Annotated in this window: 44 protein-coding genes; 14 read left to right on the top strand and 30 right to left on the bottom strand. The window is 69.3% G+C overall.

The window, feature by feature from the left end; genetic code table 11:
- Window positions 1–82 precede the first annotated feature (82 nt).
- The 5 genes from ISF28_RS23330 (at window position 83) to ISF28_RS23310 (ending at window position 4900) form a co-directional block, all read left to right on the top strand.
- Window positions 83–895, top strand: a complete 813-nt coding sequence (locus ISF28_RS23330; protein WP_198119563.1) for a formate/nitrite transporter family protein — start codon at window positions 83–85, stop codon at window positions 893–895.
- Window positions 896–923: 28 nt separating this feature from the next.
- Window positions 924–2660, top strand: coding sequence for a bifunctional protein-serine/threonine kinase/phosphatase (locus ISF28_RS23325; protein ID WP_198119562.1), 1737 nt, complete (start codon window positions 924–926; stop codon window positions 2658–2660).
- A gap of 197 nt (window positions 2661–2857) precedes the next feature.
- Window positions 2858–3133, top strand: coding sequence for a hypothetical protein (locus ISF28_RS23320; protein WP_198119561.1), 276 nt, complete (start codon window positions 2858–2860; stop codon window positions 3131–3133).
- 69 nt (window positions 3134–3202) lie between these two features.
- Window positions 3203–3883 carry a YceI family protein gene (locus ISF28_RS23315; protein WP_198119560.1) on the top strand — a complete coding sequence of 227 codons (681 nt, stop codon included), beginning with the start codon at window positions 3203–3205 and terminating at the stop codon, window positions 3881–3883.
- Between the two features lie 78 nt (window positions 3884–3961).
- Entirely contained in the window at window positions 3962–4900 is a 939-nt protein-coding gene (locus ISF28_RS23310; RefSeq protein ID WP_198119559.1) for a bile acid:sodium symporter family protein, read from the top strand.
- Here the strand turns inward: ISF28_RS23310 and ISF28_RS23305 are convergent.
- The 12 genes from ISF28_RS23305 to ISF28_RS23250 form a co-directional block, all read right to left on the bottom strand.
- Window positions 4824–6188: an apolipoprotein N-acyltransferase gene (locus ISF28_RS23305; protein WP_198119558.1), complete on the bottom strand. Its 1365-nt coding sequence runs from the start codon at window positions 6186–6188 to the stop codon at window positions 4824–4826. The two genes, ISF28_RS23310 and ISF28_RS23305, sit on opposite strands and share 77 nt — an antisense overlap.
- Complete coding sequence (locus ISF28_RS23300; protein WP_198119557.1) at window positions 6185–6769, bottom strand: TetR/AcrR family transcriptional regulator; 585 nt, start codon at window positions 6767–6769, stop codon at window positions 6185–6187. Before ISF28_RS23300 ends, ISF28_RS23305 begins: the two co-directional genes overlap by 4 nt.
- A gap of 62 nt (window positions 6770–6831) precedes the next feature.
- Window positions 6832–7830: an aldo/keto reductase gene (locus ISF28_RS23295; RefSeq protein ID WP_198119556.1), complete on the bottom strand. Its 999-nt coding sequence runs from the start codon at window positions 7828–7830 to the stop codon at window positions 6832–6834.
- Window positions 7827–9002 (bottom strand): galactokinase, encoded by a 1176-nt coding sequence (gene galK, locus ISF28_RS23290; protein ID WP_229519324.1) that lies wholly within the window; start codon window positions 9000–9002, stop codon window positions 7827–7829. Before galK ends, ISF28_RS23295 begins: the two co-directional genes overlap by 4 nt.
- A gap of 1 nt (window position 9003) precedes the next feature.
- The gene (locus tag ISF28_RS23285; protein ID WP_198119555.1) at window positions 9004–10062 is read right to left on the bottom strand and encodes a UDP-glucose--hexose-1-phosphate uridylyltransferase; all 1059 of its coding nucleotides are present in this window, start codon (window positions 10060–10062) and stop codon (window positions 9004–9006) included.
- A gap of 236 nt (window positions 10063–10298) precedes the next feature.
- Window positions 10299–11309 (bottom strand): transporter, encoded by a 1011-nt coding sequence (locus ISF28_RS23280; RefSeq protein WP_370663490.1) that lies wholly within the window; start codon window positions 11307–11309, stop codon window positions 10299–10301.
- A 64-nt stretch (window positions 11310–11373) separates the two neighbouring features.
- Window positions 11374–13239, bottom strand: coding sequence for a glycoside hydrolase family 28 protein (locus tag ISF28_RS23275; RefSeq protein WP_198119553.1), 1866 nt, complete (start codon window positions 13237–13239; stop codon window positions 11374–11376).
- 10 nt (window positions 13240–13249) lie between these two features.
- Window positions 13250–15877 (bottom strand): pectinesterase family protein, encoded by a 2628-nt coding sequence (locus ISF28_RS23270; RefSeq protein WP_229519323.1) that lies wholly within the window; start codon window positions 15875–15877, stop codon window positions 13250–13252.
- Window positions 15874–16653 (bottom strand): rhamnogalacturonan acetylesterase, encoded by a 780-nt coding sequence (locus ISF28_RS23265; protein WP_198119552.1) that lies wholly within the window; start codon window positions 16651–16653, stop codon window positions 15874–15876. The genes ISF28_RS23270 and ISF28_RS23265 overlap by 4 nt, the downstream gene beginning before the upstream one ends.
- A gap of 58 nt (window positions 16654–16711) precedes the next feature.
- Window positions 16712–19438 (bottom strand): TonB-dependent receptor plug domain-containing protein, encoded by a 2727-nt coding sequence (locus tag ISF28_RS23260; RefSeq protein WP_198119551.1) that lies wholly within the window; start codon window positions 19436–19438, stop codon window positions 16712–16714.
- Between the two features lie 223 nt (window positions 19439–19661).
- Window positions 19662–20894 carry a BT3233 family polysaccharide utilization protein gene (locus tag ISF28_RS23255; RefSeq protein WP_229519322.1) on the bottom strand — a complete coding sequence of 411 codons (1233 nt, stop codon included), beginning with the start codon at window positions 20892–20894 and terminating at the stop codon, window positions 19662–19664.
- A gap of 11 nt (window positions 20895–20905) precedes the next feature.
- Window positions 20906–22312, bottom strand: a complete 1407-nt coding sequence (locus ISF28_RS23250; RefSeq protein ID WP_198119550.1) for a glycoside hydrolase family 88/105 protein — start codon at window positions 22310–22312, stop codon at window positions 20906–20908.
- 215 nt (window positions 22313–22527) lie between these two features.
- Between ISF28_RS23250 and ISF28_RS23245 the strand changes: the two genes are divergently transcribed.
- Window positions 22528–23502 (top strand): alpha/beta hydrolase, encoded by a 975-nt coding sequence (locus ISF28_RS23245; protein WP_229519321.1) that lies wholly within the window; start codon window positions 22528–22530, stop codon window positions 23500–23502.
- Here the strand turns inward: ISF28_RS23245 and ISF28_RS23240 are convergent.
- Genes ISF28_RS23240 through ISF28_RS23220 form a run of 5 tightly spaced genes read right to left on the bottom strand, consistent with a single transcriptional unit; the run spans window position 23456 to window position 28189 of the window.
- Complete coding sequence (locus ISF28_RS23240; protein WP_198119549.1) at window positions 23456–24664, bottom strand: M24 family metallopeptidase; 1209 nt, start codon at window positions 24662–24664, stop codon at window positions 23456–23458. The two genes, ISF28_RS23245 and ISF28_RS23240, sit on opposite strands and share 47 nt — an antisense overlap.
- 13 nt (window positions 24665–24677) lie before the next feature.
- A complete protein-coding gene (locus ISF28_RS23235) occupies window positions 24678–25931 on the bottom strand; it encodes an NAD(P)/FAD-dependent oxidoreductase (RefSeq protein ID WP_198119548.1) in 1254 nt (417 codons plus the stop codon).
- On the bottom strand, window positions 25928–26191 hold the full coding sequence (locus tag ISF28_RS23230; RefSeq protein WP_198119547.1) for a 2Fe-2S iron-sulfur cluster-binding protein: 264 nt from the start codon (window positions 26189–26191) through the stop codon (window positions 25928–25930). The genes ISF28_RS23235 and ISF28_RS23230 overlap by 4 nt, the downstream gene beginning before the upstream one ends.
- Window positions 26178–27296 (bottom strand): NAD(P)/FAD-dependent oxidoreductase, encoded by a 1119-nt coding sequence (locus tag ISF28_RS23225; protein WP_198119546.1) that lies wholly within the window; start codon window positions 27294–27296, stop codon window positions 26178–26180. Before ISF28_RS23225 ends, ISF28_RS23230 begins: the two co-directional genes overlap by 14 nt.
- Window positions 27293–28189, bottom strand: a complete 897-nt coding sequence (locus ISF28_RS23220) for a dihydrodipicolinate synthase family protein (RefSeq protein ID WP_198119545.1) — start codon at window positions 28187–28189, stop codon at window positions 27293–27295. The genes ISF28_RS23225 and ISF28_RS23220 overlap by 4 nt, the downstream gene beginning before the upstream one ends.
- Window positions 28190–28355: 166 nt before the next feature.
- Between ISF28_RS23220 and ISF28_RS23215 the strand changes: the two genes are divergently transcribed.
- A complete protein-coding gene (locus ISF28_RS23215) occupies window positions 28356–29087 on the top strand; it encodes an AraC family transcriptional regulator (RefSeq protein WP_229519320.1) in 732 nt (243 codons plus the stop codon).
- A gap of 2 nt (window positions 29088–29089) precedes the next feature.
- Here the strand turns inward: ISF28_RS23215 and ISF28_RS23210 are convergent, their stop codons facing one another.
- Window positions 29090–30028 carry a 4-hydroxyproline epimerase gene (locus tag ISF28_RS23210; RefSeq protein WP_229519319.1) on the bottom strand — a complete coding sequence of 313 codons (939 nt, stop codon included), beginning with the start codon at window positions 30026–30028 and terminating at the stop codon, window positions 29090–29092.
- Between the two features lie 182 nt (window positions 30029–30210).
- On the opposite strand from ISF28_RS23210, the gene ISF28_RS23205 reads away from it, so the two are divergent.
- Complete coding sequence (locus tag ISF28_RS23205) at window positions 30211–33207, top strand: sensor histidine kinase (protein ID WP_198119544.1); 2997 nt, start codon at window positions 30211–30213, stop codon at window positions 33205–33207.
- 27 nt (window positions 33208–33234) lie between these two features.
- Here ISF28_RS23205 and ISF28_RS23200 read toward each other — a convergent pair whose 3' ends face one another.
- A complete protein-coding gene (locus ISF28_RS23200; protein WP_229519318.1) occupies window positions 33235–33924 on the bottom strand; it encodes a FadR/GntR family transcriptional regulator in 690 nt (229 codons plus the stop codon).
- A gap of 227 nt (window positions 33925–34151) precedes the next feature.
- On the opposite strand from ISF28_RS23200, the gene ISF28_RS23195 reads away from it, so the two are divergent.
- From ISF28_RS23195 to ISF28_RS23175, 5 genes are all read left to right on the top strand, one after another.
- On the top strand, window positions 34152–35465 hold the full coding sequence (locus tag ISF28_RS23195) for a DUF3422 family protein (RefSeq protein ID WP_198119647.1): 1314 nt from the start codon (window positions 34152–34154) through the stop codon (window positions 35463–35465).
- A gap of 2 nt (window positions 35466–35467) precedes the next feature.
- On the top strand, window positions 35468–36349 hold the full coding sequence (locus ISF28_RS23190) for a CPBP family intramembrane glutamic endopeptidase (protein WP_198119542.1): 882 nt from the start codon (window positions 35468–35470) through the stop codon (window positions 36347–36349).
- A gap of 91 nt (window positions 36350–36440) precedes the next feature.
- A complete protein-coding gene (locus ISF28_RS23185; RefSeq protein ID WP_198119541.1) occupies window positions 36441–38663 on the top strand; it encodes a FecR family protein in 2223 nt (740 codons plus the stop codon).
- Between the two features lie 122 nt (window positions 38664–38785).
- Entirely contained in the window at window positions 38786–39526 is a 741-nt protein-coding gene (locus ISF28_RS23180) for a sulfite exporter TauE/SafE family protein (RefSeq protein WP_198119646.1), read from the top strand.
- 100 nt (window positions 39527–39626) lie between these two features.
- Window positions 39627–39806: a hypothetical protein gene (locus ISF28_RS23175; protein WP_198119540.1), complete on the top strand. Its 180-nt coding sequence runs from the start codon at window positions 39627–39629 to the stop codon at window positions 39804–39806.
- 31 nt (window positions 39807–39837) lie between these two features.
- On the opposite strand, the gene ISF28_RS23170 is transcribed toward ISF28_RS23175, so the two are convergent.
- The 4 genes from ISF28_RS23170 to ISF28_RS23155 form a co-directional block, all read right to left on the bottom strand.
- Window positions 39838–40944 carry an alpha/beta fold hydrolase gene (locus ISF28_RS23170; protein WP_198119539.1) on the bottom strand — a complete coding sequence of 369 codons (1107 nt, stop codon included), beginning with the start codon at window positions 40942–40944 and terminating at the stop codon, window positions 39838–39840.
- A gap of 212 nt (window positions 40945–41156) precedes the next feature.
- Window positions 41157–42623: a glucose-6-phosphate dehydrogenase gene (gene zwf / locus ISF28_RS23165; RefSeq protein ID WP_198119538.1), complete on the bottom strand. Its 1467-nt coding sequence runs from the start codon at window positions 42621–42623 to the stop codon at window positions 41157–41159.
- Between the two features lie 476 nt (window positions 42624–43099).
- Complete coding sequence (locus ISF28_RS23160; RefSeq protein ID WP_198119537.1) at window positions 43100–43615, bottom strand: hypothetical protein; 516 nt, start codon at window positions 43613–43615, stop codon at window positions 43100–43102.
- An 83-nt stretch (window positions 43616–43698) separates the two neighbouring features.
- The gene (locus ISF28_RS23155) at window positions 43699–44742 is read right to left on the bottom strand and encodes a LacI family DNA-binding transcriptional regulator (protein ID WP_198119536.1); all 1044 of its coding nucleotides are present in this window, start codon (window positions 44740–44742) and stop codon (window positions 43699–43701) included.
- An 880-nt stretch (window positions 44743–45622) separates the two neighbouring features.
- On the opposite strand from ISF28_RS23155, the gene ISF28_RS23150 reads away from it, so the two are divergent.
- A complete protein-coding gene (locus ISF28_RS23150) occupies window positions 45623–48586 on the top strand; it encodes a TonB-dependent receptor (protein ID WP_198119535.1) in 2964 nt (987 codons plus the stop codon).
- 87 nt (window positions 48587–48673) lie between these two features.
- On the opposite strand, the gene ISF28_RS23145 is transcribed toward ISF28_RS23150, so the two are convergent.
- The 7 genes from ISF28_RS23145 to ISF28_RS23115 form a co-directional block, all read right to left on the bottom strand.
- Entirely contained in the window at window positions 48674–49714 is a 1041-nt protein-coding gene (locus ISF28_RS23145; RefSeq protein WP_198119534.1) for a DUF4380 domain-containing protein, read from the bottom strand.
- A gap of 102 nt (window positions 49715–49816) precedes the next feature.
- Window positions 49817–52018 carry an NADP-dependent malic enzyme gene (locus ISF28_RS23140; RefSeq protein WP_198119533.1) on the bottom strand — a complete coding sequence of 734 codons (2202 nt, stop codon included), beginning with the start codon at window positions 52016–52018 and terminating at the stop codon, window positions 49817–49819.
- Window positions 52019–52294: 276 nt separating this feature from the next.
- On the bottom strand, window positions 52295–52915 hold the full coding sequence (locus tag ISF28_RS23135) for a flavin reductase family protein (protein ID WP_198119532.1): 621 nt from the start codon (window positions 52913–52915) through the stop codon (window positions 52295–52297).
- 135 nt (window positions 52916–53050) lie between these two features.
- On the bottom strand, window positions 53051–53938 hold the full coding sequence (locus ISF28_RS23130) for an SMP-30/gluconolactonase/LRE family protein (protein ID WP_198119531.1): 888 nt from the start codon (window positions 53936–53938) through the stop codon (window positions 53051–53053).
- Window positions 53931–55334, bottom strand: a complete 1404-nt coding sequence (locus ISF28_RS23125) for an MFS transporter (RefSeq protein WP_198119530.1) — start codon at window positions 55332–55334, stop codon at window positions 53931–53933. Before ISF28_RS23125 ends, ISF28_RS23130 begins: the two co-directional genes overlap by 8 nt.
- 74 nt (window positions 55335–55408) lie before the next feature.
- A complete protein-coding gene (locus tag ISF28_RS23120; RefSeq protein ID WP_198119529.1) occupies window positions 55409–56989 on the bottom strand; it encodes an aldehyde dehydrogenase (NADP(+)) in 1581 nt (526 codons plus the stop codon).
- A gap of 25 nt (window positions 56990–57014) precedes the next feature.
- Window positions 57015–57671 (bottom strand): 5-dehydro-4-deoxyglucarate dehydratase (locus tag ISF28_RS23115; protein ID WP_198119528.1); only part of this gene is annotated, 657 nt, incomplete at its 5' end.

Raw genomic sequence — 57671 nt, 5'->3', positions numbered from 1 at the left:
CATGACTCTCTTCGACGGCGCGTCGCGCCGCATCACTAATCATAAATTTGCCGCGCCAGCGCGGCCCCTAGGGAGAACTATCATGGCATACCTGGTGCCTTCGGAATTCGTCACCAAGATGGTCGACGCGGGCGAATCCAAAATCTATATGTCCACCCGCGACGCGCTGATCCGTGCCTACATGGCCGGCGCCATCCTCGCCTTGTCGGCGGTGTTCGCCGTGAGCTGTTCGGTCGCCACCGGCGTGCCGTTGATCGGCGCGCTGCTGTTCCCCGTGGGCTTCTGCATGCTGTACCTGCTCGGCTTCGACCTGCTGACGGGCGTGTTCGTCCTCACGCCGCTGGCCCTGATCGACAGGCGTCCCGGCGTCACCCTGCCGCGCGTGATCAAGCACTGGGGCATCGTCTTCACCGGTAACTTCCTCGGTGCGCTCACCGTGGCCGTGCTCATGTCGTACATCTTCACGTTCGGCTACCACACGGACGGCGGCGCGCTGGCCAAGACGATCGGCTCGATCGGCGAGAAGCGCACGCTGGGCTATGCGGCCTACGGCTTTTCCGGCATGGTCACGCTGTTCATCCGCGGCATGCTGTGCAACTGGATGGTGTCGACGGGCGTCGTGGGCGCGATGATCTCGACGACCGTCGGCGGCAAGGTCATCGCCATGTGGATGCCCGTGATGCTGTTCTTCGCGATGGCGTTCGAGCACTCGGTGGTCAACATGTTCCTGTTCCCGTTCGGGATCCTGACGGGCGCGCACTTCACGTTCGTCGACTACCTGCTGTGGAACGAGATCCCGACGGTGCTCGGCAACCTCGTCGGCGGCCTCGCGTTCACGGGCCTGACCTTGTATTCGACGCACGTGAAGACGGCGCCGAAGCGCTCGTTCAACTGAGCACGCACGACGCGCGGGCCGGCGCCACATGCCGACACCCTTGACCCTGGCCGTCGGCCAGCACACGGACCGGGGCCGCAAGTCCTCGAACCAGGACTGCCACGGCGCGGCGCTGCCGCGCGATTCGCTGCGCTCGACGAAGGGCGCGGCGCTCGCGCTGGCGGACGGCATCGGCAGCAGTGCCGTGAGCCACGTCGCGAGCGGCACCGCCGTCGCCTCGTTCCTCGAGGATTACTATGCCACGTCCGACGCGTGGTCCGTCAGGACGGCCGGCGAGCGCGTGCTTGCCGCCGTCAACGCGTGGCTGTACGCGCAGACGCGTCAGAGCCAGGACCGCTACGACCAGGACCGCGGCTACGTCTGCACGTTCACGGCGCTCGTCATCAAGTCGAACACGGCGCACGTGTTCCACGTCGGCGACGCGCGCATCTACCGGATCCACCCCGGCGCGCACGGCGCCAGCCTGGAACAGGTGACGACGGACCACCGCATCTGGGTGTCGCCCGAACGCAGCTACCTGAGCCGGGCATTGGGCGTCGACGACAGCGTCGACATCGATTACCGCGCCGTGGCGCTGGAGGCGGGCGACCTGTTCATGCTCGCCACGGACGGCGTGTACGAACACGTGACCGGCGCCGACGTCCACGCCGCGCTGCAGGGCGCGTCCGACCTGGACGAGGCCGCGCGCCGTCTCGTCGCGCGCGCGCTGGACAACGGCAGCACGGACAACCTCACCGTGCAACTGGTGCGCATCGAATCGCTGCAGGCGCGCGAGGCGTCCGAGCTGTTGCGCCAGATGGCCGACCTGCCGCTGCCGCCGCTGCTGGAGCCGCGCGCGGAACTCGACGGCTACCGCATCGTGCGCGAGGTGCACGGCAGCAGCCGCAGCCACGTCTACCTGGCGCTCGACCCGGACAGCGGCGCGCACGTGATCCTCAAGCTGCCGTCCACCGACCTCGCCGGCAACCGCGCCCGCATGGAACGGTTCGTGATGGAGGAGTGGGTCATGGGACGCGTGCGCAGTCCGCACGTTGTGAAGCCCGCCGCGCCCGCGCGCCGGCGCAGCTGCGTCTACGTGGCCAGCGAGTACATCGACGGCATCACGCTGGCCCAATGGCTGCGCGACCATCCGAAGCCAGGCCTGGAGGCGGTGCGGCGCATCGTCGACCAGGTGGCGAAAGGCCTGCGCGCATTCCACCGGCTCGAGATGCTGCACCAGGACCTGCGCCCGGAAAACGTCATGATCGACGCCGACGGCACCGCGCGCATCATCGACTTCGGTTCCGTGAGTGTGGCGGGCGTGGTCGAGATGGCGCCGCATGGCGAGGACTGGACGCTGCAGGGCGCCGCCCTGTATGCGGCGCCCGAGTACTTCCTGGGCGAGCACGGGACCGTGAGCTCGGACGTGTTCGCGCTGGGCGTGCTGACGTACCGGATGCTGACGGGCGAGCTGCCGTACGGCGTCGGGATTCCGGCCGCGAAGGGACGCGCGGCGCAGCGCAAGCTCGCGTACACGTCCGCGCGCGAGCACGATCCGGCCACTCCCCCATGGGTCGATTGCGCGCTGCGCAAGGCCTTGCAGATCGATCCGCGCCGGCGCTACGAAGACGTGTCGGAATTCGTGTACGACCTGCACCATCCGAACCGGGCCTTTCTGAACCAGGCGCGTGCGCCGCTGGTGGAGCGCAATCCGCTGTTGTTCTGGAAGGCGGTGTCGTTCGGGCTCGCGCTGGCGCTGGTGGCGGAGATGGCGTTGCGGCGGTAGAGCCTTTCGGGCTGGAAGCGGCAGTCGCAATTGGCGACTTGAATCGCCGCGAGTATCGTAGACTTTCCTGAGCCATAATGGGACTGCACGGTCGCAACCTCACCAGCAAGGAACGCTGCGCCGCGTAAAATTCCGGGTCGGCCGATCGGCCAGAATTGGGCGGTTGTGGATCGTGATATACGTTGGGGAGAGTTAACGTGAGGGATAGGCATGGAAACCCGGTTGAAATCGGCGACATCGTTCGCGTCGTGGAAATATGCCAAGAGTTCCTCGACGTGTTACCAGAGGATGAACTGGTCCACATCGCGCAGATGCTCAATCACGAGTACCCAATTGACGATTTTCCGGAGCCGGACAAAGCGAGCGTTTCGGTTAGTTGGGAAATCGAGCCGGGGCTGACCGGACACGGTGGTCTTTACATGTTGCCGCACGAGTTTGAGCTCGTGCGCAAAGGTAGCTCTGCAAATGGCTGACGGACTGCAACTGGCCAGAAGCCGCCACCGCTGTCAACCCCGCCATCCGAACCTCACCCACCGAGCCACATGAAGCGCATCCTTCCACTATTGTTCCTGCTGACCGCCTGCGGCCAACCGCTCGCACCGCCGACGCGGGCCACGACACCGACGTCCGCCACGTTCTCGTACCGCGCGGCGGCAACCTCCGGCGCCGCCGTCTACGCGGTCGACCCGGCCGCGTCGCTGATCGCCGTCACGGTGCGCCGCGCCGGCTTGATGGCGCGGCTCGGGCACGACCACGTCGTGGCCAGCCACACGCTGGACGGTTACGCCGCGCCCGGCCTGGGCCGCGCCGACGTGTCGTTCCGTGCCGACCAGTTGACCGTCGACGAGCCGGACCTGCTGCGCGTGGCGGGCATCCCTTCGGAACGCACGCCGGAAGCGATCGCCGGCACGCGCAAGAACATGCTCGGTCCGGTGCTGGCGGCGGAGCGCTACCCGGTGGTGACGCTGCACGCGCAGCGGAAGGATGCGGACCACCTGGACGTCGCCGTGACGCTGCACGGCGTCACGCGGTGGCTGGCGTTGCCGGCCGCCGTGCAGGTCGATGCGGCGCAGATGACCGCGAGCGGCACGGCGCGCCTGAAGCAGACCGATTTCGGCATCGTGCCGTTCTCGGTGGGCGGCGGCCTGCTGGCCGTCGCCGATGACCTGGACATCCGCTACCGCATCGTCGCGCGGCGCTGGACGCCGGCCGCCAAGCCGTAACGGCGCCGCCCCCGGCCCGCGCGCGCGGCCCTATAATGCGGCACCCATCGTCCCATCATCGGCAAGGAGACCCCACGCGTGAACGCAGTAGAAAAAGCCGGCGCCTTCGTCGGCAAGACCTTTTCGGTGTGGGTCCTGCTGTTCGCGGGTCTCGGATTCTTCGCACCGGCGCTGTTCGTCGGCTACAAGGGCTGGATCGCGCCGCTGCTCGGCGTCGTCATGTTCGGCATGGGGCTCACCTTGTCGGCGGAAGATTTTCGCGACGTGCTCCGGCGGCCCCGCGACGTGGCGATCGGCGTCGTCGGGCACTATCTCATCATGCCCGGCATCGCGTACCTGCTCGCCGTTGCGCTGCGCCTGCCGCCCGAGATCGCCGTCGGCGTGATCCTCGTCGGTTGCTGCCCGAGCGGCACCGCGTCCAACGTGATGACGTTCCTGTCGCGGGGCGACGTCGCGCTCGGCGTGTCGATCGGCGCCGTGTCCACCCTGATCGCGCCGTTCGCGACGCCGGCGCTCGTGTCGCTGCTCGCCGGCGCGTGGATGGATATTCATGCGGCGTCACTGTTCAGGGACATCGTGCAGGTCGTGATCCTGCCGATCGCGCTCGGCGTCGTCGCCAAGACGCTGTTCCGCAAGCAGGCGGCGGCCAGCGTGAAGGCGTTGCCGCTCGTGTCGACGGCGGCGATCGTGCTGATCATCGCGATCATCGTCGCGTTGAACCAGGCGAAGCTGCTGACGAACGGACCGTTGATGTTCGCGGCCGTCATCCTGCATAACCTGCTCGGCTTCGCGCTGGGTTATGCGTTCGCCCGGCTGTTCGGCATGGACCTCGCGAAGCGCAAGGCCGTGATGTTCGAGACCGGCATGCAGAATTCCGGCCTCGGCGCCGCACTGGCGGCCGCGCATTTCAGTCCGCTGGCGGCCGTGCCGAGCGCGTTGTTCAGCGTGTGGCACAACCTGTCCGGATCGGCGCTGGCGATGTGGTTCGCCGCCAGGACAACGCCGCCGTCCCGCTAGCCAGCGCGACGCACAGCCACGCGAACCAGTCGCCGTGGCGCGTGTACCAGGTGGGGCCGGTGCCGAGCGGGACGTCGGCCGACGCGACGGCGACGCCCGGCTGGCCGACCTCGGCGCGCGCGAGGACGCGGCCCCGGTCGTCCGACACCGTCGCGAGGCCGTGCGCGGCGACGCGCAGCATGGCGAAGCCGTTCTCCACGCCGCGCATGATCGCCTGGCGCGCGTGCATCCAGCCGTCCAGCGTGAAGTCGTTCGCCGGCACGATCATCAGGCGGATGCCGTTTTCGGCGTCGGCGCGGATCGTGCGCGGGAAGTCCAGGTCCTTGCAGATGGCGGTGGCCATGCCGTCGCCGATCAGGCCCGGCTTGGTGCCCGGCGTGAAGACGGCTTCGCCGGGCAGCAGGAGGTGGCGCTTGTCGTACGCGAACGCCGGCTTGCCGGGCGCGAAGACGACCGCCATGTTCCGTTGCGGCGACCGGTTGAGCGTGCCGGCGACGACGAGCGTCCCGGTCTCCGCGGCCGCCGTCCGCACGGGGGCCAGCGCATCGCTTGCGATATCCGTCTCGGGCGTGACGACGACTTTCGCGCCCTGGCCGGCGGCCGACCGGATCGCCGCCCCATACCGTTCGCCGGCCCCGGCGCGCCCCACGCCTGGCGCGGGCACGATCCCGACGGCGGCGACGCGCAGCGGCGCGCTCTGCGGCGCCGCCAGGCGCGCATAGCCGGCGCCGATGACGGCGACCGCCAGGGCCGCGCCGACCGCCCCCGCCGCGCGCTCGCCCCGCAGCGCCAGCGCCACCGCGTTCGCGCACAGGCACAGGAGGAACGTGACGCCGTAGACGCCCGTCACGGACGCCACCTGGATCGCCGCCGGCCAGTCGGCCTGCGTATAGCCCAGTGCGCCCCAGGCGCCGTGCGGCGACACCCATCCTTCCGCGAATTCGAAGGCGGTCCACAGCACGGGGAAGGCGAAGACGACGGCCGGGCCGGGCAGCACGCTGCGCGCCCGTCGCGCCAGCAGCAGCGCGAGGCCCAGCAGCAGGCCGCTGCCGGCCGCCATCGCGATGCCGTCGACGAGCACGTAGGTGCCGTAGACCTGGAAGATATAGACCGTGCCCATGGCCGCCGTGAACAGCGACGCGGCCAGCACCTGCCCGCGCGGCGCGCCCCGGTAGGCGAGCCACAGCAGGGGCACCGGCGCGATCCAGGCGAGAAGCCAGGCGTTGGCGATGCCGTAGGCGAAGTAATACATCATCCCGCTGAGCAGGGCGCAAGCGAATGCGATCATGGGGTGGGCTCCGGTGAATAGGACAGGATGCAGTGGTCGACCGCCCGCACATAGGCGGCGCGGAATTCGTCTTCCGATACGAAACGGCCGGCGCGGTACATGCCGACGAGGCCCTGGCACAGCGCGGACAGGGCGAGCACGATGTCGCCCGCCGACGGCGCGTGCGGATCGGGCGCGCGCATGCGTTGCGCGTGCTCGCGGGCGAGGCGCACGACGGGCGACCGGCCCTCGGCGAAATCGTGCGGATATTGGCGGGCCTGGCTGGCGCGCAGCAGGAAGGCGGCTTCGTAGCGGCGCGGTTCGGTCAGCGCGAAGTCGAGGAAGGCGGCGCCCAGCGCGCGCAGCCAGGCGGCGGGGTCCGATGCCGCGATCCGGGCGACGCGCGCCTCCCACGCGACGAAGCCGTCCAGCATCAGCGCGTTCAGTAGCGCGTCCTTGTCCGCATAGTGCTTGTAGATCGCCATCGGCGTGATGCCCACGGCGGCGGCGATGCGGCGCATGGAGAGGCCCGCTTCGCCTTCCTCGTCGAACAGTGCGCGCGCGGCCTGGAACAGCCGCGTCTTGGTGGATTCGGTATTCATGGTATACAGCGTATACCACGTGACGAAGCGAGTCAATCCCGGGCGCGCGCCCGGGACATCGTTCAGGACGAAGCGAGGATGGCCTCGATGGCCGCGATCTCGTCGCCGGCCAGCGGCGCCATCTCGACGGCCCGCACGGCATCGAGCACTTGCTGCGGCCTGCTGGCGCCGATCAGCACGGACGCGATGGCCGGCTGGCGCCGCACCCAGGCCAGCGCCAGTTGCGCGAGCGTGCGGCCGCCGGTGCGCGCGACGTCGTTCAGCGCTTCGATGAGGCGCAGGCGTTCGGCCGTGATGTGCTCGGGCTTGAGGAACCCGACCTTGCCTGCCGCGCGCGAATCGGCCGGCAGCGCGCCGCCGAGATAGCGGTCCGTCAGCAGGCCCTGCGCCAGCGGCGAAAAGGCGATGCCGCCGATGCCTTCTCGCTCCAGCACGGGAAACAGGTCCGACTCCGGCTGGCGCACGAGCATGTTGTAGCGCATCTGGTGGATGACGAACGGCGTGCCCAGGCGCCGCAGCTCGGCCGCGGCAGCGGCCGTGCGCTCGCCGTTGTAGTTCGAGATGCCCGCGTACAGCGCGCGGCCGCTACGCACGATCCAGTCCAGCGCCGCCATCGTTTCTTCCAGCGGCGTGTCGGGGTCGGGACGGTGGTGATAGAAGATGTCGACGTAGTCCAGGCCCATGCGGGACAGGCTCTGGTCCAGGCTCGCGACGAGGTATTTGCGGCTGCCCCAGTCGCCGTACGGCCCCGGCCACATCGTGTAGCCGGCCTTGGTGCAGACGACGATCTCGTCGCGGTAGGCTTTCAGGTCCTGCGCCAGGATGCGGCCGAAATTCGTTTCGGCCGATCCGGGCGGCGGGCCGTAGTTGTTGGCGAGGTCGAAGCACGTGATGCCGTGGTCGAACGCCGTACGCACGATGTCGCGCTGGCGCTCGAAGTCGTCGAAGCCGCCGAAGTTGTGCCACAACCCCAACGACACGGCGGACAGCCGCAGGCCGCTCCTGCCGCAATGCGGATAGGGCATGCTGCCATAGCGTGCGGCCGCCGCCTCGTACGTCATGGGGTGACTTTACCGGCGCCGGCGGCCGGCTTGCAGACGTAGATCGTGGCCGGCTTGCCGTCCGGCGAACGGTACTCGCGCTCGACGGCGGCACGGGCTGCCTCGACCAGCGCATGCGGCACGACGGCCACCACGCAGCCGCCGAAGCCGCCGCCCGTCATGCGCACGCCGCCCTGCTGCTTGACAACGCGCTTGACGATGTCGACGAGATTGTCGATCGGGGGCACGGTGATCTCGAAATCGTCGCGCATCGACGCGTGCGACGCGGCCATCAGCTCGCCCAGGCGTTCCAGGTCGCCGGACGCCAGCGCGGCGGCGGCGGCCAGCACGCGGTCGTCTTCCGTCACCACGTGGCGCGCGCGGCGCAGCACGACCGGGTCCAGTTCGGCCGCGCGCGCTTCGAGCGTGGCGAGGTCGAGGTCGCGCAGGGCGGGGATGCCGAAGTGGCGGGCGGCCGCTTCGCACTGTTCGCGCCGCACGTTGTAGGCGCTGTCGACGAGGCCGCGCGTCACGTTGGAGTTGAAGATCATGATGGCGGCGTTGTCCGGCACCGGTACGGGCTTCACCTCCAGCGAGCGGCAGTCGATCAGCAGCGCGTGGCCGGCCACGCCGCAGGCGGAGCTGATCTGGTCCATATTGCCGCACTTGGTGCCGACGAAGTCGTTTTCCGACGCTTGCGCGATCAGGGCGATGTCGATCGGCGACAAGGCTTCGAAGCCGGGCAGGGTGGCGAACAGGCGGCCGACGGCCACCGACAGCGACGCCGACGACGACAGGCCCGCGCCCTGCGGCACGTCGCCCGCGATGGCGAGGTCCATGCCTTGCACGGGCAGGCCGCGCTTCACGAACTGGTCGATCATGCCGCGCACGTAGTTGGCCCACATCGGCTGGGCCACCCGTTCGATGGGGGCGTCCAGGTCGATTTCGTCGAGCGCGTCGCCGTAGTCGGCCGCGATCACGCGCACCTTGCGGTCAGCGCGCGGCTTGGCCGCGATGGCGGTGCGGTAGTCGATGGCGCACGGGAGCACGAGGCCGTCGTTGTAGTCGGTGTGCTCGCCGATCAGGTTGACGCGGCCGGGGGCTTGCACGAACAGCGTGGGCGCGGCGCCGAATGCGGTTTCGAAGGCGGCGGCGGTACGGTCGTTGCGGGAAATGAGGCGGTTATCTTGCATGTCAGGTCGTTTGATTGGATTCGGTGTCGAGGTAGTGCACTTCGGACTGCGCGCGCAGGCGCTCGGCCGCTTGTTCCGGGGTCAGGTCGCGCTGGGCTTCGGCCAGCATCTCGAAGCCGACCATGAACTTGCGCACCGACGCGGAGCGCAGCAGCGGAGGGTAGAAGTGGGCGTGCAGTTGCCAGCCTTCCGCGTCGGCATCGGACACGCCGTACGGCGCGCCATGCCAGCCCATCGAGTACGGGAAGGACGTCTGGAACAGGTTGTCGTAGCGCGTTGTCAGGCGTTTCAGCAGCGCGGCCAGGTCGGCGCGCTGCGCCGGCTGCAGTTCTTCCAGGCGCCGCACGGCAAAGCGGGGCAGGACCAGCGTCTCGAACGGCCACGCGGCCCAGTACGGGACGATGGCGACCCAGTGCTCGGTCTCGACGACGACGCGTTCGCGGGCGGCGATCTCGCGCTCGGCCACGTCCAGCAGCAGGCGGCGGCCCTGTTCGGCGTGATACGCTTGTTGCTGGCGGTCTTCCGCGGCCGGCAGGTTCGGGACATAGCTCGTGGCCCAGATCTGGCCGTGCGGGTGCGGGTTCGAGCAGCCCATCACGGCGCCCTTGTTCTCGAACACCTGGACCCAGCGGTACTTGGCGCCCAGCTCCGCGGCCTGCGCGCACCACGTGTCGATGACGCCTTCGATGGCCGGCAGCGTCAGCTGCGGCAGCGACTTGGCGTGGTCCGGCGAGAAGCAGATCACACGGCTCGTGCCGCGCGCGCTCATCGTCTGGAACAGCGGGTCGGCGCCGGGCGCGGCTTCCGGGGTGTCCGGCATCAGCGCCGCGAAGTCGTTCTCGAACACGTAGGTGCCCGTGTAGTCGGGGTTCTTTTCGCCGTTGACGCGGGTATTGCCCGGGCACAGGTAGCAGGTCGGGTCGTGCGACGGCTTGGCCGAGCGGTCGACGGCTTCCTGCTGCCCCTGCCACGGCCGCTTGGCGCGGTGCGGGGACACGAGGACCCAGTCGCCCATGAGTGGGTTGTAGCGGCGGTGCGGATGGTCGGATGGATTGAACATGGTCTTCTTCTGCGATTCGGATGGACGGAAAGCCGCAGATGGTGCGGCGAGCGGACCGGTGGAAGCAGAGGCTGGCGCCGGTGTTTGGGCCATTCTACCGTCGGCGGCGCCGCGCACGGCTGCCCTGGCGTGCGGACTTTTCCTGAGGAAAGTAGCTTAGCGTGGCGCCGGAAAACGAGTTATGCTCAATGCAAGGCCTCGTATCTTGTTTTCGTATGGTAAAGGCATGTTAAGGCTCAGCGCGGGCGTTGCAGCCGCAGCAACAGCCAGGCGAGGGCGCCCGTCACGAGGGCCGTGAAGCCCAGCACGACCCAGAACCCGTGCGGGTGCCGGGACAGGGGCACGCCGCCCACGTTCATGCCCAGCAGGCCCGCGATCAGGTTGATCGGCAGGGCCATCACCGTCACGATGGTCAGCAGGAACAGGCTGCGGTTATTGTCTTCGTTGACCCGGGCCGCGATCTCTTCCTGCAGCAGCTTGATGCGTTCCTGCAGCGCGGCGAGGTCGGACAGCACGACCGTGAATTCCTCGGTCGCCTGGCGCAGCTCCTGGCGGTCTTCCGGCGCCACCCAGGCGGGCGGCCGCTGCAGCAGGCGGAACAGGGCGGCCGGCTCCGGCGCCAGCAGCCGTTGCAGCCGCACGAGCACGCGGCGCAGCGCGCCCAGGTCTTCGCGCCGGCGCGTGAGGCGCCCGGCCAGCAGTTGATCTTCCGCCGCGTCGACCCGCGCCACGGCGTCGCGCACGATGTTGACGAGGACGTCGGCCTGGTCGCGCAGCAGGTGCACGAGCAGCTCGACGCTTGATCGCAGCGGCGCGCCCTGCAGCACGTCCTGGCGCAGGCGTTCGATGGATTCCAGCGGCTTGCGGCGCGCGGTGATGACGGCGCGCGGCGTCACGTGCACCCACAAGGTCGAGATCTCGGCCGCGTCGACGGAAAAATTGTGGAGGACGTCGTTGACGACCGCGATCAGCGCATCGTCCGCCATCTCGATGCGGGTGGAGCGCGAGCCCTGGTGCAGGGTCTCGTAGAATTCGTCGGGCAGGCCGGCGTGGGCGCGCAGCCAGCGCTCGCTGGCCGCGTTGGACAGATTGAAGTGCAGCCAAACGAACTGGCCGGGGACGGGCGCGCGCAACCAGTCCTCGGCCTGGCGCGCGTCGACGGACGCCGCCTGGGCGCCGTCCCTCAGCAGGAAGCCCCAGACGAGCCCCGAGACGTCGGAGCCGTAGTTGAACACCGGTGTCGCCATCATCCATCCCATGTCCGCAAGAGGTGACGGCATTGTAGAGCAAGCGCCAGGCCGGCGCGCGGCGTCAGGCGGACAGGGTCGTGTCGTAGCGCTTGCCGGCGATGGTCACGTTGGCCAGCTTCAGAGCGCGCACATTGTACGTGTACCACGGATGCGCCGTGTTGACGGGCGTGCCGAAGTCGCAGTCGGTGATCGTCACGTCGCGCACCGGCAGCACGGCGGGTGTCGGGGGCGGGCCGTTGTAGTCGGAAGCGACGGGACCGAGGACGACGAACGCCTGGAAGCACGAGGCCGGCGCGCCGGCCTTCGTCTTCACGTTGCCCACCTTGACGTTCGAGATGTGCACGTTGCGCACCTCCGGCGGGCGCACGCGCACATTGTCCGCGCGCGGCGTGTAGTCGCAGTCGAAGGTGACGACGGCGCCGGCCGCCGTGGCCACCGTCTTCGACGCGATCGGGGAGCCCGGCAGCGACGCGTAGAACGAGGGGCTCGTCTGCACGCCGTTCGGGATGCTCACGTTGCGCACGTAGAAGTTTCGGAGAAAACCGCCGCGGTTCAGGTTCGTCTTCAGGCGGATCGCCGTGTTCAGCGGATTCGTCGCCCAGTTCATGTTCTCGAACACGAGGTCCTGCGCGTACACGTTCTGGATGCCGCCGGCCATCTCGCTGCCCAAGGTCACGGCGCCGTGGCCGCTCTGCATCGTGCACTTCTGGATGACGATGTTCTGCGACGGGCCGTACTGCGTGTCCAGGTTCTTGCCGGCCTTGATGGCGATGCAGTCGTCGCCCGTGTTGAACCGGCAGCCTTCGACGAGCACCGTGTCGCAGCTTTCCGGATCGAAGCCGTCGCTGTTCGGCCCCAGGCTGTTCGCGTGCACCTTGCGGATGGCGAGATTGCGGCAGGCGACCGGATGGTGCTGCCAGAACGGCGTGTGCGTCACCTGGTAGCCTTCCAGCAGCACGTTGGTGCACCCGATCAGCTGGATCATCGGCGGCCGCAGGTAGTGGCCCAGGCCGAACACGCGTTTGGCCAGCGGCACGCCCGCTTCCGACAGCGCGGGCAGGTAGGCGTCGTCCGCGCGCCACTTGTCGCCCTGGCCCTGGATCATGAGGCGCTGCGCCTCCGGCAGGTCGGGCGCAACGGCGGCCAGCGACTTCGGATTCAGGTCGTTGACCTGGTTCTGCGCCAGCTTGCCGGGCACGTAGTTCGGCGACTTGTCCTGGGCGACCGAGTGGATCGTCGCGTTCTTGCCCTTCCACGTCCACCAGCAGTCGAGCCGGCCCGGGAACGGCACGCCGCCCTGGCCGTCGAGGATGGCCGTCCAGTCGTCGCCCGTGAGCGCGATATTGTCCTGATCGCGGGCATAGATCATCGACGAGAAATTCAGGCAGTCGTTGCTCTGCCAGCGCGACACGACCAGCTTGCCGTTCGGCCCGCAATCGACGTCGCCGTATTTCGCGTAGTCGGCGGGGTCGTTGCTGAAGTAGACGTGGGCGCCGGCCGCGAGGTGCACGTTCACGTTCGACAGCAGGACGATGGGCCCGGCGCAGAACCAGTCGCCCCGCGGGATGACGACGCGGCCGCCGCCCTCCGCGTGGCATTTCTCGATGGCGGCCCTGAACGCGGCGTAGCAGTCCTTCGCGCCGGACGCGGGCGTCTGCAAGGTGGCCCGGTCCTCGAACGACACCCATGCCTCGACGGGCACGAGCTTGCACGGCGCGGCGCCGAAGTCGCTGACGAGGTAGTCGGCCTTGCGGAACTTGACGGGGTTGGCGAGGCGCTTCGCGATGCCGTCCGCGGCCTGCCACGGGTCGCCGTCCCGGGCGGCCTTGCGCGCGGCCGCCAGCGCGTGCGCGGGGCCGGACAGCGCGAGGCCGGCGACGGCGGCGGTTTTCAAAAAGCCGCGGCGGGCATCGAAGGGGTCAGTCATGGTGTCTCCGTCACTCGTTGGTGTTGGCGTATTCGCCGAGATAGACGTCGGCCGGGACCGGACGCGGTCCGTCGCCCAGCGCGCCGGCCGGGTCGAACGGCGTGCCGGCCAGGTTGTTCCAGTAATCGTCCGAACTGAATTGCGCCGGACGGTGCGCCAGGGTGCCGTTGCGGTTCCATTCCGACCACGGCGTCGTCTTCTCGAAATACGGCCCGATGCGCGAACGGAGGATCACGGCCTTGCCGACCGTCTCCAGCGTGCGCTTGCGGATCGTCCCGACGGGCGGCGTGTACACGTCGACGTCGCCCAGCCTGCACGTGTAGCCGTCGACCGGAACGAAGCCGTACGGCGTGCAGCGCTCGTTGTGGAACCACTGGCGGGCGAAATAGAACCGGGTGTGGGCCGCGCCGGGTGCGTCGCTCGTGAAGCGGCAGCCGTCGAACACGAAGCCGTATTTCGCGCGGCGGTTCGTGTCCGGCGCCGCCACGTACGAGGCCGAGCGGCCGCCGACGGCGTGGATGTCGCAATCCTTGAAGACGGCGATGGTGTCGCCGAAGATGAAGTCGACGTCGCCCTCGATCCGCGTATCGTGGAAGAAGCTGCGCACCGTCGCGCTGCCGTCCTTCGAGCTCAGGAACAGCGTGTCCTGCATGCCGAGCAGGCGCACGCGCTCGAACTGCACCTTGTCCGCGCCGTCCACGCGCAGCGCGACGGCCTGGTGGTGCACGCGGCTGCCGCCCGTCGTGTCGGGGCAGTGGTCGCCCTGGCATTCCGGGTGCGCCACGGTCTTGTCGCGGTCGTACGCGTTCTCGATGGTGAGGTTGCGGGCCTGGAAGCCGTCCGCGCGCACCCAAACGGTGGCGGACCCCGTCGTCTGCAGTGCCGGCAGGTCCTTCAGCCCGTCGAACATGGCGGCGACCTGCGGCGGCGCGTGCGCGAACTCGGCGGCGTAGCGGTTGCGGTAGGCGGCGCCCGTCGTCGAGGCGTCCAGCGCGGCGCTGATGCGCACGGCCTGCGGATCGGCGCCGGCGCCGTCCAGCGTGATGGGCGGCGCGCCGGGCGGCACGTAGACGAGTTCATGGTACGTCCCGGGCGCGATGCGCATGATCACGCGCCGCGTGCCGCCCGCCGCCACCGCGCGGCCGACCGCGGCCTGCACCGTCGCGAAGCGCGTGACGCCGTCGGCCTTCGCTTGCGCGTCGACCGTGTAGTCGGCCTTCAATTCGTCCTGCGCCGCGAGCGGATCGGCCAGCGGATCCCATGGCTCGACGCGCTCGTGGCCGACCGGGCCCACGTATTTCAGCACCTCGCGGTAGTCGTAGGCACGGGCCTGGTCGGCCGTCAGTTGCGGGCGCGGATCGCGCACGGCCGGCTCGGGGAACGGGGCGAAACGTCCGGCGCAATCGGGCGCCGTGCCGAATGCACCCTGCACACGCGCATGCTCCTGCCGGACGTCGGAGCGCGGCGCGAGCGCCACGTCCTGCAGGGCCAGCACGAGCGGACGCGCGTCGTCGTAGCCTTGCAGCAGGATGCGGCCCGGCGTCGTGCTGTCCACGTGTTCCAGGCGGATGCCGGCGTAGTCGGGCACGAGATTGCCCGGCTGCGCGGGCTGTTCGTAGTGCGTCGTGATCTCGATCGGTTTGCGGACGTCGCGCAGGCAGACGTCGCGGTAGACGATGCCGTCGACGCGGCCGCCGCGCTTGTCGTTGCTCTTGATGCGCAGGCCCGACGTCGTGCCGTCCATCGTGAGGTCGTCGACGAGCACTTGCCGCACGCCGCCGTTGGTCTCGCTGCCGATCGACATGCCGTGGCCGCTGTAGAAGCGGTTGTGCAGGATCGAGATGTGTTCCGCCGCTCCGGCGCCGCCCGCCTTGATGGCGACGTCGTCGTCGCCCGTGCGGATGGTGCTGTGCGCGATCGTCACGTTGCGCGAGGAGATGGGATCGATGCCGTCGGTGTTGCGCGCGTCGTGCGGCGTGTCGATGGTGACGCCCCACGCCGTGAAGCCATCGACCTCGTTCAAGGTCACGTGGAAGTTGGGCGAGTTCTTCAGCGTGATGCGGTACATCGTGACGTCGCGCGCCCCGTCGGCCTGGATCAGGCGCGGCACGTTTTGCCGGGTCTTCACTTTCTGCGCGCGGCGCGCGATCTGCCACCACGTCTCGCTCTTGCCGAGGATGGCCTGGCCGCCCTGGCCGTCGATGGTGCCGCCGCCCATGATGCCGGCGCCGCGCACGTGGTCGAGCGTGATGAACGGCCGGCAGCCGCGGCCCGATGCGTCGTTGGTGCCGCAGGTGCCGGCGCCGCGGTCGAACAGGCGCGGGTCGGTGCTCGCGTACAAGGTGGCGCCCGTGTCGACGAGCAGGGTCACGCCGTCGCGCAGGTGCAGGGGGCCGGACACGAAGTTCCTGCCGTCGTTGCTGGCCGCGAGGACGACGGCGTGGCCGGGCGCGCATTTGTCGATGGCGGCCTGGATGCGGGCCGCGTCGTCGCGGCCGGTGGTGGCCGCTTCCCCGGTCAGCACCGCGCAGGCGGGCGGCACGACGGGTTCGCGGACGGTGCGCGTGTCCTGCGCGTGCGCGTGCACGCAGGCGAGCGCGCACGCCGCCGCGCACGCGTGCAGCGCGGCGCGTCTCAAGGCTTGCCCCCGTCCTTGAACCAGGGGGCCGTCTCGGGCCGCGCGGCCACCAGTTCGCGCTCGACCATGCGCGCGAAGAAGTCGGCGCCCTTGGCGCCCACGTGCGTGCGGTCGAACTTCGACTTGGCGGCGCCGTTCGGCTCGACCTTGTTCGGATCGGCGGGCATGCCATAGCCGGGCGGGCGGGGGACGACGGCCAGCTCGTCGGCACCGTCCTGGCCCATGGCCTGGACGGCGTCGTAGCTGTCGCGGTTCAGGTCCAGCAGCGCGGCGTGTTCCTGCGCGGCCGCGCGGCGCGTGGCGGCGGCCCAGGGCGCGAGATCGTTGGCGAGCCAGGCGCCCTTGAACGTGCGCCGGGTGAGCGGCGTCACGAGCACGGGCACGCCGCCGAGGGCATGCGTCTCCTGCGCATAGCGCGCCATGTTGGCGGGGAATTCGGTGACGAGGTCCGTGGAGCGCCCCGGCTTGCCCGGCTGGTCGTTGTGGCCGAACTGCACGAGGACGTAGGTGGCCTTGAAGCCGGCGCCGTCCTTGAGCATGCGCTCGACTTCGTCCCAGCGCCCTTCGCGCCGGAAGCTGCTGGTGCTGCGGCCGCCGCGCGCGAGGTTCACGCACGTCACGTCCGGGGTGAAGCGGGCGCAGAAGGCGTCGCCGTAGCCGCTCTTCGTGGCCATCGTCGAATCGCCGACGAGGATGACGCGGATGGGGGCCTCGGCGGCCGATGCGTGGGCCGCGACGACGAGCGCCGCCGCCAATGCGATACGTGGGATCAGCATCGTTGTCCTTTTCGTGGGATTGGCGCATCCGGCGAACCGGATGCGCCGATTGCGGACATCAGTCGAAATCGTAGCTGACGCGCAGGTTCCAGGTGCGGCCGATCGGATTGGCGACGCTGCTCAGATAGCCGTTGCCGTAGATCGTGTTGTTGGTGATCGGCGGGGCCTTGTCGAACAGGTTCGTGACGCCGGCCGTGATGCGGACCTGCTTCTGCACGCGGACCGACCCGGTCAGGTTCCACGTCGAGAACGACGGGATGTCGCGGTAGTACTGCGACGTGACGGCCGTGTTGGCGTCGTGGTACGAGCTGTTGAAGTTGTTCGTCAGCTGGGCCGAGTAGTTACCGCTCTGCCACGTGAAGCGCAGGTTGTGCTTCCAGCGGAACGTGATGATCGGGTAGCTGGACGTGGTGCCGTTGCTGGCCCAGCCGAACCGGCCGACGTTCGACATCCACGGGCCGTTCGGCACGAGCTGGTTGTCGAAGCGGGTCAGGTAGGTGCCGTCGATGGCGGCGCCGAACTTGCCGTAGCTGTTGTTCGCGATCTGCCAGTTGGCCGACACGTCCACGCCCGCCGCGATCTGGCCGCCCAGGTTCATGGTCGTGTTGTTGATGTAGGCGAGCGAGCCGTCGGCATTACGCACGAACAGGTTCTTGTAGTCCGCGTAGTTCGTGAAGTACACGTTCTCCGGCAGGTTGGCCAGCATGTCCTTCATGTTGACTTGCCAGTAGTCGAACGATGCGTTGAACGTGCGGGTCGGTTCGAACACGACGCCCAGCGTGCCGCCCTTCGAGCGTTCCGGCTGCAGCGTGTTGTTGGAACCCGTCAGCTTGTTCAGCTTCGCATTGCAGACGTCGGCCGCGACGGCACCCGGGACGGCCGTGCCGGTGCCTGGGATCGTCGGCGTCGGGGACGGGCACAGGACCGGATCGTCCCAGCGGCCGGCCGTCGTCGTGTTGGCGATGGTGGTGCGGTAGCCGTAGCGGTCGAACAGGGTCGGCGCGCGGAAGCCCGTGTTGGCGGAGCCGCGGAACATGATGGTCTTGGTCGGCTGCCAGCGGAAGCTGATCTTCGGCGTGACGGTCGACCCGACGTCGCTGTAGTGGTCGACGCGCAGCGCGCCGTTCAGGTTCAGGGTCTTGGTGACCGGCGCGTCGACCTCGGTGTAGATGCCGGCCACGGTGCGGCGGCTCTCGCCGTGCGCCGGGACGACCTTGGCGTAGGTGATGTCGGCCGCCGGTCCGAGCTTGGTGTCTTCGTTGGTGTCGCGGTGCAGGTCGGCGCCCAGCGCGAACGCGAGGTCGCCGCCGGCCAGGGCCATCAACGACTTGCTGATCGTGCCGTCGACGCCGGAGTACGAGCTGCGCGAGCTGCGGTTCTGCATGCCGTCGGCGGCGATCGACTCGAGGTAGTCGCGGCCGGCCTGGTCCTGCAGGCCGAACGGGTTCAGCGTGCCGTCGGCGAGACCCTTGATCAGGCCGGGGCCCGAGAAGTAGCCGGACTTGAAGTAGCCCTTGCGCAGCGACACGCCGTAGCTCAAGCCGGCCTTGTAGTCCCAGGTGCCGAGGTGGCCGTCGGCGGACAGCAGCAGGCGCTGGTTGATCTGGTTGTCGCGCGTGACGGCGGGGCCGAAGTCGGCCACGGCCCAGCTCACGGTCAGCGGCTGGTTCGTGATGCCGGCGACGGCCGGCACGCCGCCCCTCTTGCCCGGATACCACTGGCTGGTGGCCGGCAGGATCGGCTTGCTGCTGCCGACGGCGACGGCCTGGGTCGGGTTCTTGTAGCCGAAGATCGATTCGTCGCCGCGCGTGTACTCCAGGGTCACGGTGTTGTCGGCGTCGAGCTTCTTGGTCGCCTTGGCGTACATCGTCAGCTGCTTGTTCGGGTGCAGCGCCGTGCCGTAGGTGTCGTCGTCCAGCACGCAGGTGTTCTTGGCGCCCTGGATCGAATACGGACTCAGGCAGCCGCTCGAATAATACGGGTTCGCCGCGCTCTTGTTGGCGGAACTGGTGAAGTTGGCGGGCGTGGCATAGCCGCCGCTGGCGGCGTTGCGCGGACGGCCGATGGCCGCCATCGCCGCGTCGTCCGGGACGAAGCCGGCGCGGTCGGACAGCAGCAGGCGGCTGCGCTGGTGGAAGTCGACGGTGCCGTAGATGTTCCAGCCGTCCTGCTCCAGGTTGCCCTTGCCGAAGGTGGCCTGGATGCGCTGCTCGTCGCCGCCGCCGTGGCGTTGCGGCTGCACGAGCTGCACGGTGACGTTGCCGCCCGTGACTTCGCGCTTGGTGATGAAGTTGACGACGCCGCCGATGGCGTCCGAACCGTAGATCGACGACGCGCCGTCGCGCAGGATCTCGACGCGCTGCAGGGCGCTGATCGGGATGGTGTCGAGGTTGGCGTAGCCGTCGGCGATGGCTTCGTTGGCGAGGCGGCGCCCGTTCAGCAGCACGAGGGTGCGGTTCACGCCCAGGCCGCGCAGGTTGATGTTGGTGCCGGAGCCGGCGTTGGACGGCTGCAGCGACGCCGACTGCGGCAGCGCCATCATCACGTCGGCCAGCGTGGTCATGCCCTGCTTGACCAGTTCGTCGGCCTTGATCGTCGTGACGGGCAGGGCTTCCTCGGTGGCGAGGTGCTTGATGCTGGAGCCGGTGACTTCGACGCGCTGCATCGGCGCGTCCGTCTGCTGGGCCTGCGCCTGCTGGGCGAGACAGAGCACGGCGAGCGCGATCGAGGAGAGAACGAATTGGGGGGAGGCGTGACGGGGCTGGGTGCTGCTGGGGTATTTCATGAAGCTGTCTCCTGTTTTTTATCGATGACGTTTCGGCGCTGCCGGGGAGGCGGCGCCGATGAATGCTTCTTGCAAAACGATGCCTGGCGAGGTCGGACCCGTACGGACATGGCGTCGGGTTCTTGGTAGGGCTATTCTAAATTGGCCGGACCACAATATCAATGTGGTCGGACCGGATTCCGGCGGTAATGTGTTGGAAAAACGACAGGTACGATGACTGATCTCAGTGCTGGCCGGCCGCGAGCGCGACGTGCACCGGGTGCGCGATGCGTTGCGCCTCGGCCGCCACGTACGCTTGCCACGCCGCTTTCGACGTGATGCGGCCCGCGCGGTCCCAGGCGGCGCCGACCCAGTAGTGCAGCGGCTTGCCGGATTCGACCCTGGCCAGTACGAGGTCGTTGAGCGCATCCTCGGCATGGCCGGACGCCGCCGGCACGATGACCGCCGTGCCGAACGCGCCGTTCGTTTTCTGCTCGACCCATTGCAGCAGGGCGTGGTCGGCATCGTCGCGGACCAGGGCCACGCGCGGCGCCTGCTTCTTGTCGGACGGCGTCTTGTTCAGGCCCACGGCCACCGTCAACGCGGACGGACCGGCGAACGTGAACGTGCTGTCGATCCGGTCCAGCTGGTGGCCGGCGTCGACGGTGAAGCGCTTGGTTTCCGTGACCTTGGTGCCGGCGGCGTCCCAGGCGTCGTACGCCAGTTCGAACACGGCGCGGACCGGGCCGTTGGCCAGCACCTTCCAGCGCGCGTAATTCCCGCTCGTGTACAGGCGCGTGCCGTCCCACACGCCGGTGCCGCCGGCCCCGCGCGAGCGGCCGACGTTGTACATGTCCATGCCTTCGCCCTCGTCCTTGTGGTAGTGGTCGTGGCCCTTGTTGTACCAGCGGTCGACGATCGGATAATCGACGCGCTTGAACCAGATATCGAGGCCGCTCGACTCCAGCACTTCCTTTCCACTGCCGGCCGGCGCCGGCGCGGCGAGGGCGGGGCCGTAGGTGCGGTGGCCGATCACGTCGTTTTCCCACGCGAAGTCGTCCAGGCGTTCCGGGACGTAGCGGGCGAAGGCCTTGGGCGCGAACGGCGGCGTGATGGCGTCGCTCTTTTCGACGACGAACGTCGCCGTATGTTCGCCCGGCGCGAAGTCGTGCTGGAACAGCAGTTCGCCGTACGCGATGCCGATGCCGTTCGGGTCCTTCGCTTCCGGCGCGACGTTCGTCACTTGGAAGGGGAGCACGCGGCCGTCCGCGTCCTTGACGACGAGGTGCTGGATCAGCGCCCCAGGCAGCGCGGCGTTGACGTCCTTCCACGGGACGGCGATGGTTTCGGACGGACGCGCCGCGTCGAGGTCGTGGCTCGCGGTGACGACGAGGCGCTCGGCGGCGCCCGCGTGCGCGCGCAGCGCGAGGCCTGCGGCGCAAAACAGGGTCTTGGCTTGCATGGTCTGGGCTTTCATCGTGGCGGGATTCAGGGGTGCTCGCGGTAGCTCGTCGCGCCGCCGTTCTTCGGCACGTAGTGATACGTGCGGACGCGGTACTGGATCTCGAACGCCGGATTCTCCAACAGCCGGATCATCTCGGCGCCGGCCAGCAGCATCGGCCCATAGCCGTGCAGCGCGGCCGTGCTGGTGGGACGGTTGTAGTAATACACCTGGTCGCTCGCGAACGTCGTGCCCACGCACGTGCCCTCGACCTTGCCCTGCGCATCGACGCGTGCGGACAGCGCATTCCATCCCGCCTGCGCGATCGAGCCGTACGTCGTCGGGCTGATCCAGCCTTCGTTGATCGCGTGCGCGAGTACGTACACGAACATGGCGCTCGCCGACGTCTCGAGATAGGAATCGTCGCGGTCGATCATCTGGTGCCACAGGCCGGCGCCGGACTGGCGTTCGGCGATGCCGCGCAAGGTCCGCTGCAGCTGCGCCATGATCCTGGGGTAGCCCGGGTGGTCCTTGGGCAGGACGTCCAGCACGTCGGACATCGCCAGCACCGCCCAGCCGTTCGCGCGCGCCCAGTAGAAGTGCGGGGCGTCCGGGTTGTTCGCGTTCCAGCCGTGCGTGTAGAGATTCGTGCGCGGATCGAACAGGTAGCCCGTCATCTGCAGGACGTTTTTCACGGCATCGTCGAAGTAGGCGCGCTCGCCCGTCATGCGGCCCAGCTCCGCCAGCGCGGGGATCCCCATGTACATATCGTCGGCCCACACCGACATCGCTTGCGGACGCCGGCGGGCAAAGGTGCCGTCGGGCAGGCGGAACTGGCGTTTGGCGACCCAGTCGCCGCACACGCGGATCTGCGCCGACAGGTCCGGACCGATGCCCGCGTGGCGCGCGCGCATCATCGCGGCGCACATGGAACCGGCGTCGTCGAGCGCGCGCGGATCGAGGAAGTGGGCAAAGCTGTTGGCGCGCTCCAGGTGGAAGCGCTGTTCCTGGGCGCGGAAATACGGCAGCCTGTCGGCGAAGAAGCGGAAGTGGCGCTCGGTGAGCGCGGTGTAGCGCTGGTCGCCCGTGACGGCGGCGGCCTCGATCAGGCCCGCGTGCACGACGCCCATCTCGTAGGCCTGCAGGCCGAAGCCGGCGTCGCCCGTCGCGACGACGGCGTCGGCCGCCGGTTCGCGGAAGTCGGTGACGGGCGCGCCGCCGGCCTTGTGCACGACGCGGGTCGGCGTTTCGCTGTCGAGATAGTCGCGGATGCGCTGCAGCGACGCCGCGATCTCCGCCGCGACGGGTTTCTTGTACGGCACCGGATACGTGCCTTCGGCCGGGTCGTTCGGATTCTTGTTGTCGGGATTGCGGTAAGGGCCGTCCGCGTGCGCGGGCGCGGCCAGGCAGGCGCAGGCGCCCAGGATGGCAAGCAATCTGGTTGGCGGTTGCAACGTAGTCTCCAGTCGTTTTTATCGGATGGACAGTCCTCGTGCCAAGCGGCCGGGCTGTTCCTTATCTGGTCGGACCATTCTAGGTTGGTCTGGCCACTTTTGCAAGGTGGACTAGCCGGGGGTGTCGTTCCGTGTGATACTGGATCGACACAATGGAGACGGGTGCGACGATGGCGAGGAGAGGGTGGTGCGCGGTTGCGGCGATGGCGATGGCGATGGCGCTTGCTGCATGCGCGGGGCAGCAGGCCAGGGCGCCGATCCCCGAGAGTTACACGGCCGCGACGACGTATGCCAAGCTGGCGCCAAAATACCCATTCATCCGCATCGCGGGCAGCAGCGTCCCCGCTTCCGTGCGCGCCGTCCCGGACGTCACATACGTACGCCGCGGCGCGCACGACCTCAAGCTCGATCTGTACATGCCCGCGGCTGCGGGCGCGCCGCGGCCGGCCATCGTGTTCGTGCACGGCGGCGGCTGGCGCGCGGGCGTGCGCGCCAACTTCGCGCCGATGGCCATCCGCATGGCCGAACGGGGTTACGTGACCGCCACCATCAGTTATCGCCTGGCGCCGGAAGCCCCGTATCCGGCGGCGATCCACGACGTCAAGGCGGCCGTGCGCTGGGTGCGCGCGCATGCGGCGGATTACGGCGTCGATCCGGACCGCATCGCCGTCGCGGGCGGTTCGGCCGGCGGCCAGATCGCGGCGCTGACGGGCGTGACGAACGGGGAGGCGCGCTTCGATCCGGACGGCGGGCCCGGTGCCGTGCCCTGCACGGTGCAGGCGATCGTGAACATCGACGGCCTGTCCGACTTCACGTCGGCCGAGGCGCGCAAGTACGAAGACGATCCGGCCAAGCACCCGTCGGCGGCGGGCGCGTGGTTCGGCGGCCGCTATGCGGACAAGGCCGCGCTGTGGCGCGACGCGTCGCCGCTGTTCCACGTGGGGCCGGACACGCCGCCGATCCTGTTCATCGTCAGCGCGCAGCGGCGTTTCAGCCTGGGGCGCGACGAGATGGAGGCGAAGCTGCGCGCGCTGGGCGTGACGGGCCGGGTCGTACCGGTGCCCGACACGCCGCACAGCTTCTGGTTGTTCGATCCGTGGCTGGGGCCGACGGTGGACGCCGCCGATGCATTCCTGCGCACCGTCATCCCGCCCCGAACGGGTCCTCCAGGCGCGCGGCCGGCTGCGTGAACCATTCCGGTCCCGTGTCCGTCATGTAGAAATGGTCTTCCAGGCGGATGCCGAATTCGCCCGGTACGACGATCATCGGCTCGTTCGAAAAGCACATGCCCGGTTCGAGGACGCGGCGTTCGCCGCCGACGAGGTAGGGGCCTTCGTGGATGTCGAGACCGATGCCGTGGCCCGTCCGGTGCGGCAGGCCGGGCAGCTTGTAGCCGGGCCCGAAACCGTTGGCTTCGAGCGAGCGGCGGGCCGCCTTGTCCACCTCTTCGCACGGAACGCCCAGGCGGGCCGCGTCGAACGCGGCCCGCTGCGCCGCCCGTTCCGCGTCCCAGACGAAGCGCTGGCGCTCGGACGGTTCGCCGAACACATAGGTGCGGGTGATGTCGGAGATGTAGTTGTGGACCTTGCAGCCCGTGTCGATCAGCACCGTGTCGCCCGGCTTCAAGGTCTGGACGTAGTTGACGCCGTGCGGGTACGACGTCGCCTCGCCGAACAGCACGATGCAGAAATAGGAGCCGCGCGCGCCGACCTTGCGGTGCGCCAGGTGGATGAATTCCTCCACCTCCGCCGTCGTGATGCCCTCGTGCAGAATCGATGCCGCCGCCTTGTGCACGGCCATCGTCATGTCCATCGCCCGCTGGATGAGCGCGATCTCCGCGCCTGACTTGCGCGCGCGGCAATGGGACGTGACGGGGTGCGCGTTTCGCAGGTCGTAGCCCGGCGTCGCGGCGCGGATCGCGTCGACCATCGACAGCGGCGTGCTCTCGTCGATGGCGAGCGTGGCGCCGGCTTTGACGCCGAGCCGCGCCAGCACGCCGGCCAGGCGCGCGGCCGGGTCCTCGTGCTCGTCCCAGCAGGCGACGTCGCCTTCGACGACCATGAACTTGCGGATCGTGCTTTCCTCGAACGCGGGCGCGATGTACACGACGCTGCCGCGCGCCGGCAGCACGGCGCCGACCATGCGTTCGCTGGGGCTCCACATCGTGCCCGTGAAGTAGGTGAGATTGCTGCCCGCGTTCAGATAGAGCGCGGCGATGCCCTGCGCCGCCATCAAGGCCTGGGCGCGTGCGATCCGCGCCCGGTGCTCGTCCAACGCGATGGGCGCGGCGCCGGCCGTCATGTTCGCCAGCGCGTCCAGCGCCGCTTCCTTGTTCTTGCCACCGATAGTCATGGTTCTCCTCGTGTCATTCGATCTGGGACAGCGCCCGCGCGCTCGCGGGCATGATCGGTATCCGGGTGTCCGCCTGCTGCCAGCCGTACAGGAAGGCGCATGCCGGGCCGCACGTCTTGCCCTGGCAGGCGCCCATGCCCACGCGCGTGGCCAGCTTCGCCTCGCGCCAGTCGCGGTGCGGCAGCAGGCTCGCGGCCGGCACGTCTTCGCAGCGGCAGACGATCGTCTCGGGCCGGCACATGGTCTTGAGTGCGGCGTCCGGCGCGAAGGTGCGCGCCAGCAGCGCGGCGAATGCCCGCGACGCGCGCAGCCGCGGCAGGTCGCGCGCGGACGGCGTCAGGCCCAGCGCGCCGAGCGCGGCGATCCTGCCTTCGGCGAGGGCCTTGTCGACGCCGCCGATGCCGGTGCATTCGCCCGCCGCCCACACGTCCGCGCGGCTCGTCTTCTGGGCGCCGTCGACCATGATCGCGCCGTCCGCCGTGGCGCAGCGCAGCGCGCGGGCGAGATCCATGTTCGGCACGAGGCCGAAGCCGGCGCCCAGGAAATCGCACGGGTACGCCACGTTGCCGTCGCGGGTCGCGACGACGACGCGGCGCAGCCTGTCGTCGCCCTGCGCGGCGACGATGCGCGCGCCCGCCAGGTAGGGAATCGTCCGCAGCCGCGCGAACAGCGACGCGGCCTGCCACAGCTTGGTCCGGTGCCGCGCCAGCAGACCGAGGCCGAACGCGGACAAGCGCGGCCACGGCTGGTGCTCGACGATGGCCGCCACGTGCGCGCCCGCGCGGATGGCCGTCGCCGCCGTCGCCAGCAGCAGCGGCCCGGTGCCCGCGACGACGACCGCGCGGCCCTGCACCGGCATGCCGGCCTTGATCAGGGCTTGCAGGCCGCCCGCGCCCGTGACGCCGGGCAGGGTCCAGCCCGGAAACGGCAGGCTCAGTTCGCGCGCGCCGGAACACAGCACGAGGCGCTCGAAGGCGACGGACACGCCCTGTTCGCCCGTCTCCAGCAGCAGCGTGTTGGCGTCGACGCAGCCGATGACCTGGGCGCCAGACATGTGCGTGAAGTCCGGGTGGCCGTGCAGGGTCTTCCACATGCGGGTCGCGCGGCGGTCCGTCCAGCGGTCCGGCCCGCCGCGCCAGATCTGGCCGCCGGGCGCGGGGTGGTCGTCGATCAGGCACACCTTCGCGCCTGCCTCGAGCGCCGTCTGCGCGGCGGCCAGTCCGGCCGGGCCGCTGCCCACGATGTGCAGCAGTTTGCGGCCGTTCATCGGGCGCCTCCCGTCACGACGGCCATGCCGGCGGCGCACGCGGTGCGGCAGGCCAGGCGGTTGGCGCGGCCGTCGATCGTCACGCGGCATTCCTGGCATTGGCCGATGCCGCAGAACGCGAAGCGGCGCTCGCCCGTGACGGACAGCCGCGTGCACAGGGCGCCGGCCGCCACGATGGCCGCGGCCACGTTGCTTCCGGCGGGGACGTCGACCGCGACGCCGTCGACGGTCACGCTGCAAAATGAATCACGATCGGGCATGTGCGAACCTCGCGGGCGAATAGGGACGGGAATCGATGGCGGGAGGACGTTCCTGCATCAGGTCGGCCAGCAATTGCGCGGTGCCGAACGCCGTCGTCACGCCGAGGCCTTCGTGGCCGGCGGCGATCCACACGCGGTCGAGCAGCGGATGGCGTCCGATCAGGGGACGGCCGTCCGGCGTCGCCGGGCGCAGGCCGGTCCAGCTGCGGATGATCGTCATGTCCGCGAGACACGGCAGCAGCGCGATGGCCGCGCGCAGCACGTGGGCGAGCACGCGCGGGTCGACGTCCGTGTCGGCGACGCCGTCCTGGCGGCACGACCCGACGAGCCATTGTCCGGTGATGCGCGGCTGGACGTTCGCGGCGACGGCGAGCGCGTCGCTTCCGGCCTTCGTCTGGCCGTAGCCCATGCTGACCACCTGGTGCGACAGGCGGCGCGGATAGCGGGCCGTGATGGCCAGGTGGCCCTTGCGCGGAAGGACCGGCATGTCGGGCAGCAGCTGCGGCACGGCCGTTCCCGCCGCTACGACGACCGCGCCCGCGTCGATGCGTTCGCCGGACGCCAGCGTGACGGATCCTGGCTCGATGCGCGCGACGGCCGCGCCGAACCGCGTCAGTCCGCCCTGCGCGACGAGGCGCGCGGCCAGGTCGCGCGCGACCGCGGGCGGGTACACGGCGCAGTCGCGCGCGACCCGCACGCCGCCCGCCAGGCCGGCGCGCAGCGCGGGCTCGGTGCGCGCGAGCGCGTCGCCGGACAACGCTTGCGCATCCCAGCCGCGCCGGCCCAGGCGCGCGGCGCGCTCCAGCGCGTGGGCCATCTGCGCCTCGTCTTCCGCCACCCACAGCGTGCCGCAGCGGACGTGTTCCGCCAGGCCGGTGCGCGTGGCCAGGTACTCGTCCCAGCGTCCGAGCGACAGCAGGCACAGGTCGAGTTCATCGTCGGTCTCGTCGAGGGCGACGAGGTGGCCCATGCCGGCCGCCGTGACGCCGGCGCCGGGATGGCGGGCGTCGACGAGCAGCACCTCGTGGCCGCACGCGTGCAGTTCCACCGCGCAGGCGGCGCCGACGATGCCGGCGCCCACGACGATGACGTCCGGCCGTTTCACGCGAAGGCGGGGAGCGCGGGACGGCAGGCGAGGGCGGTCCGGATCGTCCGTTCGACCCGGGCGCGGCGTTCGCCTGCCAGCGGCAGGCGCGGCGCGCGCACGCGCTCGTTCGATCCGGTCACCATCGCTTCGGCCAGCTTGATGTTCTGGACGAGGTAGGTCGACACGTCGAGGTCCAGCATGGGCCGGAACCAGCGGTAGATCGCCAGCGCTTCGTCGTGGCGCCTGGCCTGGACGAGGCGCCAGATGGCCACGGTCTCTTGCGGGAACGCGAGGCCCACGCCGGCCACCCAGCCCGTCGCGCCGACGGCGAGCGCCTCGAACGCGAGATTGTCCACGCCCGTCAGCAGGTCGAAGCGGTCGCCGAAGCGGTTGATGATGTCGATGCTGCGGCGGATGTCGTCCGACGATTCCTTGACGGCGACGAAGCGGGCGTCGTCCGCCAGTTCTTCCATGATCTCGATCGTCACGTCGACGCGGTAGGCGAGGCGGTTCGAGTAGATCATGATCGGCAGGTCGGCGGCCTGCGCGATGGCTTTCAGCGTCGCCACCGTCTCGCGCGGGTCGGTGTGGTAGATCGTGCTGGGCACGACCATCAGGCCGTCGGCGCCGGCCCTGGCGGCCTTCTGCGCGAGCGCGCACGCGTCGCGCGTCGCCGCCTCGGCCACGGTCAGCAGCGCCGGCTTCGCGCCGCTCGCCTGCTTGCACAGCCTGAAGACCTCGATGCGCTCGTCGTGCGACAGCATCGGGCCCTCGCCCAGCGAGCCGCAGGCGATGAGGCCATCCACGCCGGCGTCGATCTGGAGCGCGAAGCAGCGCAGCATCTCGTCATGGTCCAGCGAGCCGTCCTCCTTGAACTTGGTGGTGACGGCGGGAAGAACACCTTTCCACATTCTGTCTCTCTCCTTTGCGCGGGGCGATTGAAAGACTCCATGCTAGGCCGTATCCGGGGCCGGGTCTTGCGTGCAGCGGGCGCACGGGACGCCGAAATCGGCATAATGCGGTGACGCCGTTGCCTCGCGGGCGGAACCGGCTTATAGTCCCGCTCCGGAGGGAACCATGATCGATACCATCGATACCATCGACATCGAAGCCGTCGAGGCGATGTTCGACGCATTGAACGATGTCGCGTTTTTCGTCAAGGACCGCGACGGCCGCTACGTCAGCATCAACCGCACGATGGTGCGGCGGTGCGGAGTTCGGCACAAGAGCGACGTGCTCGGGAAGACGGCGCTGGAACTGTTCCCGCGCGCGCTGGCGGAAACCTATCTGGCCCAGGACAGGATGGTCATCGACCAGGGCAAGCCGATCGACAAGCAGCTGGAGCTGCACATCTATCCCGGCCGCAGCCGCGGGTGGTGCATCACCAAGAAAGAGCCGCTGTTCGGCAAGGACGGCGCCGTCGTCGGCCTGATCGGCACGTCCCAGGATCTCGGCCTGCTCGACGACCTGCATCCCGCCTACCGCCAGATCGCCCGGATCGCCCAGCACATCAGCGAAAACTATCGGGACAACATCTCGCTGAAGGCGCTGGCGGACGACGCGGGCCTGTCGCTGTCGCGCGTGGAGCGGCTGTTCCAGAAGGTGTTCCAGCATTCGCCCCGGCAGCTGCTGCTGCAATGCCGGTTGTCGGCCGCGCGCACGCTCATCGAGCAGGATCCGGCCGCCCGGATCGCGGACATCGCCTACGAATGCGGGTACACGGACCACAGCGCGTTCAGCCGCCAGTTCAAGTCGTACGTGGGCATGAGCCCGACGGAATACGGGCTGCACGTGAAAAACGGCGCGTGACGCTAGCCCCCGGTCGGGATGCCCCGGGCGAAGGGATCGGTGTCGTCGAACAGCAGCGTCGCTTCGGCGCCGACCCAGGCCATGCCGCGGATCGTCGGCACGATCGCGTCGCCGCTGCGCCGGTAGCTGCCTTCGAACACGCTGCCGATGATGCTTTCCTGACGCCAGACGGCGCCTTCCGCCAGCTTGCCGTCCGCCGCGAGGCAGGCCAGTTTCGCGCTGGTGCCCGTGCCGCAGGGCGAGCGGTCGTACGCCTTGCCCGGGCACAGCACGAAGTTGCGGCTGTCCGCCGTCGCCGACGCCGCGAACAGTTCGACGTGGTCGATGACGGCGCCGTCCGTCCCGGTGACGCCCTGTTCGCGCAGCGCCGCCATGATGCTTTCCGCATACGCCGTCAGCGCGAGAATATTGGAGGGCTCGACGTCGAACGGATGGTCCTCGACGAGGAAGAACCAGTTGCCGCCCCACGCGACGTCGCCCCGCACGGTGCCGTGGCCTTCGACCTCGACGCGGACGCCTTTGCGCGCCCGGTGGGCCGCGACGTTCTCGAGGCTCACCGAACCGTCCGGGTGGAGGTCGGCCGTCACGACCCCCACGGGCGTGTCGATGCGGTGTCGTCCGGCCGTGATGCGTCCCATGTAGGCGAGCGACACGACCAGGCCAATGGTGCCGTGCCCGCACATGCCGAGATAGCCGACGTTGTTGAAGAAGATGACGCCCGCGACGCAATCCGCGGCATGCGGTTCGCACAGCAGCGCGCCCACGAGGACGTCCGAGCCGCGCGGTTCGCACACGGTGCCCGTGCGGACGTGGTCGAACCTGTCGCGCATGCGCGCGAGGCGCTCGGACAACGGGCCGTTGCCCAGGTCCGGGCCGCCGTCCACGATGAGCCGCGTGGGCTCGCCGCCCGTGTGGGAATCGATGATCGCAATCTTTTTCATGTCGGAGTCCGGTGGCGTTGACGGTGCAAGACTAACCGGGCCGGCGCCGGCCGGTCTTGTCGATTTCGGCTGCGTGCGGCCGGGAAAACGGCATACCGGCGTTGCCCCGTCCGCTCTGCTAGAATCCGCGGTGGCCGCCGACACCCGTGCATCGGCCGGCCACCGTACGGAACGACGAACCATTGCGTATTTATCGACAGCTGCGCGCCGTTGCGGTCCTGGTCATCCTGTTCGCGGCCCTGGTGCCGGGCGCCCGCGCGCTGGATGGCGATTTCCGCATCGGCGAATTTCATCACGACGTCTGGGGACCGAAGGAAGGCGCCCCGTCCACCATCCTGTCGATCGCGCAGACGCGCGACGGCTGGCTGTGGCTCGGCACGTATCGCGGGCTGTACCGCTTCGACGGCACCGCATTCGAGCGCTTCGTGCCGTTCCCGGGCGAGTCGCTCACTTATAACGCGATCTCCACGCTGGCCGCCGCGCCGAACGGCGACCTGTTGATCGCCTACTTGACGGGCGGTTTTTCCATCCTGCGCAACGGCCACCTGATGCACATGACGTCGGTGCGGGACCAGCCGTTCTCGAACACGTTCACGGTGCTGGGCGACGTCGACGGCACCTATTGGATCGGCGCCGTCGACGGCCTGATGCACCTGGACGGCGGCAGGTGGGAGCGCGTCGGCGCCGCCTGGCATTATCCCGGCACCCGCACCGACAACCTGACGCTCGACCGCTACGGCCGGCTGTTCGTCAGCGACGGCGCCGACGTGCACGTGCTCGACCGGGCCACGCGCACCTTCCGCCGCACCGGCGTGCGCAGCGAGGAAATGAGCGCGGACTTCGTGTTCGATGCCGCTGGCCGGCTGTGGATCGGCACGGACGGCGCGATGACGCCCGTCGACGTAGCCCCGGGCGCGCTCGAGCCGGACCACGCCGTGAACACGCCGCCGGCGATGACGATCCGCAAGTACTTCGACCGCGACGGCAACCTGTGGCTGGCGCCGGACGACAATGCGATCTGCATGGTGCCGCGCGCCAGCCTGCCGGGGTACCGTGCGTTTTCGACCGCACCGCTGCGCTCCAGCCGCAATTGCATCGGCTCGCGCCCGGGCGACCAGCGCGTCGTCGGGATCCTCGAGGACCGCGACGGCAATATCTGGGTCGCGACCAGCAATGGCCTGGAACGGTTCCGGCACAACCGCCTGCGCACGGTCGACTATGCCGGGCCGTCGTACCGCGCCGCGCTCGCGCGCGACGCCGGCGGCACCATCACGGCCGTCGCGGGCCAGCCGCCCCGATATTTTTCCGTCGACGGCCCGGTGCTGCGGCCCGCGCCGGCGCACGGCGACGCATCCCTGGTCCGCCCCGGCGTCGACGACACCGTCGTGCTGGCGACGCCGCGCGGCCTGGTCGTGCGCGCGCGGGGCGGCGAACGCGCGATCCCGTATCCGGTGCCCGCGCCGGCGCCGACGGATCCGGTCCGGCGGTTGTTCCAGGAAAGCGCGGACGCGTTCTGGGTGGGCTGGACCCGGCACGGGCTGTGGCGCTATGCCGGCGGCGCCTGGAGCAAGCCCGCCGACTACGGCACGCCGGTGCTCCGGGCCGGCGACGCGGCGGACGGCCACGGCAATGTGTGGCTCGGGTATGCCAACAACACGGTTGTCAGGGTGGGGCCGGCGGGCGTGCGCAAGTACGGCGCCGCGGACGGCGTGGACGTGCGCGTGGCGACGTTCATCGACGTGCAGCGCGACGTCCTCATTGCCGGCGACGGCGGGCTGCAGGTGCTGGCCGGCGGGCGTTTTCGCGACGTGCGCGCCGCCGACCCGGACGTCCTCACGGGCATCAACGGCCTCGTGATCGCGCCCGGCGGTGACCGCTGGTTCAACACGCACCGGGGCGTCCTGCACGTGCGGGCCGCCGACTGGGACGCGGCGCTGCGCGCGCCCGGCGTCCTGCTGCGCTACGAATTGCTCGACCGGCTGGACGGCTTTCCGAACGGCGCCCAGATCGGCATCGAGGCGACGGCCGCCGGCGCGCCCGACGGCCGCATGTGGTTCGCGGCGAGCAGCGGCATCGCCTACTACGACCCGCGCCACGACCATCCCGCGACCGCGGCGCCGCCGCCCGTCATCCGCGCCGTGATCGCGGGCGGCCGGCGCTTCGGTCCGCAGGAAGCGGTCAGCCTGGCGCCGGGGACGGACCACGTGGGCGTGGAATTCACGGCGCTCAGCTACACGATCCCGGAACGGACCGTGTTCCGCTACCGGCTCGAAGGCCTCGAACGGGATTGGCAAGGGCCGTCGGCCATGCGCTACGCGTCGTATGCGAACCTCAAGCCGGGCAAGTACACGTTCGCGCTGCAGGCGGCGCTGCAGGGTGGCGCCTGGAGCCGCGACACGGCCCGGATCGACGTCGAGATCCGCCCTTATTTCACGCAGACCTGGTGGTTCCTGCTGCTGTGCGGCCTGGGCCTGGCCGGCGCCGCCGTGCTGCTCTACCGCTGGCGCCTGCGCGAAGTGACGGGCCGCCTGCATTTGCTGCTGCGCGAGCGCCAGCGCATCGCGCGCGCCTTGCACGACACGTTCCTGCAAAGCGTCCAGGCCCTCGTCTGGCGTTTCGAGCAGATCATCGACGACCTGCCCGCGCAGCACGAGGACCGGCGCCTGCTGGACCTGACGCTGGCGCAGGCGCACGAGGTGATGACGGAGGGCCGCCACCAGATCATCGACCTGCGCCCCGGCGCGGACGGCAGCGTCGCCCTGGACGCGCGCGTGGCCGCGATGCTCGACTCGTTCCGCCTGCGCTTCGGGAAAACGATCGATCTGGACATCGTCAATCCGGACGGCGCCAGCCTGCTGTGCGTCGTCGCCGACGAGGTGTTCCACATCGTCCACGAAGCGGTGAGCAATGCCTTGTGCCACGGCGGCGGCACCCGGGTCGGGGTCGAGCTGCACTACACGGCCGCGGCGTTCGCCCTGCGCGTGAGCGACGACGGCCGGGGCATCGCGGCGGCGGTGCTGGCCAAGGGCGGCCGCGACGGGCACTGGGGCTTGACCGGCATGCGCGAGCGCGCCCGGATCGTCAAGGGAACGTTGCGGATCGAGAGCGGTGCGGCGGGCACCGTCGTCACGCTGCGCGTGGGCAGGAAGGCGGCGTATGGGAGGCCGCGCCGCTCGTGAACGGCGGCGGGCGCGCCGCGCGCCGGATCAGCCGCGCGAGAACGTGCGCGTGACGCGGTCCAGGTGGGCGCGCATCGCCTGGCGCGCGCCGGCCACGTCGTGCGAGGCGATGGCGGCCAGGATGGCGCGGTGGTCGAGGAGGGTCTGCTGGCGCAGTTCCTCGGTCTGGAAGTGCTCCGTCAGCTTGTGCCACAGGCTGCCGCGCTGGTTCCACAGGTATTCCGTCACGCCGACGAGGGCGCTGTTGCCGGCCGCGCGCGCGATCGCGAGGTGGAAGTTGCGGTCGGCCGATTCGTTTTCCCCCAGGTTGTCCTGGTTCTGCTCCATCTGTTCGACGGCGACGAGGATCGCGTCCACGGCGGCCGGCGTCGCGTTCTTCGCGGCCAGCGCCGCGACTTCGACCTCGATCATGCGGCGCGCCGCCAGCACCTCGAACGGGCCGGGACCGGCCGCCGGCCGCGCCGCTTTCGGTGGCGCCTGTTCGCTGACGTAGACGCCCGACCCGCCGCGCACTTCGACGATCCCGCCCAGTTCGAGCGCGATCAGCGCCTCGCGCAGCGACGTGCGCGACACCCCGAGCTTCGTCGCGAGGTCGCGCTCCGCCGGCAGGCGTTCGCCGGGCTTGATGTTTTCTTCCCGGATCAGCGCTTCGATCCGGCTCGACACCACGCGATACAGTCGCGGTTCGGCCGCAATCGCATCGGTTGGCGCGGGCATTTTTCTCATTGTGTGCAGTCCAGGAAAATGTGGAGGCGATTGCCAAGGTCGCATCTTAGTTTGGTCCGGATAATGTTGCAAGTGGTCGGACCAAAGTGTTCATGTGGGCTGATCGCAAAGCGAACGGGCGGCCCCGGTTGGCCGTCATTGTGCATACACATGTACAATGGAAATATTGCCAAGCCGATCAAGCGCTCGGCACCACCCGACAGCCGATGAACCGAACCATGACGACCGCCTATCCGAGCCTGAGCCATGCCCAGCGCATTCCGCTCGCCGCCGAAATCCATTCGCGTCCCTTCCTCCGGCTGGAAGCGCCCGAAGCCATCACCCATCTCGCCGTGTACCGCGCCAGCGAGTCCGGCTCGCGCAGCACGCACGGCCCCAACCAGCATGCGCTGCTGGCCGCGCTGTGCGCGCATTTCGGCGTGGCCGCGCCGAACGTGACGGCCAATCACTTCTACCACGACTTCGGCCGCTTCCGCCTCAAGTGGGAGTGCCATACGGAGTTCGCCACCTACACGTTCACGGAGAAGATCCCGCACGGGCAGGCGCCGGACGAAGCCTTCGCGCGCATGCCGCTCGCGCACCTGCCGCAGGCGTGGATCGTCGGCCTGCACGGCCGCCTGATGTCCGCCGCCCACGTGCTGCTCGAACGCGGCGCCGCCGATCCGGCCGCGCTGCAGGCGAGCTTCACGGGCAACCACCTGGTCGGCTCGCGCGTCATGCAGGGCGGCGAGGTGTGGACGGATTTCGCGATCCAGTCGGACGGCTTTTCGCGCTTCGTGGTGCGCGACGTCGACATGCGTGCGCAGCAGGCCGGCCGCCTGGCGCAGCGCGTGCTGGAGATCGAGACCTATCGCATGATGGCGCTGCTCGGATTGCCGGCCGCGCGCGCGGTGTCCGCCGCGCTGGACGACATCGAGGCCGAACTGGCCCTGCTGGCCGAGCGCATGGTCGCCGGCGAGGCGGTGGCCGGCGACCAGGACCTGCTGGAGCAGATCACGCGGCTGGCCGCGCGCCTGGAAAAGCTCTCGCTCGACAACGGCTACCGCTTCTCGGCGTCGAAGGCGTATTACCGGCTCGTCAAGGCGCGCATCGAGGAATTGCGCGAGGCCCGGATCGAAGGCGTGCCGACCGTCGAGGAATTCATGGACCGCCGCCTCACGCCCGCGATGAACACGTGCGACGCGACGGCCGCCCGCCAGGACGCGCTGGCGCGCCGCATCGCCAACGTCAACGACCTGCTGCGCACGCGCGTGTCCATCGTCCAGGAAACCCAGAACCGCCAGATCCTGCAGTCGATGGACCGCCGCGCCGCGCAGCAGCTGCGCCTGCAGCAGGCCGTCGAGGGCCTGTCGGTGGCGGCGATCTCGTACTACGTCGTGGGCCTGCTCGGGTATGCCGGCAAGGGCCTGAAAAGCATCGGCGTCCCGCTCAACCCGGACATGTTCACGGGCGTGCTCGTGCCCGTGGTGGCGGGCGTCGTGTGGCTCGGGCTGCGCCGCATGCACAAGCAGATGCACAAGCGCGGGCATTGACCATGCTGCTCGATCCGCACGCGATCCCGGCGTTCGGCGCACTGGCGCTTTCCGTCCTGCTGCTGTGGTGCCCGGCGCCGGCCGTGCGCGGCAACCGCGACTGGGCGTGGCTGGCGGGCCTGCTGCTCGCCTGCGTCCTCGGCAAGGCAGCCGGCGTGCTCGATGCGCGCGGCCTGGCCGCCGTCTTCGTCTATCTCGCGCTGGCGTTCGGCGCCGCCGCCAGCGAACGGGCGTGGCTGCGCATCCCGCTGCTCGTTCTGACGGGCGTCGCCGCCTTGCTGCTGGCGCTGCACAAGGTGCCCGGGTTTCATAATCCGATGCTGGCGGAGCATGTGCAGGTGTCGGCCGGCGCGATCCCGTTCACCTTGTACGCGAACTTCGACAAGGCCGTCGCCGGCATCGTGCTGATGGCCGTGTTCTGCGCGCCGATCCGCGCGCGCGCCGACTGGCTGCCCATGCTGCGCCGCACCGCGCCCGTGCTGGCGGCGACGCTCGTCGTCGTGCTGGGCGCCGGCATGGCGCTCGGCGTCGTGCGGCCCGACGTCAAGTGGACGGCGCTGACGCCCTGGTTCCTCGTCAATAATCTGCTCATCACCTGCGTGACGGAGGAGGCGTTCTTCCGCGGCTTCCTGCTCGGCGGGATGGCGCGCGGCATGGCGGGCCGGCGTTACGGCACGGCCGTCGCGGTGATCGTGTCGACCGTGCTGTTCGGCCTTGCGCACTGGGGCGGCGGCCCCACGCTGGTGATGTTCGCCACCCTGGCGGGCCTCGGCAATGCGTTCGCCTACCTGCGCTCCGGGCGGATCGAGGGCGCGATCCTCACGCACTTCGCGCTGAACGCCGTCCACTTCGTCGCGTTCACCTATCCGGCGCTCGCGCACTGAGATGCAAATCTGTAACACGGTGTGACACGCAACCGTGCGCGCGGGGCGCCGGGACTATGATCGGGCATCATTCTCTGCTCGATAGACGATCATGACCGCACGTACGTTCACCTGGCCGGCCGGTCTCGGCCTGGCGCTGGCCTGCGCCTGCGCACCGGCACGCGCGCAGGACCCGCCCGCGCGCGTGGGCCGCATCGCCTACCTGTCCGGCCCCGTCAGCTTTGCGCCGGAAGGCAGCGCCGACTGGGCCCAGGCGCCGCTCAACCGTCCGCTCGTCGCGGGCGACCGCCTGTGGACCGACGCCGGCGCGCGCGACGAGGCCCAGTTCGGATCCGCCATCGCGCGCATGGACGCCGGCACCTTGCTGACCGTGCTGGCGGCCGACGCGCGCACGACCCAGCTGCAAGTGTCGCAGGGCCGCATCGACCTGCACGTGCGCGGCCTCGCGGACGGCGAGACGGTGGAAGTGGACACGCCGAACCTCGCCTTCGTCGCGCGCCGGCCGGGCGACTACCGCTTGTCCGTCGCGCCGGACGGCAGCACGACGGACGTCACGGTCCTGCGCGGCGCCGGCGACGTCTACGGCGACGGCACGTCGCTCGCCCTCGCGCCGGGCCAGGCTTACCGGTTCGGCGGCCAGGACTTGAACAATTACCTTTTGCTGCAGCCGGCGCCCCCGGACGATTTCGACCGCTGGGCGCTGGGACGCGACCGGCGCTACGAACGCGCCGTCGCGCGCCGCTACGTGCCGGAGGGCGTCGTCGGCGCGGAAGACCTCGACGACTACGGTACCTGGCGCACCATGCCCGACTACGGCACCGTGTGGGTGCCCGACCGCGCGCCGCGCGACTGGGCGCCTTACCACGACGGCCACTGGGCGTGGGTCGACCCATGGGGCTGGACCTGGATCGACGACGCGCCGTACGGCTATGCCGTGTCGCACTACGGACGCTGGGTGCGCACGCCGGATACGTGGGCCTGGGTGCCGGCGCCCGTGCAGGCGCAGCCCGTGTACGCGCCGGCGCTCGTCGCGTTCGTGGGCGCGGTGCTGACCTTCGGCGGACGGTCGGATCCCGGCGTCGGCTGGTTCCCGCTCGCGCCGCACGAGCCGTACCGGCCGCCGTATCACGCGAGCCCGACGTACATCACGAACGTCAACGTGACGAACACGGTCATCCGCCAGACGCACGTCGTCAACATCGTCAACAACGTGACCAACATCCGCTACGCGAACCGCAACGTGCCGGGCGCGATGGTGGCGATGCCCGCGCAGCAGTTTGCCCGGGCCGCGCCGACGCGCCGTGCCGCGCTCCTGCTGCCGCCCGGCGTGGCCCGTGCGGCGCCCGTGCTGGCCGCGCCGCAGGCCAGGGCCCTGCCGCAAAGCCGCGTCGGCACGCCGCCCGCACGCCGCCTGCCGCCCGCGCCCGTCATGCAGCGCGTGGCGGTGACGCGCGCGTTGCCGCCTGCTGCGTTCGTCCATGCGGGCGCGGGCGCGCATGCGCATGGCGTGCCCGCGCCCGCGCGGCCCGGCGCGCGACTGGCCGCCCACGCGCCGGTACCGCCGCTGCGGGTGCTGCGGCCGGCTCTCGGCAAACCCGTGATGCCGCAGCCCGCGCACGGACCCGTGCCCGGTGCGGGGGCCGGCGGGCGCCAGGTCGTCCAGGGCGGACGTCCGGGCATGCCGCCGCCGCCAGCGCATGCCGTCCATGGCGCGCTGCCGCTGGCCGCGCAGCCGCCGGGTGCGATGGCGGAACGGCGCGCGTTGCGGGCGAGCCATCCGGACGGCGCGCCCGTGCCGCGACCGCTCGCCGGGCCGGTGCCGTCGCCGGGCCGGCAACTGGCCGCGCATGGCGGCTCCGCTGCCGGCGCGACGGCCGCAGAGCCGGGCCGTCGGCCGCCTGGTCCGGCTGCGTTGCCGGGCCGGCCTGGGGCGCCGATGACGCCGCATCCGGCCGCGCCGCGCCCGGTGGAAGGTGCCGCCGGCCATGCGCCGCCGCGCGTTGCGGCCGGCGACGCGGGGCGGCATGATGGTCGCGGTCCGGTGCCGCCGCCGGCGGCCGTCGCGCATGAAGCGGCCGTGCGCGCACGGGCGCCGCAGCGGGTGGTCGCACAGGCGTCGCAGGCGCAGCCGCAGCCGCGGGCGGTCGCGCATCCGCCGGCGCCGCAGGCGCATCCGCAATCGGCGCCGCATCCGCAGCCGGCGCGACACGTCCCGCAGCCGGCGCCACATCCGCAGCCGGCCCCGCACGTGCCGCCGCATCCGGCGCCGCCAGCGGAGCACGGCCACAAGCACGGGGAGCAGGGCGGCCATTGAACCGGGTTGGGGCGGCGGGCGCCGGCAGTGTAAGATGAGCCTCCCCGAGTTCACCGCCGCGCCATGCCGACACCCCGCCGCCCAGCCTTCATCCTCGTTCGTCGATACGGAGCGGCCGCATGATGCTGCTGCTCGTCTTCCTGGCCGGCCTGTGGGCCGGCGTGCAGAATGCGCTGGCCGGCGGCGGTTCGTTCGTCACGTTGCCGGCGCTGATCGTCTCCGGCATGACGCCCCTCGCCGCGAACATCACGTCGACCGTCGCGCTGTTCCCGGCGCAGATCACGTCCGGATTCGCCGGGCGCAAGCTGGTGAGCGGCGCGGGCGGGCTGCCGTTCTGGGCGCTGTTCGTGCTGAGCATCGCCGGCGGCGCGGCGGGCGGCCTGCTGTTGCTGCACACGTCGGCCGCCGTGTTCGCGCGGCTCGTGCCGTGGCTCGTGCTGTTCGCGACGGCCGTGTTCACGTGGGGGAGCTTCTTCCGCAAGCCGGGCGCGCAAGGTCACGTGCACCTGGGGCGCGCCGCCACGGGCTGCGCGCAATTCCTGATCGCCGTCTACGGCGGCTATTTCGGCGGCGGCATCGGCATCCTGATGCTGGCCGCGCTGACGATGGCCGGACTCGCCGCGCGCAATGCGGGCGCCACGAAGAATGTGCTGGCGGGCGTGATGAACGCGTCGGCCGTCGTGCTGTTCGTGACGTCGCCGCAGCTGCACTGGCTGCAGTGCGGCGTGCTGGCGGCGGGCGCCATCATCGGCGGGCTGCTGGGCGCGTGGGCACTGCACCGGGTCAACGAGAAGGCGTTGCGGGTGGCGATCGTCTGCATCGGCGTCGCGCTCACGGCGGGTCTGTTCCTGAAGCCGATCTGACGCGTACGTACGTTGTGCGCTGGACACGGCCTCCGGCTTGGTCTACAGTGGAATCATGCGGTCACGCCATGAATGATGCCGCCGGGAAGGTAGGTGCGCCATGCTGGATGTTCTCTACGGGCTCGAACCGGATCTGACTTTGCACGCGGTCGTGCTCGCGGCGGGCTGCGCGACGTTCTTCCTGGTCCTGCTGTGGCGGCGCTGCCCCAACTGCAGCTGGCAGGAGTGGTCCAGCGAGCTCCTGGGCCGCGACGACAAGGACGACGCGCCGGAACAGTAGGTCCGGCGCGTCGGGCCCGGCGCCCGCGGCGTCATGCGGCCGCGACGTCCTTCCCGTCCAGCCATTCGAAGATCGCAGGCCACAGCTTCGCATGCGCGCTGCGCCCCACGAGCACGCCCACGTGCTGCAGGTTGACCCCGACGTCGCCCTCGTAGTGCAGCACCTGCTTGCGCGGGTTCGACGTCGCGTCGTGGAACGGCACCAGCGCCGCCGGCGGGATCAGCTTGCTGCGCGGGTCGACGACGGACAGCAGCGGCGACTTCAGGTCGCGCGGGCCGATCGTGCGGTCGCCGACGGCGAGCTTGCCCTGCATGAAGGCGTCGCTGCGGTACAGCGATTCGACGATCTCCGTGAACAGGCGCCCGGGCAGCGGGAATTCGTCGTGCGTCCAGCGCTCCACGCGCATGTGCGTGACCATCGCTTTCGGGTCCGTCATCGACAGCATGCGGTCGGTCCAGCGCTCCCACTGGAACGCCTGCGGCTCGGCCATCGCGCTCATCATGTTGAGGAAGACGCCGGGCACCTGGCGGAACGTGTCGGCGATGGGGCGGGCGTGCGGCGTCGCGTCGATCAGGCGCGCGAAGCAGCTGGACGCCGGCGTGAAGTGCAGCGGCGATTCGAGCAGGATCGTCGCGCGCACCGCGTCCGGATGCAGGCAGCTGTGGACGGCGGCCAGGATGCCGCCCAGCGAATGGCCGGCCACGACCACGTCGTCCGGCCCGCCGTCGTCCGCGATGGCGCGGCGGCAGGCGGCCAGCAGGTGGTCGCCGTAGTCGTCCAGGCCGAAATGGTCGTGGGTGTCCGGCAGCGCCACCCATTCGGCCAGGTAGACCCGCCAGCCTTGCTCCAGCCAGCGCCGCACGACGCTGATGTCGGGCGCGAGATCCCAGATGTAGGGGCGCTTGATGGGGGCGGGTACGATCAGGACGGCCGGGCCGCCGTTCGCGGCGATGTCGGCCGGGGCGCCGTAGCGCCGCACGTTCAAGCCGGGTTCCGTGTGCAGCACGGTCGACGGCGTCTGCTGCGGACCGTAGCCGGCGCGCTCCAGCATGTCGCCGCGGGCCCTGCGGCTCTTGTCCATGTTCTTGAGGGCTTGCGCGCCGAGCGTGCCCATCGTGTTCCAGTTGCTTGCCTGCATGGCGATCTCGTCCGAGGTCTGAGTTGAGAGACATCGCACTCTACGCCGTTTGCCGGTGCCCTCCAATCGCGCGCGGACGGAATTTCGCCCGCGTTTGCGAAGCATTAAATCGACGGCTGAGGGGCGACGTGGACGATGCCTGCGGGCTATTGTGCACGATTCAAGCAGGCGGCGGCGCGCCGTCCGCCGCCCGCGAGGCGCTCAGGTGGCGCTCACTCGACCCAGCTGTGGCCGTCGCGCGCGAGCAGCGCGAACGACTCGGCCGGACCCCACGAGCCGGCCGCGTACGGATGCGGCTTCTCGTCCAGCTTCTGCCAGCCTTCGATGATCGGGTCGGCCCATTCCCACGCCGCTTCCAGTTCGTCGCGGCGCATGAAGTGGGTGAGACGGCCGCGCACGACGTCGATCAGGAGGCGTTCGTACGCTTCCGCGCGGCGCTGCTGGAACGCGGACTGCAGGTCGAGGTTCAGCGCGACCTGCTGCATCTCCATGCCGCTGCCCGGCTGCTTGGCCATGATCTGCAGCTTGATCGCTTCTTCCGGCTGCAGTTCGATGACGAGGCGGTTGGCGACGGCGCCGGCCGTCTGCGGGAACAGGGGGAACGGCGGGTTCGTGAATTCGACGACGATCTTCGACGAGCGGCGCGCCATGCGCTTGCCGGTGCGCAGGTAGAACGGCACCTTGGACCAGCGCCACGTGTCGATGAAGGCGCGCAGGGCGACGAAGGTTTCCGTCTTGCTGCCGGCCGGGACGTTCTTTTCTTCGAGGTAGCCCGGTACTTCCTGGTTGCCGGACACGCCGCGCACGTACTGGCCGCGGATCGTGTCGCGCGCGATGTCGGCCAGCGACAGGCGGCGCAGCGAGCGCAGCACCTTCAGCTTTTCGTCGCGCACGGCGTCCGGCGACAACGACGTCGGCGGTTCCATCGCGACGATGCACAGCAGTTGCAGCAGGTGGTTCTGGACCATGTCGCGCATCGCGCCGGCGCCGTCGTAGAAGCCGGCGCGGCTGCCCACGCCCACTTCCTCGGCCACGGTGATCTGCACGCTGGCGATGTTCGGCGCGCGCCACAGCGGTTCCAGGATCGAGTTACCGAAGCGCAGCACCATCAGGTTCTGCACGGTTTCCTTGCCCAGGTAGTGGTCGATGCGGTAGATCTGCGATTCGGCGAAGTGGCGGCCGACGTCTTCGTTGATGGCGATCGCGGACGCCAGGTCCGTGCCCAGCGGCTTTTCCAGCACGACGCGGGCGTTGGCGTCGACGAGGTTGCTCGCGGCCAGCTTGTCGCAGATGGTCGTGAACAGCGACGGCGCGGTCGACAGGTAGAACACGCGCTGGGCGCCGGCGCGCGACGCCTGGGCCAGGGCGGAGAAATCGGGCGCGGCCTGCACGTCCAGGCGCACGTACTCGAGCAGTTTGAGGAAGCCGTCCCAGGTCTTGTCGTTGAAGTTGGTCGCGGCGATGAACGAGCGCGAGTTCGCTTCGATGTGGGCGAGATAGGCTTCGCGGTCGAAGTCCTGGCGGCCGGTCGACAGGATGCGCGTCGTGGGCGGCAGGTTGCCGTGCAGGAAAGCCATGTACAGGGCCGGCAGCAGCTTGCGCATCGCAAGGTCGCCCATGCCGCCGAAGATGATCATGTCGAGGGGGAGGCCGTTGTCTTCTGTCGAGTGGGTCTGCATGTTGTTCTGGATCTTGGAGGTTGAATGGGTTGCCCGGTGCGCTTCACGTTCCCGCGTGAAATGCGTTGCCGGGCAGGGCAAAACGGATGCGACCCGCTGCGCACCCGTGTGGCGGGGCGGCATGCGTGTAGCGGACGGGCGCCTGGGCGGTCCGGCTTGTGGCCGGACGGCGGCGCCGCGATGGGGTCCCGGTGATGGCCATGTCAGCTCGTCGTCGATGCACGATCGGTTTTTCGGAACCCGGCGGCGCCGTTTGCTGCCGTGCACGTGTTCCTGGAAAAAAGGATTGTACACCGGGCCGGCGCGCGTGCCGGCAACCGGCTTTTGCGCGCGGCCGGGCCGGTCCGGGCTATATCAAAAACTGATGCCAAATGGCGAATAAATGATGGGCGTGGCATGCGGCGGCGCGTTAGCATGGAGTCTCGTGCGGTGGCGTGGTGGCCATCAGCACGGCCTCGACTTACTTACTCTCGATATCACTTCAGGGCGCCCTCGCGGCGCCCTTTTTTTTCGGGCGGGCCCAGGCCGATCATCCAGCCGGTCCACGCCGGCTCGTCGAATTCCTGCCCCATCGGGAAGCTGTAGGTCGATTCGGTCCAGTAGCGCGCGAACGCCGCGCCGTCCGCTTCGCCGTGCGCGCAGCGGCGCAGCATCGCGCGGATGCCGCCCTCGTCGGTCAGGTCGCAGGCGTGCAGGTGGTGGAACTCGTCGCACGATTGCGAGATAAGGGCAACGCCCGGCTCCAGCGCCGCGCGGATCTCGTCGAGGAAATCGCAGGGCGTGATGTCGGCATCGTCGAAGCGCAGGCCGTCGAAGTCGCCGCCGAACGCGGGCACCGACAACTGGTGGATCACCCCGTCGCGCAACCAGGCCGGGCCGACCCGCGCCGCACGCGCATGCAGCGTGCCCGGCGCGGCGTCGAACGTGAAGCGCACGCCGCCCGGTGCGGCGTGCGGCAGCAGGGCCGCGTCGGCGCCGAATTGCACATCCATGATTATCCTCGTTCTCGGTACGCCATGGATGTAATTAAACTACTTAATTATCGCAATGTAAAGCCCGTGGGCTAGTAACTTTGCTACGCGCTCTCCCGTTCGACGATGGTAAATCCGATGTCGCGCACAACCTCGGGAATGTGCTTGCCCGCGATACGGTCGATGAGGAACTGCGCCGCGATCTGGCCCATCGCGCGGCCGTCCAGATGGACGGTGGTCAGGGCAGGGTAGAGCTCGGCCGCGAATGCGTGGTCGCCGAGGCCGACGACGGCCAGGCGGCCGGGAATGTCGATGCCGAGCTTGTGCGCTTCCGTCAGAACGCCCAGGGCGACCATGTCCGAGCTGCAGAAGACGGCGTCGATGTCGGGATGGGCCGCCAGCAGCGCCCGCAGGCCGGCGCGGCCGCCCGCCGCCGTGCCCGGCGCGGAGATCGTGTGGAAGGGGATGGTGCCGTCCCGGCCCTGCATGTCCAGGCGCACGGCGGCCTGCGCGAATGCGCGGTTGCGGCGCTGGGCGCGTTCGTCCGATGCGCTGATGACGGCCACGCGCCGCCGCCCGCGCTGGTACAGGAACTCGGCCACGGCCTGGCCGATGTCTTCGTGCGAAAAACCGACCAGCATGTCGGCCGGCGTCGGGGTCAGGTCCCACGTCTCGACGAGGGGGATGGCGCTGGCCTGCAGGCGCCGTCGGCCCTGTGCGGAGCGCATGATGCCGGCGAGGACGATGCCGTCCGGACGCCGGCCGATGATCGCTTCCAGCAGCTCGTCCTCGCGCGAATTCTCGTAGCCCGCCTGGCCGAGGATCAGCTGATAGCCGGCGCCGGCGAGGCTCTCCGTCAAGGCCTGGACGGTGTCGATGAACACCGACCCGGCGATGGTCGGCAGGATCGCGGCGACCATGCGGCTCTTCGTCGAGGCGAGGCTGCCGGCCAGCAGGTTCGGCACGTACCCCGTGCGTTCGATCGCGGAGCGCACCTTCTGCACGAGGTCGGGCGACACCTTTTCCGGCGAGTTCAGCACGCGCGACACCGTGATCGGCGCCACGCCCGCGACGCGCGCCACGTCGACGAGCGTCAGCCCGCCTTTCGTGCGGCGCGTCCGCTTGGGCGGTTCGGCCGGCATGTTCATGCGGCCTCCTTGGCGGCGATGGGGTTCTTTATTTTTTGAAAATCGGCCATGTCTTTTATTGCGTTCTCCATTTTGAATTCGGACCGCGTTGCGAAATGAATGGATTGGACTCTACGTGCTCTCATGGACACCGACAAGATATCAACTCGTTCCTACTTTACGGCCAAAGCAGGCTCCGAATCGTTTCGTGAATTATCTCCAGATTTAATTGATTGCGCTACCAAAACGGCATTCGTGATATGCCCGATAACATAATGTGGTTTTATCGACGCAAACGCCGGCTTGCGATATCGATTTATTGGACAGATAGCGCTATCTCCAATAGCCTGAAAACATGCCCTCAGGCAATACATGAAACGTCAGCGAACCGCTGCGATCTGGCCGCAATGGCGCCATCCCGACGCCCATTTCCCCTCTGGCGGCCTCATCTTTTCGTTCGTGTCCCCATGTAGTTGCCTGGGTGCAAACGCCGGATACAAGGTGGCGCTGGGGCGCCGTGTTGCGGTTTTCGGACGAATTGTCGAGCTATCAATTTTCAGCATACTTTTTCGCAAATAAGATATACGTACGATGTTAGCGTACAACAGTGATGTTATGAGGTTTGACAAAAATCACGCAAAATATCTACACTCATGAAAACGATTACAAGACCATAACGACTACACCGCCAACGCAATAACTAAAGCGTGGAGACAACAATGCCAACACCATCCTGCCATTTTCGGCCGCTCCGGCCCGGGTCCGTTTTCACGCCCCGTTCGCAACGCCATTCCTCGCGTTGACAGATTCTCGCGGCCGCCGCCAACGGCCGTTTTCATCCGCAGTCGAAACCAGCTCCGCCAATGAAGCGGAGCGCCATACATAGAGCACAGGAGATTACATGACTCGATTCAAGAGAACCACGATCGCCGTCGCAGCAGGCCAGATCGCGCTGCTTGCCGGCGGTGCCGCACTGGCCCAGACCCAGCCGGACCAGAGCGCCGCCGGCGCCAACGTCGTCGTCGTGACGGGCCAGCGCGCCGCGCTGCAGTCCGCCCAGAAGATCAAGCAGAACGCCGACGAGGTCGTCGATTCGATCGTCGCCGAGGACATCGGCAAGCTGCCGGACCGCTCGGTGACGGAAGTGCTGCAGCGCGTGGTCGGCATCACGATCGACCGCACGATGTCGAAGGGCGACCCGGAGCACTACTCGGTGGAAGGCTCGGGTGTGAACATCCGTGGCCTGTCCTACGTGCGCTCCGAACTGAACGGCCGCGACTCGTTCTCCGCGAACGGCGGCCGCTCGCTGAACTTCGAAGACGTGCCGCCGGAACTGATGGCCGGCGTCGACGTCTACAAGGACCCGTCCGCGGAGCAGATCGAAGGCGCCGTCGGCGGCCTCGTCAACCTGCGCACGGCGTTGCCGTTCGACTTCAAGGGCCGCAAGTTCGCCGCGTCCGTGGACAAGACCTACTCGGAGCTCAAGAAGGGCAAGACCTCGCCGTCCGGCTCGGTCATGTTCTCCAACCGCTGGAAGACGGGTTTCGGCGAAGTGGGCGCCCTGATCGACCTCGCGTATTCGGAAAGCGGCACCCGTACCGACGCGTTCCAGGTCGAGCCGTATTATCCGCGCAGCGACGTCGTGGCCGGCAAGACCGTGTGGGTCCCGAAGGGTTCGCAGTGGCGTACGCTGGAATTCAACCGCAAGCGCCAGGGCGCCTACGGTGCGCTGCAATGGAAGAAGGACGCGACGCTCAACTCCTCGCTGACGTTCTTCAAGTCGCGCTACAAGATGCACTGGGACGAGCAGGCGATCTTCGCCCAGTCCAATGCGTACAACCTCCTGGTGAGCCCCGACGCGACCTTCGATTCGAAGGGCGCGCTGCTGACCGGCACGCTGACCGACCCCGCCGACAAGGGCATCGGCTTCGGCGCCGACACCCGTTCCGCGGACCGCAAGTCCGACACCACCGACATCGCGTGGCACATCAGCTGGCGTCCGAACAGCGACTGGGCGCTCGACACCGACATCCAGCGCATCCGCGCGACGACGACGAGCTTCGACTCGACGGTGGCCACCGGCATCCAGATGCCGTCCGAAACCATCGACCTGCGCGGCGACGTGCCGACCCTGTCGTTCACCGATGCGCAGCGCGCCTACCTGGCCGATCCGGCCAATTACTACTGGGCGTTCACGATGGAACACCAGGACCGCAGCCATGCCGGCGAGTGGGCCATCAGGCAGGATGCGAAGTACACGTTCGACAATCCGGTCCTGCGCGACATCCGCTTCGGCGTGCGCTTCACCGACCGCAATGCGGTGACGGAAAACTCGAACCCGAGCTACAACTGGGCCGCCGTGTCGCAGCCGTGGCAGCAGGGCTGGGACATCAGCGGTCTCGCCTACCTGGGCGATCCGCGCTTCGCGAACGGCATCCAGGTCCACTCGTTCAACAACTTCTTCAACAACAACACGTCGGTGCCGAAGCTGGTGTTCCCGAACGTGGCGCTGACCACGGGCTACCCGGGCACCTACGCCACGCTGCACAGCTATCACGACATCCTGTGCCATGAGCAGAACGGCCCGAACGGCAACTGCGCGGCCTGGAAACCGGCCACCTTCGGCACCGATCCGGCGGGCACGAACGACCAGAGCGAACGCACGGGTGCGGCCTTCACGCAGTTGCGCTTCGGCTTCGACGACCTGAAGTATCCGGTCGACGGCAATGTCGGCCTGCGCTACGTGAAGACGCAGATGACGGCCCACGGTTACACGGTGTTCACGCCGGCCACGACGACGAACCCGGGGGTGCCGGTGTTCACGGCGTTCTCCAAGAAGCAGGACTTCAGCAACGACTACAACAACGTGCTGCCGAGCCTGAACCTGCGCCTGAAGGCGACCGACAAGCTGCAGTTCCGCTTCGCGATGGCCTCCGGCATTTCGCGTCCGGACTTCACCGACCTGCAGGGCTACACGACCTTGTCGCAGAACGTCGACAACACCACCGGCCAGACTACCTACACGGGTACCGGCACCGGCAACCCGAACCTGCGTCCGGTCCGCTCGCACCAGTTCGACCTGACGGGCGAATGGTATTTCGCGCCGAGCGGTTCGGTGACGGTGGCGCTCTTCAACAAGCAGCTGAAGGACGTCATCATCAAGCAGTCGTACGGCTATGACATCGCGGACAATACCGGCAAATCCTACACGTACACCGTGACGGGCCCGGTGAACGGCGCGGACGGTCATGCGCGCGGCGTGGAGCTCGCGTACCAGCAGTACTTCGACATGCTGCCGGGCTGGCTGTCGGGCTTCGGCGTGCAGGCCAACTACACGTACGTGGACAGCAAGACGGACCTGCACCAGCCGGTGCACTCCGTGTACTGCTCGGGCGGCAACACCGCCGACAACTACAACCTGAACCTGAACGGTTGCGACGTCGACGGCAAGACCTTCGGCGACCTGCCGCTGATCGGCCTGTCGCGCCAGTCGTACAACCTGGCGCTCCTGTACGACAAGGGCCCGCTGTCGGCACGCCTCGCCTGGAACTGGCGCTCGAAGAACCTGCAGAACGTGAACGTCAACGGCACGCAGGGTACGGACGGCACCGATACCAATCCGGACAGCCCGACCGTCGGCCAGCACAACGTCGCGTGGGCCTTGCCGACGTGGGCCGACAGCTACGGCCAGCTGGACGCGTCGGTCTTCTACAACTTCACGCCGGACCTGTCCCTGGGCCTGGAAGCGCAGAACCTGACCGACTCCAAGGCGCGCCAGCTGATGCAGCAGGGTGTCGGCTTCAAGGGCCGCGCGTGGTTCGTGTCGGGCCCGCGCTACACGGTCAAGCTCCGCTACAGCTTCTGACGTAAGCCGTAACGTCGCCGCATGACGACATGCCGTCCAGGTTCGCCTGGACGGCATTTTTCTTTGGTGCGCCGTCGGCCGCCCGGGTCAGATGCCGACCAGACCCAGTTCGCGCGCATGCGCGCGCAGGAACGCCACCTGCGCCTGGCGGGTGTCCGGTCCGTCGTAGGACAGCAGCGTCCATTGCTCGGACGCCTGCATATGGCGACCCGGCGCCAGCTTCACGTACGGCGCGTGCACCTCCATCTCCATCAACCCCTGGTCCGGGGCGTCCGGCTGCCAGTCGTTGTACAGCTCGACCTGGCCCTGGTCCGGATGGATGGCAGCGCGCGGCTGGTGCGCGAACTGGATCACGAGGACCTGGCCGCCGTGGAATCCCGCCATCCAGCCGGCGGACGGCTGCAGCAGCATCTTGCCGTTGCGGTGCGGCCGGCCCTTGCCGGCCGGGTAGGCGTCCAGAGAGAACAGGCCGTCGGCCAGGGTCCACGTCAGCGGCACCATGTCCGGCTTGGGCTCGATGGCCTGCTGGCGCACGTCGTCGCGGCGCGCGACGGGCACGTACACGCGGGTGTCCGCATGGGCGCGCGTGTTGAACCAGATGTCCCATGCCACCTGGTTCTTGCGGGTGTTGGCCGCGTCGACGTCCAGCCGCAGGCTGTGCGGCTTGCCCGCCACGAGGCTGTAGCGCTTGACGAGCTGCAGGCCGTTCACGGGGCTGGCCGGGCTGGCGAGCGTGACGGCGTCGGGGTGCGCGTCCTCGATCTTGTAGCGGGCGAGACTCAGCCACGGGTCGGGCGGCCACGATGCGCCGGCGCGCCCGGGGTTCACATCCTGGTGCGACCACCATTCCTTCTGCGGCCCGATCCAGATCTCGTGACCCAGGTAGCCGACGTTGTCCGTGGTGGCGCCGATGGGCGCGCCCGGATCGCCGGCCGCGGTGTCGACCTTGAGGAAGTTGGACCTGCCCGCCAGCGCGAACGACAGCAGGCGGCCGCCGATGGCGTCGGTGACGGTGGCGTGCACGCTGCCGTTGGCGAGCGTGTGGACGGGAATGTCGGCCGCGTGGGCGGCGGCCATGAGGGCGCAGGGCAGGGCCAGCGCGAGGACGGTTTTACGTGGAGTGGGCATAGGCTGTCGGGCTGAATGAAATCGGTTTCAGCTCGACAGCTTAGCAAAGAATCGGCCCGCCGGGGCAACGGATGCGCCCGGCGGGCTGCTTAGCGGACGTGCCTAGCGCACTTCTGCCACCGCCAGCGCCGTCATGTTGACGATGCGGCGCACCGTCGCGCTGGGGCTCAGGATGTGCACGGACTTGGCGGCGCCCAGCAGGATCGGGCCGACCGTCACGCCCTTGCCCGACGTGACCTTCAGCACGTTGAACAGGATGTTGGCCGCATCCAGCGACGGCATCACGAGCAGGTTGGCGCTGCCGGCGAAATCGCCGTCCGGACGATACACGCGGCGGATGTCTTCCGACAGCGCGGCGTCGCCGTGGACTTCGCCCAGCACCGGCAGCTCCGGCGCCGAGTCCGCGAGCAGGGCGCGGGCGTCGCGCATGCGCTGGGCGGACGGGCGCTGCGAGGAACCGAAGATCGAATGCGACACCAGCGCCGCCTTCGGCTCGAGTCCGAAGTGGCGCATCTCCTTCGCGGCGAGCTTCGTGATCGCGGCCAGTTCCTGCGCCGACGGGTTGTCGTTGACGTAGGTGTCGGTGATGAACAGGGTCATCCGGTCGAGCACCAGCGCGTTCATCGCGGCCAGCACGTCCGCGCCCGGCGCGAGGCCGATCTCGTTCTTCACGACCGCGAGGTGGCTGTCGTAGCGGCCCTGCATGCCGCAGATCAGCGAGTCGACCTGGCCCGCGTTCAGCAGGCGCGCGCCCTGCAGGGTGGTGTCGCCTTCCGCTTCGACGAGCGTGTAGTCGATGCCCGCCTTCAGGCGCAGGCCGGACTCCTTGACGGCCTTCTCGACGTCCGCCGCGCGGCCGATCAGCACCGGCTTGGCGATGCCCTCGTCGACGACGGTCTGCACGGCGCGCAGCACGCGCGGCTCGCTGCCGTCCGCGAACGCGACGCGCTTCGGCGCGGCCTTGGCCTTGGCGAACACGGGCTTCATGAAGAAGCCGGTGTGGTAGATCATCTCGCCCAGCTTGTCGCGGTAGGCGTCCATGTCGGCGATCGGACGCGTCGCGACGCCGGACGCTTCCGCGGCCTTGGCGACGGCCGGCGCGATGGCGCCCATCAGGCGCGGGTCGAACGGTTTCGGGATGATGTAGTCGGGGCCGAAGTTCAGGTCCTGGCCGGCATAGGCGGCGGCCACCGCGTCGTTCGCTTCCGCCTCGGCCAGGTCGGCGATCGCGCTCACGCACGCGAGCTTCATCTCGTCCGTGATGCGGGTGGCGCCGCAATCGAGCGCGCCGCGGAAGATGTACGGGAAGCACAGCACGTTGTTGACCTGGTTCGGATAGTCCGAACGGCCGGTCGCGACGATGCAGTCCGGACGGGCGGCCTTCGCCACTTCCGGACGGATCTCAGGCTCCGGGTTCGCGAGGGCGAGGATGACGGGGCGGTCGGCCATCGTCTTGACCATGTCGCCGGTGAGCACGCCCGCCGTCGAGCAGCCGAGGAACACGTCGGCGCCGTTCACGATATCGGCCAGCTTGCGGGCGTCGGTCGCCTGGGCGTACCTGGCCTTGTTGGCTTCCATGTTCGCTTCGCGGCCCTGCCAGATCACGCCCTTCGAGTCGGCCACGTACACGTTCTCGCGCTTGACGCCCAGGCTCACCATCATGTCGAGGCAGGCGATGGCCGCCGCGCCGGCGCCGGACGCCACCAGTTTCACCGAGCCGATGTCCTTGCCGACGACCTTCAAAGCGTTGAGCAGCGCGGCGGACGAGATGATGGCGGTGCCGTGCTGGTCGTCGTGGAAGACGGGGATGTTCATGCGCTCGCGCAGCTTCTTCTCGATGTAGAAGCACTCGGGCGCCTTGATGTCTTCCAGGTTGATGCCGCCGACGGTCGGCTCGAGCATGGCGATGGCCTCGACCAGCTTGTCCGGATCGTTCTCGGCCAGTTCCAGGTCGAACACGTCGACGCCGGCGAATTTCTTGAACAGGCAGCCTTTGCCTTCCATGACGGGCTTGGAAGCCAGCGGGCCGATATTGCCCAGGCCGAGCACCGCGGTGCCGTTCGAGATCACGGCGACGAGGTTGCCGCGCGAGGTGTAGTCGGCGGCGGTGGCGGGATCGGCGGCGATTTCCTCGCAGGCGTAGGCGACGCCGGGCGAATAGGCGAGCGACAGGTCGCGCTGGTTCGACAGGGGTTTCGTGGCGACGACCTCGATCTTGCCGCGCACGGGGCTGCGGTGGTACTCGAGCGCGTCGGCGCGCAACTGGGTGTCTTTAGCCTCGTTCAGGCTGCTTTCGGTACTCATGGTTTCTCCTATGCCGCTTCGAGCGGACGATGTTGTGAATTCTGTGCTGCCGCCACCGCGCGCGGCAGGGACCGTGCGGGCGACGTGGGCCGGGACGCGCGCCGCTGCGGGTCAGCGGCGCCATGCGATGCGCCGCCCGTCGCCCGCGCGGCGTGGTGGCCGGGGCTGTGCGCGCGCTCCTGGCGCAGGCGCGGACGGGGGCGCCGTGGTCGACGGCGATACGCGATCATACGTGATCGCGGCCGAGGTTGCCTACCTCGCCACAAATTGCGGATGTTACGCAGGCCTCGACATGCGGAAGAGCTGGTCCGGCCCGACGTCGAAATAATCGGCCGGCCCGCCGCCGCGCAGGATGTGGCCCGCGTGCGCCGTGTCGTAGACGCCGTCCCGGAGCAGGGCGCGCTCGATGTGCACGCCCACGACTTCGCCCAGCACGAGCCAGCTCGGCGCCGGCTGCCCGTCCGCGCCGTGCAGGCGCACGACCTGGGTGACCTTGCACTCGAACGAGACGGGCGCTTCCCCCACGCGCGGCACGGCGACGAGCCGCGACGGGACGGGCGTGAGGGCGGCCAGCGCGAACTCGTCGACGTCGGGCGGCACGGCCGCGCACGTGGCGTTCATGCGCTCGGCGAGGGCGCGCGTGGCCAGGTTCCAGCAGAACTCTCCCGTTTCCTCGGCATTGCGGACGGTGTCCTTGTACCCGATGCTGGCGAAACCGACGATGGGCGGCGTGTAGTTGAAGGCGTTGAAGAAGCTGTACGGCGCGAGGTTCGGGACGCCGGCCCGGCTCCTGGTCGAGATCCAGCCGATGGGGCGGGGCCCGACGATGGCGTTGAAGGGATCGTGCGGCAGGCCGTGGCCGGCGCGCGGTTCGTAGAAATGGATGCTGTCGTTCATGCCGACACGATACCGCATCGGCCCGGACCGTGTTGCCGCACAGTCAGTTTTCCTGTAATTTGCAACTAACCGACAAGCGTCGGCCGCCGAAAAACGTAGGGTGGGCGCCCCGCGCCCACCAGCACCCACCGGCACTCACCAGCCACAAGCAACGTCCACCACCCCCCGCACCCCCGGCCGCACGAACAGCACCGCACCCGCCAGCGCATCGTCCTCGCGGCCCGCCTGCACGATCGACGTGACAAGCAAGGTATCGAGATCGGGCCCGCCGAAGCAGGGCATCGACGGCTTGGCCACCGGCAGCGCGAGCTCCCGGTCCAGCTTCCCGCTCGGCGCGAACCGGAGCAGGCTGGCACCGTCGTTCCCGGCGACCCAGTAGCAGCCGTCGGCATCCATCGTCGCGCCGTCCGGCCGGCCCGTGTACGCGGCCATGTCCACGAACAGCCGGCGGTTGTACGGCACGCCCGCGTCGACGTCGTAGTCGAACGCCCACACGCGCCGCCGCGTCGGGTGCGAATCGGACAGGTACATCGTGCGCCCGTCCGGCGACCACGCGAGGCCGTTCTGCGTGACGAGGCCCGACACGAGCGGCGCCGACAGCCCGCCGCCGTCGTAGCGGTACAGCCGCCCGATCGGCAGCGCGGCGGCCATGTCCATCCACATCGTGCCGCTCCAGAAGCGGCCCTGGCGGTCGGTGCGGCCGTCGTTGAAGCGCATGCCGGGCGCCAGCTCGGGCGGCGCGCCGAGGCGTTCGGCGCGCACGGTGCCGTCGTCAAGCAGGTCGACGGCGAAGATGCCGCTTACCATGCCGGCGACGAGCCCCCCGCGCGCGCGCGGCGCGATGCACGCGACCATCTCGGCCGCCGTCCAGTGGCGCGTCGCGCCGGTCGCGTAATCCAGCCGCCAGATGCGGCGCGCCGGGATGTCGACCCAGTACCAGGCCTGTTCCTGCGCGTGCCAGACCGGGCTCTCGCCCACGGCGCAGGTGACGCCGGCGACGCGTTCCACGTTGGCGTCAAGCATGCGCCAGCTCCTCCGGCAGGCGGGCCGTGCCCTGGGCCGGCACCAGCAGCTTCATGATGGCCCAGGCCAGCAGGTACGCCAGTGCGCAGAACGCGAACATGATCATGTAGCCCGTCTGGATCTGGCCCTGGGCGCCGTAGTAGTCGAACAGCATGCCGCCGGCCTTCGTGACCAGCACGCCGCCGATGCCGCCCGCCAGGCCGCCGATGCCGACGACGGACGCCACGCAATGGCGGGGGAACAGGTCCGACGTGATCGTCAGCAGATTGCACGACCATGCCTGGTGGGCGGAGGCGCCCACGCCGATCAGCAGGACGGGCACCCAGTAGCCGAGATGGCCCAGCGGCTGCGCCAGCAGCACGACGAGCGGGAAGAAGGCGATCAGGAGCATCGCCTTCATGCGGCTGTCGTAGGGGGCCTCGCCGCGCCGCATGTAGCGCGACGGCAGCGCGCCGCCGCCGATGCTGCCCACCATCGTCATGCTGTACAGGACGGCCAGCGGCAGCACGAGGTCGGACGTCGCCACGCCGTATTTGTCGGTCAGGTATTTCGGCAGCCAGAACAGGAAGAACCACCACACGCCGTCGGTCATGAATTTACCGACGATGAACGCCCAGGTCTGGCGCAGGCCGAGCAGGGTCAGCCAGCCGGGCGCGGGGCCCGTCGCGGCGACCGCGCAGGTCGGCTTGTCGGCGGCGGCGTCGTCGCTGCGGATATAGTCGAGTTCCGCGCGCGACAAGCGGCGCTGGCGCGCCGGTTCGTCGAACAGGAAGACCCAGAACACGACCCACAGGAAGCCGATCCCGCCGATCCAGATGAACGCGGCCTGCCAGCCCCAGATCGCGGCGAGGATCGGCACCGTCAGCGGCGCCAGGATCGCGCCGATGTTGGCGCCGGAATTGAAGATGCCCGTCGCGAACGAGCGCTCCGACTTGGGAAAATACTCGGCCGTCGCGCGGATCGCGGCGGGGAAGTTGCCCGCTTCGCCGATCGCGAGGATGGTGCGCGCGATGACGAAGCCGACGACGGAGGCCGGCACCGCGAGTCCCAGCATGGATTTCAAGCCCGCGCCCAGCTCGATCGAATAGGCGTGGGCGACGGCGCCGGCGGACCAGACGACGATGGCGAGCGTGTACGCGGTCTTGGTGCCGAGGCGGTCGACGATGCGGCCCGCGAACAGCAGGGCGATCGCGTACATGAACTGGAATGCGGCGGCGATGTTGGCGTAGTCCGTGTTCGACCAGCCGAATTCCTTCGACAGCGACGGTGCGAGAAGACTGAGGACCTGGCGGTCCAGGTAGTTGACGGTGGTGGCGAAGAACAGCAGGGCGCAGATCGTCCACCGGAAGTTGCCGCCGGCGTTGGCCGCGGCGGCGCTCGTGCGAGTTTGAGTCATGGTCAGGCCTTCTATCGAGTGTGTGCCGACTGTGCGTGGCCGGTGTCTCCCCCGGCCGGATGTCTACGCGATGATTATTGCGCGCCCTGCAGGCTGCCGTCGACCATGCGCGCCAGGTGCAGCGGATTGTCGTCGCGCAGCTCGGCCGGCAGCAGGTCGGCCGGCACGTCCTGGTAGCACACGGGGCGCAGGAAGCGTTCGATCGCCGTGGCGCCGACGGACGTGGAACGGCTGTCCGACGTGGCCGGGAACGGGCCGCCGTGCACCATCGCGTGCGACACCTCGACGCCGGTCGGGAAGCCGTTGAACAGCACGCGGCCCGCCTTGCGCTCCAGCGTCGGCAGCAGGCCGGCGGCCAGCGCGCGGTCGGCCGGCGTGGCGTGCACGGTGGCCGTCAGCTGGCCTTCCAGGCGGCGCGCGACGGCCAGCATCTCCGCTTCGTCGCGGCATGCGATCACGAGCGATGCCGGTCCGAAGATCTCTTCGTCCAGCGCCGGGGTCGCGAGGTAGGTGGCGGCGTCGCAGGCGTACAGCGCGGCCTGCGCGGCGCAGCCCGTGCCTTCCGCGCCGCCTTGCGCAAGCAGTTTGACGCCATCGATGCCGGAGCGGCGGCCGACCGCGTCGACATAGGCCTGGTGGATGCCGGCCGTGAGCATCGTGCCAGCGCCCTTGGCGCCCAGGGCGTCGGTCGCGGCGGCGGCGAACGCGTCGAGGTCGGGGCCGGCGAGGCCGATGACGAGGCCCGGGTTCGTGCAGAACTGGCCGACGCCCAGCGTGAGCGAATCGACGAAGCCCTGCGCCAGCTTGGCGCCGCCGGCCGCCAGCGCCCCCGGCAGCAGGAACACCGGATTGATGCTGCTCATTTCGGCATACACGGGGATCGGTTCGTGGCGCGCGTTCGCCGTGCGCACGAGCGCGAGGCCGCCCTGGCGCGAGCCGGTGAAGCCCACCGCCTTGATGGCCGGATGCGCGGCCAGCGCCTGGCCGGCCACGCGGCCTTCGCCGATCAGCATCGAGAACACGCCGTCCGGCATGCCGCAATCCTCGGCCGCCTGGAGCACGGCCTTGCCGACCAGTTCCGACGTGCCCAGGTGGGCGCTGTGCGCCTTCACGACGACGGGGCAACCGGCCGCCAGCGCGGACGCGGTGTCGCCGCCGGCAACGGAGAACGCGAGCGGGAAGTTGGAGGCGCCGAACACGGCGACCGGGCCCAGGCCGATCTTGCGCATGCGCAGGTCCGAGCGGGGCGGCGTGCGCTGCGGCAGGGCGGAATCCAGCGTCGCTTCCAGGAAGTGCCCGTCGCGCACGACCTTGGCGAACAGGCGCAGCTGGTTGCACGTGCGTCCCCGTTCGCCTTCCAGGCGCGCCGTCGGCAGGCCCGATTCGGCCGTGGCGCGTTCGATAAGCGCCGGGCCGATGTCCATGATGCGGTCGGCGATGGTTTCCAGGAAGCGGGCGCGCTGCTCGAGCGGGACGCTGCGGTAGGCGTCGAACGCCTGCTCGGCGAGCTCGCACGCGGCCGTGACGTCCTGCTCCGTCGCGAGGCCGAATTCGGGCTCCATCTGCGCACGGGTGGCCGGGTTGAAGGCGCGCACGGTGCCGGCGCCGCCGCGCACGATGCGGCGGCCGATGATCATTTCACCTTGGATGGTCATGGGGTCTTCCTTTGCGTGTCGGTGGTTATTGGGCGCCTTGCGCCTTGATCAGCTTGTCCAGCATCGCGTGCTCTTCTTCCGTCAGGTCCGTCAGCGGCGCGCGCACCGGACCGGCGTCGCGGCCCACGAGGCGGGCGCCGGCCTTGATGATGGACACTGCGTAGCCGGCCTTGCGGTTGCGGATCGCCAGGTACGGCAGGAAGAACTCGTCCAGCAGGCGGTTCGTCGTCGCCTGGTCGTCCCTGGCGACGGCGCGGTAGAAGTCCATCGCCAGCTTCGGCACGAAGTTGAACACGGCCGACGAGTATACCGGCACGCCCAGCGCCTTGTACGCGGCCGCATACACTTCCGCCGTCGGCAGGCCGCCCAGGTAGCTGAAGCGGTCGCCCATGCGGCGCCAGATCGAGACCATCAGTTCGATGTCGCCGATGCCGTCCTTGAAGCCGATCAGGTTGGGGCAGCGGTCCGCCAATTTGGCCAGCGAGTCGGGCGTGAGCCGGCACTGGGCGCGGTTGTACACGACGACGCCGATCTTCACCGATTTGCAGACCTGTTCCACGTGGGCGACGAGGCCGTCCTGGCTCGCTTCGGTCAGGTAGTGCGGCAGCAGCAGCACGCCCTTGGCGCCGAGGCGTTCGGCTTCCTGCGCGAACGCGATGGCGCTGCGGGTCGGGCCGCCGGC

Origin of the sequence: Massilia rhizosphaerae, from assembly GCF_016093545.1 — a bacterium.
GTDB classification, from domain to species: Bacteria; Pseudomonadota; Gammaproteobacteria; order Burkholderiales; family Burkholderiaceae_D; genus Telluria; species Telluria rhizosphaerae.
Note: the sequence above shows the minus strand (reverse complement) of the source record. Positions and strands in the feature narration are given on the sequence as shown.

Excerpts from the sequence above, each read along its gene's own strand:
- ISF28_RS23330 (WP_198119563.1), top strand. The coding sequence starts at position 83 with ATGGCATACCTGGTGCCTTCGGAATTCGTCACCAAGATGGTCGACGCG.
- ISF28_RS23325 (WP_198119562.1), top strand. The coding sequence starts at position 924 with ATGCCGACACCCTTGACCCTGGCCGTCGGCCAGCACACGGACCGGGGC.
- ISF28_RS23315 (WP_198119560.1), top strand. The coding sequence starts at position 3,203 with ATGAAGCGCATCCTTCCACTATTGTTCCTGCTGACCGCCTGCGGCCAA.
- ISF28_RS23305 (WP_198119558.1), bottom strand. The coding sequence starts at position 6,188 with ATGATCGCATTCGCTTGCGCCCTGCTCAGCGGGATGATGTATTACTTC.
- ISF28_RS23300 (WP_198119557.1), bottom strand. The coding sequence starts at position 6,769 with ATGAATACCGAATCCACCAAGACGCGGCTGTTCCAGGCCGCGCGCGCA.
- ISF28_RS23295 (WP_198119556.1), bottom strand. The coding sequence starts at position 7,830 with ATGACGTACGAGGCGGCGGCCGCACGCTATGGCAGCATGCCCTATCCG.
- galK (WP_229519324.1), bottom strand. The coding sequence starts at position 9,002 with ATGCAAGATAACCGCCTCATTTCCCGCAACGACCGTACCGCCGCCGCC.
- ISF28_RS23285 (WP_198119555.1), bottom strand. The coding sequence starts at position 10,062 with ATGTTCAATCCATCCGACCATCCGCACCGCCGCTACAACCCACTCATG.
- ISF28_RS23280 (WP_370663490.1), bottom strand. The coding sequence starts at position 11,309 with ATGGCGACACCGGTGTTCAACTACGGCTCCGACGTCTCGGGGCTCGTC.
- ISF28_RS23275 (WP_198119553.1), bottom strand. The coding sequence starts at position 13,239 with ATGACTGACCCCTTCGATGCCCGCCGCGGCTTTTTGAAAACCGCCGCC.
- ISF28_RS23265 (WP_198119552.1), bottom strand. The coding sequence starts at position 16,653 with ATGCTGATCCCACGTATCGCATTGGCGGCGGCGCTCGTCGTCGCGGCC.
- ISF28_RS23260 (WP_198119551.1), bottom strand. The coding sequence starts at position 19,438 with ATGAAATACCCCAGCAGCACCCAGCCCCGTCACGCCTCCCCCCAATTC.
- ISF28_RS23255 (WP_229519322.1), bottom strand. The coding sequence starts at position 20,894 with ATGAAAGCCCAGACCATGCAAGCCAAGACCCTGTTTTGCGCCGCAGGC.
- ISF28_RS23245 (WP_229519321.1), top strand. The coding sequence starts at position 22,528 with ATGGCGCTTGCTGCATGCGCGGGGCAGCAGGCCAGGGCGCCGATCCCC.
- ISF28_RS23240 (WP_198119549.1), bottom strand. The coding sequence starts at position 24,664 with ATGACTATCGGTGGCAAGAACAAGGAAGCGGCGCTGGACGCGCTGGCG.
- ISF28_RS23235 (WP_198119548.1), bottom strand. The coding sequence starts at position 25,931 with ATGAACGGCCGCAAACTGCTGCACATCGTGGGCAGCGGCCCGGCCGGA.
- ISF28_RS23230 (WP_198119547.1), bottom strand. The coding sequence starts at position 26,191 with ATGCCCGATCGTGATTCATTTTGCAGCGTGACCGTCGACGGCGTCGCG.
- ISF28_RS23220 (WP_198119545.1), bottom strand. The coding sequence starts at position 28,189 with ATGTGGAAAGGTGTTCTTCCCGCCGTCACCACCAAGTTCAAGGAGGAC.
- ISF28_RS23215 (WP_229519320.1), top strand. The coding sequence starts at position 28,356 with ATGATCGATACCATCGATACCATCGACATCGAAGCCGTCGAGGCGATG.
- ISF28_RS23210 (WP_229519319.1), bottom strand. The coding sequence starts at position 30,028 with ATGAAAAAGATTGCGATCATCGATTCCCACACGGGCGGCGAGCCCACG.
- ISF28_RS23200 (WP_229519318.1), bottom strand. The coding sequence starts at position 33,924 with ATGCCCGCGCCAACCGATGCGATTGCGGCCGAACCGCGACTGTATCGC.
- ISF28_RS23195 (WP_198119647.1), top strand. The coding sequence starts at position 34,152 with ATGACGACCGCCTATCCGAGCCTGAGCCATGCCCAGCGCATTCCGCTC.
- ISF28_RS23190 (WP_198119542.1), top strand. The coding sequence starts at position 35,468 with ATGCTGCTCGATCCGCACGCGATCCCGGCGTTCGGCGCACTGGCGCTT.
- ISF28_RS23185 (WP_198119541.1), top strand. The coding sequence starts at position 36,441 with ATGACCGCACGTACGTTCACCTGGCCGGCCGGTCTCGGCCTGGCGCTG.
- ISF28_RS23180 (WP_198119646.1), top strand. The coding sequence starts at position 38,786 with ATGCTGCTGCTCGTCTTCCTGGCCGGCCTGTGGGCCGGCGTGCAGAAT.
- ISF28_RS23175 (WP_198119540.1), top strand. The coding sequence starts at position 39,627 with ATGCTGGATGTTCTCTACGGGCTCGAACCGGATCTGACTTTGCACGCG.
- ISF28_RS23170 (WP_198119539.1), bottom strand. The coding sequence starts at position 40,944 with ATGCAGGCAAGCAACTGGAACACGATGGGCACGCTCGGCGCGCAAGCC.
- zwf (WP_198119538.1), bottom strand. The coding sequence starts at position 42,623 with ATGCAGACCCACTCGACAGAAGACAACGGCCTCCCCCTCGACATGATC.
- ISF28_RS23160 (WP_198119537.1), bottom strand. The coding sequence starts at position 43,615 with ATGGATGTGCAATTCGGCGCCGACGCGGCCCTGCTGCCGCACGCCGCA.
- ISF28_RS23155 (WP_198119536.1), bottom strand. The coding sequence starts at position 44,742 with ATGAACATGCCGGCCGAACCGCCCAAGCGGACGCGCCGCACGAAAGGC.
- ISF28_RS23150 (WP_198119535.1), top strand. The coding sequence starts at position 45,623 with ATGACTCGATTCAAGAGAACCACGATCGCCGTCGCAGCAGGCCAGATC.
- ISF28_RS23145 (WP_198119534.1), bottom strand. The coding sequence starts at position 49,714 with ATGCCCACTCCACGTAAAACCGTCCTCGCGCTGGCCCTGCCCTGCGCC.
- ISF28_RS23140 (WP_198119533.1), bottom strand. The coding sequence starts at position 52,018 with ATGAGTACCGAAAGCAGCCTGAACGAGGCTAAAGACACCCAGTTGCGC.
- ISF28_RS23135 (WP_198119532.1), bottom strand. The coding sequence starts at position 52,915 with ATGAACGACAGCATCCATTTCTACGAACCGCGCGCCGGCCACGGCCTG.
- ISF28_RS23130 (WP_198119531.1), bottom strand. The coding sequence starts at position 53,938 with ATGCTTGACGCCAACGTGGAACGCGTCGCCGGCGTCACCTGCGCCGTG.
- ISF28_RS23125 (WP_198119530.1), bottom strand. The coding sequence starts at position 55,334 with ATGACTCAAACTCGCACGAGCGCCGCCGCGGCCAACGCCGGCGGCAAC.
- ISF28_RS23120 (WP_198119529.1), bottom strand. The coding sequence starts at position 56,989 with ATGACCATCCAAGGTGAAATGATCATCGGCCGCCGCATCGTGCGCGGC.